The organism is Spiroplasma endosymbiont of Cleonymus obscurus, from assembly GCF_964273375.1.
In the GTDB taxonomy this organism is placed as follows: Bacteria; Bacillota_I; Bacilli_A; order Mycoplasmatales; family VBWQ01; genus Spiroplasma_E.
Genome location: NZ_CAXWWA010000002.1, coordinates 1 through 57,671 on the forward strand (window position 1 = coordinate 1; position 57,671 = coordinate 57,671).

Annotated in this window: 60 protein-coding genes, 5 tRNA genes and 6 pseudogenes; 39 read left to right on the top strand and 32 right to left on the bottom strand. The window is 23.4% G+C overall.

What is annotated here, in order from left to right; genetic code table 4:
- From ACI2WJ_RS00495 to ACI2WJ_RS00505, 3 genes are all read right to left on the bottom strand, one after another.
- Positions 1-204, bottom strand: a 204-nt coding sequence (locus tag ACI2WJ_RS00495; RefSeq protein WP_400254506.1) for a hypothetical protein, incomplete at its 3' end; no start/stop codon positions are given.
- Between the two features lie 209 nt (positions 205-413).
- A protein-coding gene (locus tag ACI2WJ_RS00500; RefSeq protein ID WP_400254507.1) for an IS5 family transposase occupies positions 414-1,203 on the bottom strand; the annotation gives its coding sequence in 2 pieces (ribosomal slippage) (positions 414-941 and positions 943-1,203; 789 coding nt in all).
- Between the two features lie 54 nt (positions 1,204-1,257).
- Complete coding sequence (locus ACI2WJ_RS00505) at positions 1,258-1,470, bottom strand: FtsX-like permease family protein (protein WP_400254508.1); 213 nt, start codon at positions 1,468-1,470, stop codon at positions 1,258-1,260.
- A gap of 83 nt (positions 1,471-1,553) precedes the next feature.
- Here ACI2WJ_RS00505 and ACI2WJ_RS00510 point away from each other — a divergent pair.
- Positions 1,554-2,343, top strand: a protein-coding gene (locus tag ACI2WJ_RS00510; protein ID WP_400254448.1) for an IS5 family transposase whose coding sequence is annotated in 2 segments (ribosomal slippage) — positions 1,554-1,814 and positions 1,816-2,343 — 789 coding nt in all. Because the reading frame shifts where the segments join, the coding sequence is not laid out codon by codon here.
- On the opposite strand, the gene ACI2WJ_RS00515 is transcribed toward ACI2WJ_RS00510, so the two are convergent.
- The 7 genes from ACI2WJ_RS00515 to ACI2WJ_RS00545 form a co-directional block, all read right to left on the bottom strand.
- Positions 2,329-2,508, bottom strand: a complete 180-nt coding sequence (locus tag ACI2WJ_RS00515) for a hypothetical protein (RefSeq protein ID WP_400254509.1) — start codon at positions 2,506-2,508, stop codon at positions 2,329-2,331. The two genes, ACI2WJ_RS00510 and ACI2WJ_RS00515, sit on opposite strands and share 15 nt — an antisense overlap.
- Positions 2,509-2,522: 14 nt before the next feature.
- Entirely contained in the window at positions 2,523-2,924 is a 402-nt protein-coding gene (locus ACI2WJ_RS00520; protein WP_400254510.1) for a hypothetical protein, read from the bottom strand.
- Positions 2,885-3,658: a hypothetical protein gene (locus ACI2WJ_RS00525; protein ID WP_400254511.1), complete on the bottom strand. Its 774-nt coding sequence runs from the start codon at positions 3,656-3,658 to the stop codon at positions 2,885-2,887. The genes ACI2WJ_RS00520 and ACI2WJ_RS00525 overlap by 40 nt, the downstream gene beginning before the upstream one ends.
- Positions 3,659-3,660: 2 nt before the next feature.
- A complete protein-coding gene (gene rnc / locus ACI2WJ_RS00530) occupies positions 3,661-4,380 on the bottom strand; it encodes a ribonuclease III (protein ID WP_174481262.1) in 720 nt (239 codons plus the stop codon).
- 28 nt (positions 4,381-4,408) lie between these two features.
- A complete protein-coding gene (plsX, locus tag ACI2WJ_RS00535; RefSeq protein WP_174481261.1) occupies positions 4,409-5,437 on the bottom strand; it encodes a phosphate acyltransferase PlsX in 1,029 nt (342 codons plus the stop codon).
- A gap of 639 nt (positions 5,438-6,076) precedes the next feature.
- Entirely contained in the window at positions 6,077-6,409 is a 333-nt protein-coding gene (locus tag ACI2WJ_RS00540; protein WP_400254512.1) for an IS3 family transposase, read from the bottom strand.
- Between the two features lie 38 nt (positions 6,410-6,447).
- Positions 6,448-6,678 (bottom strand): hypothetical protein, encoded by a 231-nt coding sequence (locus tag ACI2WJ_RS00545; RefSeq protein WP_400254513.1) that lies wholly within the window; start codon positions 6,676-6,678, stop codon positions 6,448-6,450.
- 181 nt (positions 6,679-6,859) lie between these two features.
- Between ACI2WJ_RS00545 and ACI2WJ_RS00550 the strand changes: the two genes are divergently transcribed.
- The 6 genes from ACI2WJ_RS00550 to ACI2WJ_RS00575 all read left to right on the top strand — a co-directional run bounded on the left by ACI2WJ_RS00550 (position 6,860) and on the right by ACI2WJ_RS00575 (position 9,048).
- Positions 6,860-7,171, top strand: a complete 312-nt coding sequence (locus tag ACI2WJ_RS00550; protein ID WP_339038926.1) for a hypothetical protein — start codon at positions 6,860-6,862, stop codon at positions 7,169-7,171.
- A 241-nt stretch (positions 7,172-7,412) separates the two neighbouring features.
- On the top strand, positions 7,413-7,637 hold the full coding sequence (locus ACI2WJ_RS00555; RefSeq protein WP_400254514.1) for a hypothetical protein: 225 nt from the start codon (positions 7,413-7,415) through the stop codon (positions 7,635-7,637).
- Position 7,638: 1 nt separating this feature from the next.
- The gene (locus ACI2WJ_RS00560) at positions 7,639-8,112 is read left to right on the top strand and encodes a hypothetical protein (RefSeq protein WP_338958030.1); all 474 of its coding nucleotides are present in this window, start codon (positions 7,639-7,641) and stop codon (positions 8,110-8,112) included.
- 60 nt (positions 8,113-8,172) lie between these two features.
- Positions 8,173-8,427 (top strand): acyl carrier protein, encoded by a 255-nt coding sequence (locus ACI2WJ_RS00565; protein ID WP_174480328.1) that lies wholly within the window; start codon positions 8,173-8,175, stop codon positions 8,425-8,427.
- Positions 8,428-8,452: 25 nt separating this feature from the next.
- Positions 8,453-8,914 carry a Fur family transcriptional regulator gene (locus tag ACI2WJ_RS00570; RefSeq protein ID WP_252319930.1) on the top strand — a complete coding sequence of 154 codons (462 nt, stop codon included), beginning with the start codon at positions 8,453-8,455 and terminating at the stop codon, positions 8,912-8,914.
- Positions 8,915-8,973: 59 nt separating this feature from the next.
- Positions 8,974-9,048 (top strand) — tRNA-Trp (locus ACI2WJ_RS00575).
- Between the two features lie 50 nt (positions 9,049-9,098).
- Here ACI2WJ_RS00575 and ACI2WJ_RS00580 read toward each other — a convergent pair.
- Positions 9,099-9,980, bottom strand: a complete 882-nt coding sequence (locus ACI2WJ_RS00580) for a DegV family protein (protein ID WP_338958025.1) — start codon at positions 9,978-9,980, stop codon at positions 9,099-9,101.
- A gap of 644 nt (positions 9,981-10,624) precedes the next feature.
- On the opposite strand from ACI2WJ_RS00580, the gene ACI2WJ_RS00585 reads away from it, so the two are divergent.
- Entirely contained in the window at positions 10,625-10,915 is a 291-nt protein-coding gene (locus ACI2WJ_RS00585) for a hypothetical protein (RefSeq protein WP_339039054.1), read from the top strand.
- Between the two features lie 189 nt (positions 10,916-11,104).
- Here ACI2WJ_RS00585 and ACI2WJ_RS00590 read toward each other — a convergent pair.
- The 4 genes and pseudogenes from ACI2WJ_RS00590 to ACI2WJ_RS00605 form a co-directional block, all read right to left on the bottom strand.
- Positions 11,105-11,791 (bottom strand): annotated as a pseudogene (locus ACI2WJ_RS00590) (IS5 family transposase); the annotation flags it as partial.
- Between the two features lie 29 nt (positions 11,792-11,820).
- Positions 11,821-12,942: pseudogene (locus tag ACI2WJ_RS00595) on the bottom strand (IS3 family transposase).
- Positions 12,943-13,407: 465 nt separating this feature from the next.
- Positions 13,408-14,568 carry a hypothetical protein gene (locus tag ACI2WJ_RS00600; RefSeq protein ID WP_400254515.1) on the bottom strand — a complete coding sequence of 387 codons (1,161 nt, stop codon included), beginning with the start codon at positions 14,566-14,568 and terminating at the stop codon, positions 13,408-13,410.
- Between the two features lie 58 nt (positions 14,569-14,626).
- On the bottom strand, positions 14,627-15,790 hold the full coding sequence (locus ACI2WJ_RS00605; protein ID WP_400254516.1) for a hypothetical protein: 1,164 nt from the start codon (positions 15,788-15,790) through the stop codon (positions 14,627-14,629).
- A 245-nt stretch (positions 15,791-16,035) separates the two neighbouring features.
- On the opposite strand from ACI2WJ_RS00605, the gene ACI2WJ_RS00610 reads away from it, so the two are divergent.
- The 4 genes from ACI2WJ_RS00610 to ACI2WJ_RS00625 all read left to right on the top strand — a co-directional run bounded on the left by ACI2WJ_RS00610 (position 16,036) and on the right by ACI2WJ_RS00625 (position 16,430).
- Positions 16,036-16,110: transfer RNA gene (locus ACI2WJ_RS00610), tRNA-Asn, on the top strand.
- Between the two features lie 24 nt (positions 16,111-16,134).
- Positions 16,135-16,209 (top strand) — tRNA-Glu (locus ACI2WJ_RS00615).
- A gap of 56 nt (positions 16,210-16,265) precedes the next feature.
- Positions 16,266-16,341: transfer RNA gene (locus ACI2WJ_RS00620), tRNA-Lys, on the top strand.
- Between the two features lie 4 nt (positions 16,342-16,345).
- Positions 16,346-16,430 (top strand) — tRNA-Leu (locus ACI2WJ_RS00625).
- A 257-nt stretch (positions 16,431-16,687) separates the two neighbouring features.
- On the opposite strand, the gene ACI2WJ_RS00630 is transcribed toward ACI2WJ_RS00625, so the two are convergent.
- A complete protein-coding gene (locus ACI2WJ_RS00630) occupies positions 16,688-17,821 on the bottom strand; it encodes an Mbov_0401 family ICE element transposase-like protein (protein ID WP_400255217.1) in 1,134 nt (377 codons plus the stop codon).
- Between the two features lie 651 nt (positions 17,822-18,472).
- On the opposite strand from ACI2WJ_RS00630, the gene ACI2WJ_RS00635 reads away from it, so the two are divergent.
- The 8 genes and pseudogenes from ACI2WJ_RS00635 (at position 18,473) to ACI2WJ_RS00670 (ending at position 25,430) form a co-directional block, all read left to right on the top strand.
- Positions 18,473-18,868: a terminase small subunit gene (locus ACI2WJ_RS00635; protein WP_174480004.1), complete on the top strand. Its 396-nt coding sequence runs from the start codon at positions 18,473-18,475 to the stop codon at positions 18,866-18,868.
- A complete protein-coding gene (locus ACI2WJ_RS00640; RefSeq protein WP_400254517.1) occupies positions 18,862-20,064 on the top strand; it encodes a phage terminase large subunit in 1,203 nt (400 codons plus the stop codon). The genes ACI2WJ_RS00635 and ACI2WJ_RS00640 overlap by 7 nt, the downstream gene beginning before the upstream one ends.
- A gap of 11 nt (positions 20,065-20,075) precedes the next feature.
- Positions 20,076-20,216 (top strand): hypothetical protein, encoded by a 141-nt coding sequence (locus ACI2WJ_RS00645; RefSeq protein WP_400254518.1) that lies wholly within the window; start codon positions 20,076-20,078, stop codon positions 20,214-20,216.
- A 3-nt stretch (positions 20,217-20,219) separates the two neighbouring features.
- A complete protein-coding gene (locus ACI2WJ_RS00650) occupies positions 20,220-21,440 on the top strand; it encodes a hypothetical protein (RefSeq protein ID WP_400254519.1) in 1,221 nt (406 codons plus the stop codon).
- A gap of 45 nt (positions 21,441-21,485) precedes the next feature.
- Positions 21,486-22,276, top strand: a pseudogene (locus tag ACI2WJ_RS00655) (IS5 family transposase).
- A gap of 76 nt (positions 22,277-22,352) precedes the next feature.
- Positions 22,353-24,359, top strand: coding sequence for a hypothetical protein (locus ACI2WJ_RS00660; protein WP_400254520.1), 2,007 nt, complete (start codon positions 22,353-22,355; stop codon positions 24,357-24,359).
- On the top strand, positions 24,305-25,216 hold the full coding sequence (locus ACI2WJ_RS00665; RefSeq protein ID WP_400254521.1) for a hypothetical protein: 912 nt from the start codon (positions 24,305-24,307) through the stop codon (positions 25,214-25,216). The genes ACI2WJ_RS00660 and ACI2WJ_RS00665 overlap by 55 nt, the downstream gene beginning before the upstream one ends.
- A 16-nt stretch (positions 25,217-25,232) precedes the next feature.
- Positions 25,233-25,430, top strand: a complete 198-nt coding sequence (locus ACI2WJ_RS00670) for a hypothetical protein (RefSeq protein WP_400254522.1) — start codon at positions 25,233-25,235, stop codon at positions 25,428-25,430.
- A gap of 407 nt (positions 25,431-25,837) precedes the next feature.
- Here the strand turns inward: ACI2WJ_RS00670 and ACI2WJ_RS00675 are convergent, their stop codons facing one another.
- Both ACI2WJ_RS00675 and ACI2WJ_RS00680 read right to left on the bottom strand, forming a co-directional pair.
- Complete coding sequence (locus ACI2WJ_RS00675; protein WP_400255218.1) at positions 25,838-27,076, bottom strand: IS256 family transposase; 1,239 nt, start codon at positions 27,074-27,076, stop codon at positions 25,838-25,840.
- 141 nt (positions 27,077-27,217) lie between these two features.
- Positions 27,218-27,484: pseudogene (locus ACI2WJ_RS00680) on the bottom strand (transposase); the annotation flags it as partial.
- A 377-nt stretch (positions 27,485-27,861) separates the two neighbouring features.
- Here ACI2WJ_RS00680 and ACI2WJ_RS00685 point away from each other — a divergent pair.
- The 4 genes from ACI2WJ_RS00685 (at position 27,862) to ACI2WJ_RS00700 (ending at position 30,823) form a co-directional block, all read left to right on the top strand.
- Positions 27,862-28,704, top strand: a complete 843-nt coding sequence (locus ACI2WJ_RS00685; RefSeq protein WP_252320168.1) for an energy-coupling factor transporter ATPase — start codon at positions 27,862-27,864, stop codon at positions 28,702-28,704.
- Positions 28,680-29,558 carry an energy-coupling factor transporter ATPase gene (locus ACI2WJ_RS00690; protein WP_400254523.1) on the top strand — a complete coding sequence of 293 codons (879 nt, stop codon included), beginning with the start codon at positions 28,680-28,682 and terminating at the stop codon, positions 29,556-29,558. The genes ACI2WJ_RS00685 and ACI2WJ_RS00690 overlap by 25 nt, the downstream gene beginning before the upstream one ends.
- Before the next feature lie 13 nt (positions 29,559-29,571).
- Positions 29,572-30,420, top strand: coding sequence for an energy-coupling factor transporter transmembrane component T family protein (locus ACI2WJ_RS00695; RefSeq protein WP_281748540.1), 849 nt, complete (start codon positions 29,572-29,574; stop codon positions 30,418-30,420).
- A gap of 163 nt (positions 30,421-30,583) precedes the next feature.
- Positions 30,584-30,823 (top strand): hypothetical protein, encoded by a 240-nt coding sequence (locus ACI2WJ_RS00700; protein ID WP_400254524.1) that lies wholly within the window; start codon positions 30,584-30,586, stop codon positions 30,821-30,823.
- Between the two features lie 136 nt (positions 30,824-30,959).
- Here ACI2WJ_RS00700 and ACI2WJ_RS00705 read toward each other — a convergent pair whose 3' ends face one another.
- Complete coding sequence (locus ACI2WJ_RS00705; RefSeq protein WP_400255219.1) at positions 30,960-32,198, bottom strand: IS256 family transposase; 1,239 nt, start codon at positions 32,196-32,198, stop codon at positions 30,960-30,962.
- A 373-nt stretch (positions 32,199-32,571) separates the two neighbouring features.
- Between ACI2WJ_RS00705 and ACI2WJ_RS00710 the strand changes: the two genes are divergently transcribed.
- Both ACI2WJ_RS00710 and ACI2WJ_RS00715 read left to right on the top strand, forming a co-directional pair.
- Positions 32,572-33,693: an Mbov_0401 family ICE element transposase-like protein gene (locus ACI2WJ_RS00710; RefSeq protein WP_400254525.1), complete on the top strand. Its 1,122-nt coding sequence runs from the start codon at positions 32,572-32,574 to the stop codon at positions 33,691-33,693.
- A 440-nt stretch (positions 33,694-34,133) separates the two neighbouring features.
- Positions 34,134-34,511, top strand: coding sequence for a hypothetical protein (locus tag ACI2WJ_RS00715; RefSeq protein ID WP_338959772.1), 378 nt, complete (start codon positions 34,134-34,136; stop codon positions 34,509-34,511).
- A 201-nt stretch (positions 34,512-34,712) separates the two neighbouring features.
- On the opposite strand, the gene gatB is transcribed toward ACI2WJ_RS00715, so the two are convergent.
- The 4 genes from gatB to ligA are packed head-to-tail and all read right to left on the bottom strand — an operon-like array spanning position 34,713 to position 39,929.
- Entirely contained in the window at positions 34,713-36,152 is a 1,440-nt protein-coding gene (gene gatB / locus ACI2WJ_RS00720; protein ID WP_338959774.1) for an Asp-tRNA(Asn)/Glu-tRNA(Gln) amidotransferase subunit GatB, read from the bottom strand.
- Positions 36,145-37,617, bottom strand: a complete 1,473-nt coding sequence (locus ACI2WJ_RS00725) for an amidase family protein (protein ID WP_252319184.1) — start codon at positions 37,615-37,617, stop codon at positions 36,145-36,147. Before ACI2WJ_RS00725 ends, gatB begins: the two co-directional genes overlap by 8 nt.
- Positions 37,607-37,921 carry an Asp-tRNA(Asn)/Glu-tRNA(Gln) amidotransferase subunit GatC gene (gene gatC / locus ACI2WJ_RS00730; protein ID WP_338959780.1) on the bottom strand — a complete coding sequence of 105 codons (315 nt, stop codon included), beginning with the start codon at positions 37,919-37,921 and terminating at the stop codon, positions 37,607-37,609. The genes ACI2WJ_RS00725 and gatC overlap by 11 nt, the downstream gene beginning before the upstream one ends.
- Positions 37,914-39,929 carry an NAD-dependent DNA ligase LigA gene (ligA, locus tag ACI2WJ_RS00735; protein ID WP_400254526.1) on the bottom strand — a complete coding sequence of 672 codons (2,016 nt, stop codon included), beginning with the start codon at positions 39,927-39,929 and terminating at the stop codon, positions 37,914-37,916. The genes gatC and ligA overlap by 8 nt, the downstream gene beginning before the upstream one ends.
- A 345-nt stretch (positions 39,930-40,274) precedes the next feature.
- Here ligA and ACI2WJ_RS00740 point away from each other — a divergent pair, with 345 nt between their 5' ends.
- Complete coding sequence (locus ACI2WJ_RS00740; RefSeq protein ID WP_252319187.1) at positions 40,275-40,511, top strand: hypothetical protein; 237 nt, start codon at positions 40,275-40,277, stop codon at positions 40,509-40,511.
- A gap of 61 nt (positions 40,512-40,572) precedes the next feature.
- Here the strand turns inward: ACI2WJ_RS00740 and ACI2WJ_RS00745 are convergent, their stop codons facing one another.
- On the bottom strand, positions 40,573-41,265 hold the full coding sequence (locus ACI2WJ_RS00745) for a superoxide dismutase (RefSeq protein ID WP_339040089.1): 693 nt from the start codon (positions 41,263-41,265) through the stop codon (positions 40,573-40,575).
- 185 nt (positions 41,266-41,450) lie between these two features.
- Between ACI2WJ_RS00745 and ACI2WJ_RS00750 the strand changes: the two genes are divergently transcribed.
- The 8 genes from ACI2WJ_RS00750 (at position 41,451) to ACI2WJ_RS00785 (ending at position 49,580) form a co-directional block, all read left to right on the top strand.
- Positions 41,451-42,527, top strand: a complete 1,077-nt coding sequence (locus ACI2WJ_RS00750) for a CPBP family intramembrane glutamic endopeptidase (protein ID WP_338979487.1) — start codon at positions 41,451-41,453, stop codon at positions 42,525-42,527.
- An 11-nt stretch (positions 42,528-42,538) separates the two neighbouring features.
- On the top strand, positions 42,539-43,468 hold the full coding sequence (locus ACI2WJ_RS00755; protein WP_400254527.1) for a pseudouridine synthase: 930 nt from the start codon (positions 42,539-42,541) through the stop codon (positions 43,466-43,468).
- A gap of 156 nt (positions 43,469-43,624) precedes the next feature.
- Positions 43,625-45,538: a hypothetical protein gene (locus tag ACI2WJ_RS00760; RefSeq protein WP_338956634.1), complete on the top strand. Its 1,914-nt coding sequence runs from the start codon at positions 43,625-43,627 to the stop codon at positions 45,536-45,538.
- 21 nt (positions 45,539-45,559) lie between these two features.
- Complete coding sequence (locus tag ACI2WJ_RS00765) at positions 45,560-46,297, top strand: Abi family protein (RefSeq protein WP_400254528.1); 738 nt, start codon at positions 45,560-45,562, stop codon at positions 46,295-46,297.
- A gap of 155 nt (positions 46,298-46,452) precedes the next feature.
- Positions 46,453-46,929: a hypothetical protein gene (locus ACI2WJ_RS00770; RefSeq protein ID WP_339040091.1), complete on the top strand. Its 477-nt coding sequence runs from the start codon at positions 46,453-46,455 to the stop codon at positions 46,927-46,929.
- Between the two features lie 867 nt (positions 46,930-47,796).
- A complete protein-coding gene (locus tag ACI2WJ_RS00775) occupies positions 47,797-48,300 on the top strand; it encodes a Pycsar system effector family protein (RefSeq protein WP_342265886.1) in 504 nt (167 codons plus the stop codon).
- 236 nt (positions 48,301-48,536) lie between these two features.
- Positions 48,537-48,665, top strand: coding sequence for a hypothetical protein (locus ACI2WJ_RS00780; RefSeq protein ID WP_400254529.1), 129 nt, complete (start codon positions 48,537-48,539; stop codon positions 48,663-48,665).
- Positions 48,666-48,827: 162 nt separating this feature from the next.
- Positions 48,828-49,580 (top strand): hypothetical protein, encoded by a 753-nt coding sequence (locus tag ACI2WJ_RS00785; protein WP_400254530.1) that lies wholly within the window; start codon positions 48,828-48,830, stop codon positions 49,578-49,580.
- A gap of 122 nt (positions 49,581-49,702) precedes the next feature.
- On the opposite strand, the gene ACI2WJ_RS00790 is transcribed toward ACI2WJ_RS00785, so the two are convergent.
- From ACI2WJ_RS00790 to ACI2WJ_RS00800, 3 genes are all read right to left on the bottom strand, one after another.
- A protein-coding gene (locus tag ACI2WJ_RS00790; protein WP_400254531.1) for an IS5 family transposase occupies positions 49,703-50,492 on the bottom strand; the annotation gives its coding sequence in 2 pieces (ribosomal slippage) (positions 49,703-50,230 and positions 50,232-50,492; 789 coding nt in all).
- Between the two features lie 88 nt (positions 50,493-50,580).
- Entirely contained in the window at positions 50,581-50,760 is a 180-nt protein-coding gene (locus ACI2WJ_RS00795) for a hypothetical protein (RefSeq protein WP_400254532.1), read from the bottom strand.
- Between the two features lie 26 nt (positions 50,761-50,786).
- Entirely contained in the window at positions 50,787-50,990 is a 204-nt protein-coding gene (locus ACI2WJ_RS00800; protein WP_400254533.1) for a hypothetical protein, read from the bottom strand.
- A gap of 101 nt (positions 50,991-51,091) precedes the next feature.
- On the opposite strand from ACI2WJ_RS00800, the pseudogene ACI2WJ_RS00805 reads away from it, so the two are divergent.
- A pseudogene (locus ACI2WJ_RS00805) lies at positions 51,092-52,334 on the top strand (IS256 family transposase).
- A gap of 66 nt (positions 52,335-52,400) precedes the next feature.
- Here the strand turns inward: ACI2WJ_RS00805 and ACI2WJ_RS00810 are convergent.
- The 5 genes from ACI2WJ_RS00810 to ACI2WJ_RS00830 all read right to left on the bottom strand — a co-directional run bounded on the left by ACI2WJ_RS00810 (position 52,401) and on the right by ACI2WJ_RS00830 (position 54,046).
- Positions 52,401-52,805, bottom strand: a complete 405-nt coding sequence (locus ACI2WJ_RS00810) for a hypothetical protein (RefSeq protein WP_400254534.1) — start codon at positions 52,803-52,805, stop codon at positions 52,401-52,403.
- Positions 52,806-52,808: 3 nt separating this feature from the next.
- Positions 52,809-53,102 (bottom strand): hypothetical protein, encoded by a 294-nt coding sequence (locus ACI2WJ_RS00815; protein WP_281748863.1) that lies wholly within the window; start codon positions 53,100-53,102, stop codon positions 52,809-52,811.
- Positions 53,092-53,529: a hypothetical protein gene (locus ACI2WJ_RS00820; RefSeq protein WP_400254535.1), complete on the bottom strand. Its 438-nt coding sequence runs from the start codon at positions 53,527-53,529 to the stop codon at positions 53,092-53,094. The genes ACI2WJ_RS00815 and ACI2WJ_RS00820 overlap by 11 nt, the downstream gene beginning before the upstream one ends.
- A gap of 2 nt (positions 53,530-53,531) precedes the next feature.
- Positions 53,532-53,687, bottom strand: a complete 156-nt coding sequence (locus ACI2WJ_RS00825; protein WP_400254536.1) for a hypothetical protein — start codon at positions 53,685-53,687, stop codon at positions 53,532-53,534.
- A gap of 164 nt (positions 53,688-53,851) precedes the next feature.
- A complete protein-coding gene (locus ACI2WJ_RS00830) occupies positions 53,852-54,046 on the bottom strand; it encodes a hypothetical protein (protein ID WP_400254537.1) in 195 nt (64 codons plus the stop codon).
- An 809-nt stretch (positions 54,047-54,855) separates the two neighbouring features.
- Between ACI2WJ_RS00830 and ACI2WJ_RS00835 the strand changes: the two genes are divergently transcribed.
- The 3 genes and pseudogenes from ACI2WJ_RS00835 to ACI2WJ_RS00845 all read left to right on the top strand — a co-directional run bounded on the left by ACI2WJ_RS00835 (position 54,856) and on the right by ACI2WJ_RS00845 (position 57,660).
- Entirely contained in the window at positions 54,856-55,308 is a 453-nt protein-coding gene (locus tag ACI2WJ_RS00835; RefSeq protein ID WP_400254538.1) for a hypothetical protein, read from the top strand.
- A 619-nt stretch (positions 55,309-55,927) separates the two neighbouring features.
- Positions 55,928-56,673 (top strand): annotated as a pseudogene (locus ACI2WJ_RS00840) (SDR family oxidoreductase).
- A gap of 197 nt (positions 56,674-56,870) precedes the next feature.
- A protein-coding gene (locus tag ACI2WJ_RS00845; RefSeq protein ID WP_400254448.1) for an IS5 family transposase occupies positions 56,871-57,660 on the top strand; the annotation gives its coding sequence in 2 pieces (ribosomal slippage) (positions 56,871-57,131 and positions 57,133-57,660; 789 coding nt in all).
- The last annotated feature ends 11 nt before the right edge of the window (positions 57,661-57,671 follow it).

Below are 57,671 nucleotides of genomic sequence, written 5' to 3' on the forward strand. Positions count from 1 at the left end.
AATAATAGTAAAACACATAATTAATGTTTTACCAAAACTACGTAGTGAAGTAGTAACGGCCAACTTATTACGATAACTAAATCTACCAATCACATATCTTGCAATAAAAGTAAAAGTTGAACTAATATTTATTTTATATTTTTGTTTTGAAATATTATTAGTAATTAAATCTAAGGGTTTACTTCTTAATAAGAATAATACCATTAAAAAACTAATGAAAGTTAAACTAATGATTGGAATAACAAGTAATAAAATAGCGGTAACAATATTAAAGTACCAACCAAAACTAATTAAGGCAACAGTACTAATATTAGTAATATAAATTAAATAATGCGCAACTGGAATCGAAATTAAAACACCAATAATAGCAAAAATAATTAAAGGAGCAATAATTGAAATTACTAAGAACCTGTTTAGAATCTTTTTAATAAAACTGAAATAAATGAAAGAACAACCATTTGTAAACTAGTATTTAGTTTTCTTTCACAATTTTTTCATAATCTTCTGTATTTTTCTAATCAAGCAAAGCTTCGTTCTACAATTCATCTTTTTGGTAATACTACAAAAGTATGTAATTCATTGCGTTTTATCACTTCAACATTTGCATTTATGATTGTTTTGATTTCAGAAGCAAATTTTTCACCAGTATAACCAGCATCTACTATTATTTTTTGAACTGCAGAAAGATTTTCTTTTTCATTTTCAATCATTATTATAGCGCTATTACGATCTGTTTTTTCTGCCGTGGTTATGTAAATTGCATGTGGTAAACCTTGAGAATCAACAACAATATGACGTTTTATGCCTAAAATCTTTTTACCAGCATCATAACCTTTATTTTCAGTAGTATCTGTATTTTTAACACTTTGCGAATCAATTATACAAAAACTAGTTTGTTCTTTGCGATTATTGTTGATACGAACTTTTTTAACTAATTTTTTTTAAAATTAATTGCAATACACTAGGTTCTTTACCATTATTTTTACTTCAAATTTGAAAATAATAATATACAGTTTGTCATTTTGGAAAATTTTTTGGTAACATTCTTCATTGACAACCACTTTTTAATACATATAAAATTTCACAAAATATTTCATATAAATCTAAACTTCTTAGTTTTGTTTTCTTTTTACTATTTTCTAAAATTGATTTTATGTTTTCAAATTGTTCTTTGGTGACATGACTTGGATAATTTTTATGCATATATACCTCTTATTTTAAAATATATAATCATTTTACATTATTTTCGAAAAGATTCTAAACAGGTTCTAATGATATACTTAACTGTCAACTTTTATATCCTGTTGCTTTTAAAATTCCAATTAATTTTTTATTACGATCAATCATTTTAAAAGTAATAATAAAAATAATAATAGTAGTCACAATAAAAATCAAAATTAAAAATAAACTAGAAATCTCTTCAATAACATTAATTCTATTATTAATGGAACTAAAAGATCATTCTTGCATACTAGTATAAAATCTAAGAACCTGTTTAGAATCTTTTCGAAAATAATGTAAAATGATTATATATTTTAAAATAAGAGGTATATATGCATAAAAATTATCCAAGTCATGTCACCAAAGAACAATTTGAAAACATAAAATCAATTTTAGAAAATAGTAAAAAGAAAACAAAACCAAGAAGTTTAGATTTATATGAAATATTTTGTGCAATTTTATATGTATTAAAAAGTGGTTGTCAATGAAGAATGTTACCAAAAAATTTTCCAAAATGACAAACTGTATATTATTATTTTCAAATTTGAAGTAAAAATAATGGTAAAGAACCTAGTGTATTGCAATTAATTTTAAAAAAAATTAGTTAAAAAAGTTCGTATCAACAATAATCGCAAAGAACAAACTAGTTTTTGTATAATTGATTCGCAAAGTGTTAAAAATACAGATACTACTGAAAATAAAGGTTATGATGCTGGTAAAAAGATTTCAGGCATAAAACGTCATATTGTTGTTGATTCTCAAGGTTTACCACATGCAATTTACATAACCACGGCAGAAAAAACAGATCGTAATAGCGCTATAATAATGATTGAAAATGAAAAAGAAAATCTTTCTGCAGTTCAAAAAATAATAGTAGATGCTGGTTATACTGGTGAAAAATTTGCTTCTGAAATCAAAACAATCATAAATGCAAATGTTGAAGTGATAAAACGCAATGAATTACATACTTTTGTAGTATTACCAAAAAGATGAATTGTAGAACGAAGCTTTGCTTGATTAGAAAAATACAGAAGATTATGAAAAAATTGTGAAAGAAAACTAAATACTAGTTTACAAATGGTTGTTCTTTCATTTATTTCAGTTTTATTAAAAAGATTCTAAACAGGTTCTAAGATTATTGATATTTAAAGGTGAAACTATTTTATTATAATCAATACCATTATTATAATATTTTGTACTTGCTATATCAGTAGGTGTTTTATAAGTTGCATGAAGATAATTATAAATTCATTCATTGTTTATTTGTGAATCAATATTTTTAGCCAAATCAGGATTAATACCTAAAAAAAATCATCAATATTACTGCTAAATGCCTTTAAATCGGATTCAACTTTGCGCATCGTATTACCATTAGTAAAAGCGACAGTATTTATTTTTAAATCAAGTGAATTACCAAAATAACGACCAACAAATGCTACTAATGAGCTTGTAGCATAACCACGAATAATAAACGTTTGTCCAGCAATTACATAATTTTGACCAATATGTAAATTATTTAGTTCAGCAAAATGTTTGTAAATTAAAATTTCATTATCTTGTAATGGTTTTTCTGTTAAACTTGGGCCACCATCTTTGACAATAATTGCTTTATTAACAATATATTCGGGTCCTGTTTCAATAAAAGCAAAATTTTTACTAGTAATTAATAAATCACGGACCATAACAGCATGTTGTCATTCCAATCTTTATATAACATTCCCATTGACATTATTTCATATAACTTAGCTTCATTTTTAATATCTATTTCACTATAGTTTCGATTAGCATATGACAATTGTCCCTTAAAATTATCATTATAAAACTGTAAAGCAGCTTCACAAGTAATCATAAAATTTGTTGCATTTTCTGGATTTTTTTCTGGATGTAATGGATCATATAGATATTGATTTAGCATATTAGCATATTGTTCTATCGTTGCTTTATGAATATCATAAGATGGATAATTAATAGGAATATTAATTTTAAAATCAATATAATTATGGCTAGTATCATTAAAAAGACTATCACCAATAGCAAAATATTCTTTACTACTAGCGTCCCCACCATGAAAAGTAAAACGATATATATCAGGTCTAGTAGCATCTGGTATTGTTAACTGAAAAGTAGCTTTTGCCATCTTTTCTTTATCAATAGTATTATCTTTTTGATAATAATTAATATTATTTAAATAAGAACCAGCTTTATCTTTTTCATTATATTTTCCATCAAAATTAACATATTCTACTGGTGAAAAAAATGTATATTGATCAAATTCATTATGAGCAATATCGTTAACATATTGTTCAAATAAATAATTATTAGAAAAATTTAATGATAAAAAGGCAATAATCATAATCATTACTAAAAAACCTAAACCAAACATTTGTAATAAATTGTTTTTTTGTTCACGAATATAATTACGTAATAATTTAAACATGTTTATCCCTTCTTATGATCACTTATTAATAAATTAGATTTTGACAGTTTTGCTAAAGCTGACTTTGCTGCTTCTTGCTCAGCTTTCTTTTTATTTGTTCCTACTCCTTTCCCCATTAGTATTTTATTATCTAAATACACATGAACAATAAAATAAGTAATATTATCTTTTTTAATTTGTTCCATAGTTTTATAATTAATAGGATCTCTTTTTTCTGCCTGTACTAATTCTTGTAATTTAGTTTTATAATCAATAATTGTTTCTAACTGATTAGTTTTAATCAATTCAAATAAGGTTAAGTCTAAGATTTTTTTCACTGCACTATTTCCTAAATCAAGATATACTGCAGCAAGAAATGATTCAAAAACATCTGATAAAATGCTTTCTCGTTGTTGCCCACCTGTATTTTTTTCACCATTTCCCAAAAATAAATAATCTTGTAATCCTAAAGCAATTGCCACTGCTGCCAATGTTTCTTGTCTAACTGCTTTACTACGTAAACTTGTTAATTGTCCCTCATCTTTATTTGGAAATAAGTGTCAAATGTAAGTTGAAATATTTTCCCCTAAAATCGAATCACCCAAAAATTCTAATCGCTCATATGAATAATCTAAATTATGTTCGTTTGAAAAAGAACGATGAGTAAACGCTTCACGATAATTACGATTAGATTTAATTTTTTCTAAAATACTCGATTTTAAAATATGTTCAATATTAATCATATTTTTCTCCTTAATACTTATTTATAAATTATAATTCTTGAATTTGTTTAGCTATTTTATTAGTAACATCTTGCTCAATAGCACGAATTAAAAGTTTTAAAGTACTATAATAAGATTTTTTATCACTAGATCCATGTGCTTTAAAAGCAATGCCATTAATACCTATTAATTGAGCACCACCTGTATTCTTATAATCAAAAGTCTTTTTAATATTTTTAAAAATACCAATTGACATTAAACCTAAAAATTTAGTTCATAAATTTTTTTTATAACCATTTTTAATTAATGTAAATAATAATGATGCCATGCCTTCAACTGATTTTAAAACAATATTACCTGAATAACCATCACAAATAATAATATCAACATCACCACTTAAAACATTTCGTGGTTCAATATTACCGTGAAAATTTAAAAAACTTAACTTTTCATTTTTTTGTGTTAATTGTTTTAGTTTAGCATATGTTGCTTTAGTTACTTCTGGACCTTTGCTTTCTTCAATACCAATATTTAGTAAACCAATTTTAGGACGTGAAATATTTTGAATAGTTTGACAATAAATATGACCCATTAATGCAAAATTAATTAATTCATCAACAGTGTTTTCAATATTTGCTCCAACATCCAATAATACTACTTGTCGATCTTTTATTAAAGTAGGCATAATTGGCATGAATGCCGGACGTTTAATGCCTTTGATTTCGCCTAATAAAAAATGACAAGCACCAAGATAGGCAGCAGTTGAACCCGAAGTTAGAATCCCATCTGCTTTTTTATTTTTAACTAACTGAATAGCTTGATTCATAGAAGAATCAGTCATTCTAATACCAGCGAGTGGACCATCATTCATAGTTATTACTTGGGTTGTTGCTAGTATTGTTATTCTTGATGATAATGGCTTATTTTTTAATAAAATCTGCAAGTTTCCATTAATTTGTTTTTCATCACCAACTAAACAAATTTCAACGTTTTTGAATTCTTTAATAACTTCTAACGCTGCAGCAATAGCGGGCAAACTACCATGGTCTGAACCCATTACATCAAAAGCAATTTTCATAGTTCCTCCTAAAAACAAAAAATAATTTAAGAAACCTTAAATAATATTATATTATAATTATTGATAGTTTAATTATACGTTAATTTTTTTAATTCCTTAAGATTAACAATCCAACTAATACTGCATTTATTTATTTATTTTTAAATATGAATATTTCATTATTTGCTAGTAAAAAGTTAAAAAACAATTTATCTCTAATTATTTGATATTGATTTTCTAAATAATTGTTTTTATTTACACCAGTTTTTTTTAAAGACCAAAACCCTTTTATTTATTTTATTAATAAAAAAAACTTTAAAAGCAAAAAACTAATATAAATATAAAAATATCTTATCATAATTTTACTAAAATCAAAAATAATCAAAGAATTAAAAAAAATATTAAAACATTTAATAGTGTTTATTTTTATTTATAAAATAAACACTATTAATTTGATTATTATTCATAAAAATAAAAATAAAGTTAATTAAAAATAATTTTTATTTTATTTTATTTTAAAAACTTTAGAATTTAGTTACTTCTTATTATATATCTAAGAAGGTATTGGGAAAAATTAATAACACAACTAAAAACTTTACTTATAAACAGTAATTTTTTGGATATGATTTTAAAATACTGGAATGGCAACCCTTTTTAGGACTATTTTTTGGTAGACATTTTTTCATGATATTTAACTGGAGTTAGGTAGTTTAAAGTGCTGTGGATTCGTATGTTGTTGTATCAATTGATATAATCAAATAATTCTAATTTTAATTGGATTAATGATGTAAAATTTTTATCATTAATAAATTCAGTTTTGAAAGTTTTGAAAATTGCTTCAGCAACAGCATTATCATAAGGACAACCTTTTTTGCTTAAAGAACGGGTAATATTGAATGCTAATAAAAGTTTATCAATAGTTTTATTATTGAATTCATTACCGCGATCACTATGAAATATTTGAATATCTTTTAAACAGCGATTTGATTGCATAAATGCTTGATATACTAATGATGCATCTTTTTTAGTACCTACACACTATGTCCAATAATTTCGCGGTTAAATAGGTCGATTAATAAGCAAATATAGTTTCACTTACCATTAACTTGAACATAAGTTAAATCACTAACAATAACTTCATTTTTAAGCCTATTATTAAAGTTTCTATTCACAAGATTGCTTATTTGGCTATCATTGACTTTGTTATGATGATTTTTAAATGATAATTTAGTGTATTTTGATATTAAATTATGCTGATTCATAATTTCTTTAATTTTTTTGCGTGATAAATAAATTTCTTTATTTTCTAGACTGACTTTTAATCTTCTTGTTCCATAAACTTCTGGAGATAGTGCTGGATGAATTAAAGATGTAGCAGATTATCTTGGTGCTGAGTTTGTTTTAGATAAATTCCATTTAATTAGAACATTATATCTTGGTATAATGGCGGGAAATAAAGGAAAATATTGAAGTGAATATAATAATTGTAAAGATTTCATTAATAATGGTCAATATGAACAATTAATTGATTATTTATATAAAGAATTAGATAATCATAAAAAGTTAAAAAAACAATATTTTAAAAATAATAAAAAAGGTATTGTTAATCAAGGTGCAAAATGAAATATTGGTTGTTTTACTGAAACAAATATTTGACATGTTTTAAAAGAAATGATTGTTAATAGAACATATAGTATTTTTATTTATATAAAAATGGTTATTTTTAAATGTAATCAAATAAATTTAAAAACATAATTTTACTTATTTTAAAATAAAAAATTAAAAAAACTTATTAAATTAAAAGTTAATAAGAATTTTTGTTATATATTTATGTTAATTAAATTATTAAAATGTTTTTATAATTTATAAAATTGAGTATTTTAATTGTAATATTTTTAAATTAGTAGTAAGATAAATTTACAATTTCATAAAAATCCAAATTATTTCTTGTCTAAATTTATAATAAGACTACAACGATTTAATTTATTCCGGATTTTTGACAATCTCCCATTTAAAATTTATTGAAGAAAGTAGTGAACCAATTATTGGTGGTCCATATCATTCTATTTTTATTAAAAAATTAATAAGAAATAATAGTGAAAATTGAGTGGCAACCACTAATTTTAGTTTAACTTACAATGAAATATTAAAATTTTATAGTAGTGATAACTTTAGTTTTATTGATTATAAGTATTTAATTCATAGTCAAATAAAGGTATAAAATGTTTATACGTAGGTTACAAATTAGCATTTTAATTATTACTATCACTATTACATTAAGTATTATGTTATTTTTTATTATCAAAAATTTTTCAACTAATAAAAATTTAAATGAAATGGTAAAAGAATATGATGTAGAATTAGAGACCGTAGATGATAAAAAAGAAAATTTAAATCCAGACATAGTTGTAGAAGCTATTGATATTAAAAAATTAAATGAAAGTATTACAATTATTTTAGATAAAAATAGTACTATCTTAGCAAATCAGTCACAGATTATATATAAAATACAATTTAATCAAAATTTATTTCAATACATATTTTTAAAGTTAATTATTAAAACATTTCCACAATGAAAAATTAATAATTTTATTTTTCATTTTAATATTTTAAATAATGCTGTATGAGTTGAATATAATACTAATTTAAAACTAGATTATTTAGAATGATATTTTAAAATAACAAATAAAATTTAATGCTCTATGTTATACTAAGTATAACTATTAATAAAAATGATTTAAATTAGGAGTGAATTTATGGATATTTTAAGTGAAATTCATCAAATTATTAAAAAAGATTATCCAGAAATTAAAGAAAAAATTACACCCAAAACTAAATTTAAAGATGTAAAAATTGACTCTCTTAAATTAGTAATGATTGTTATTAAAATAGAAGAAAAACATAATGTAAAAATTAATGATAATAAATTACTGGATTTACAAACAAAAACAGTTCAAGATTTAATAAATGAAATTGAAAGATTAGTAGCAATTGAAAATAAAAAAAAGTAATATTATATTTTATCAGGAGATTAGTATGAATAAAAATTTTGAAAATATTATCCAAAAGTTGAAAGATAAAGACTATCGTTTAACTGATGTTCGTAAAGCAGTTATTAAAGTATTAACGCTTAAGCAACATGTTAGTATTAATGATATTATTAGTTTTTTAACAAAAGAAGGTAATGATAATATTAATATTATGAGTATTTATAATACTATTGATTTATTAATGACAGAACATATTATTCATGCTAATGTTTTTGAAGGAAAACAAATAATTTATGAACTATCAGAAAATACCGTTCATATTATTTGTAATTTTTGTAATAAAATTATTCATGCCTCTTTCGAAGATAAACAACAAATTTCACCATTACAAGAAGAAAAACTTGAAAAATTAGCAACTAAAAATAATTTTTATTTTTCACATTATAAGTTAGAAATTCATGGAATTTGTGATAAATGTGAATTAAAAATAAAAAAAATGAAATTTTAATTGAACTTAAAACTTCTTTCGCGTAAAATTGAACATGTACTATTTAAATTAAATATTTTAGGGGTGTAGTTCAATGGTAGAACATCGGCCTTCAGATCCGAGTGTTGTGGGTTCGAGTCCTGCCACCCCTGCCATTATTAAAATTCACTTTTAAATGTTTCTCATAAAAGTGAATTTTTTATTATTATAATTTTGGTAACTTATCTTTATCTAAATTAAAAGCAACAAAACTGAAGGTTCCAATTCCTGTATGAGCACAAATTACGTTTGCTAAATTAATAGTTTTGACGTTTTTAATGCCATAATCTTTAACAAATTTTGTAATTTTTTCTATTTCTTTTGCCTCAGCAAAAGCATGAATAATGTAAAAGAGAGTAATGCTTTCTATTTTTTTACTTTTATTAATTTCTTTAAGAGTATTTTTAATTGCTTTATCTCATGTTCTTGTTTTATCAAATTTATCAATGGTTCCGTCAAAAGATAAAATTGGAGTTATTTTTAACATAGTAGCTAAGGCTGCTGCTGATTTTGAAATTCTACCACCACGAACTAAATAATTTAAATCATAAGGTAAAATAAATGCTATATAGTTATCTCTTATTAATTTTAGTGCTTCTATAATATCATTAACATTATTTTTTTCGTTAAGTGACATTTGATATGCTTTTTTAACTAATAGTCAGTTAATAACTGAAACACCATTACTATCAAAAACAAAAACTTTATCTTTAAAATTAGATTCTTTTGATAACATAGTAGCAGTGTTATATTGACCCGATAACCCCTTTGATAAAGGAATAAAAATAATCTTTTCAAATTTAGTTAAAGCATCTTCTCAAATTATACTCATTTGACCAAGTGGTGTTTGCGAAGTTTTGGCAGATTGTTTTTTATGAACTATTCTATTATAGAATTCTTCATCCTCTAGAATGTTAGGGTCATCAGTAATAGTTGTATCATCACTAAAAGTGATTAATAATGGACAAAATCCAATATTCATTTCTTTTAAATCTTTAATTGAAAATCCTGAAGAGGAATCAGCAACAATACCAATTTTTTTTTTCAATTTTCTCACCCTAACTATAATATTTTTTACTTATTTATTAAATTATAACATATATTTTTTACTTAAAAATGGACTTTCATCGTTGAAAGATATATAAAATAGTTAATATGTTGTTTTTGGGGTGGTTGATTCTTGTTTCTTAGATTTTTTATCAGAACATTAATTTTAAAAAACTGAATGTATTCTAAAAACAATTGTGTTATATAATTAACACTAATTTTGACATGAAAGGATTTTATTAATAAGTTAAATATTTTTTCAAAATTAAAAATTATTAAAGACGGAAAAAATATTTTTCAATTAGATATCTAACAAAATATATTAAATCAAAACTATCAGCATATTACTTTTTTAAAAATCAAGAAAAATTTATATAAATAAGTCAAAAAAATAAAACTCATTAAGTAATAAAAATAAAAAAATCCAAATAAATGAATGACCACTTAAAAACTCAAATCAATATTGAAATATTGATGAAAATATTAATGATGTAAATCAATATGTTGTGTTTTTTCTAATTATCAAAGAATATATTTTAAATTTCTAAAACCCCGATATTTTTATATCAAATCTGTTTTATTTCATAAATCATATAAAATGATTACATTATGAAAAATTTAAAGATTTAAAGAGAGGGTTATATTATGAAAAAGAAAATTATTAAAACAATCATTGCATCAACTGCATTAACTAGTGGTATTCCTGCTGAAAGTGGTATTTTAACTAAAATAGAAACTGAAACAGAAAATGAATTAGAAGAAAAAGATAAAAGAGCAAATTCTACAAAAAAAAGAGTTAAAAGACAAACTCCACCAAGTTTACAAAAAGCAATGACAACAATTAATATTGGTCAAATTGAAGCGAATGATAAACAACATATTATTCAAAGATTAAGAGAAATTAATCATCCAATTTTATCTAGAGAAGATTTTTAGAAAATATTGAATTTGAAAACATTACAAATATTAATGCAACAGTACATGCTGGTATTAACATTTACGATCAAAATCCCGTAAGAAATATTCCAAAAAATTTAAATTTTACTATTAACTTTACACCTCGAAGATTAACATTATCAAGTATTCTTATTAGAACTCTGAGTTAGGAGAATTGTTAGAACCTGTTTAAAATCTTTTCAATAAAATTGAAATAAAGGCAAGAACAACCATTTGTAAGCTAGTATTTAATTTTTTTTCACAATTTTTCATAATCTTCTGCATTTTTCTAATCATGCAAAACTTCGTTCTACAACTCATCTTTTTGGTAATACTACAAAAGAATGTAATTCATTACGTTTTATAACTTCAACATTTGCATTTATAATTGTTTTAATTTTAGAAGCAAATTTTTCACCAGTATAACCAGCATCTACTAGTATTTTTTGAACTGCAGAAAGATTCTCTTTTTCATTTTCAATCATTATTATAGCACTGTTACGATCTGTTTTTTCTGCTGTGGTTATGTAAATTGCATGTGGTAAACCTTGAGAATCAACAGCAATATGACGCTTTATTCCTGAAATCTTTTTACCAGCATCATAACCTTTGTTTTTAGTAGTATCTGTATTTTTAACACTTTGTGAATCAATTATACAAAAACTAGTTTGTTCTTTTCTACCATTATTGATACGAAATGCCATGACTAATTTTTTTTAAAACTAATTGTAATACACTAGGTTCTTTACCATTATTTTTACTTCAAACTTGAAAATAATAATATACAATTTGTCATTTTGGAAAATCTTTTGGTAACATTCTTCATTGACAACCACTTTTTAATACATATAAAACTGCACAAAATACTTCATATAAATAAATTGGAATGGTAACACTTTTTAGGACTATTTTTTGGTAGACATTTGTGCTTGGTATTTAACTGGAGTTAAGTATTTTAGAGTGCTGTGAATTCTTATGTTGTTGTATCAATTGATGTAATCAAATAATTCTAGTTTTAATTGGATTAATGATGTAAAATTTTTATCATTAATAAATTCTGTTTTGAAACTTTTAAAAGTTGCTTCAGCAACAGCATTGTCATAAGGGCATCCTTTTTTGTTTAAAGATCGAGTTATGTTGAATGCTAATAAAAGTTTATCAATAGTTTTATTATTAAATTCATTACCGCGATCACTATGAAATATTTGGATATCTTTTAAACAGCGATTTGATTGCATAAATGCTTGATATACTAATGGTGCATCTTTTTTAACTCCAACACACTATGTCCGATAATTTCGCGGTTGTACAGATCAATTAATAAGCAAATATAGTTTCATTTACCATTAACTTGAACGTAAGTTAAATCATCACTAACAATAACTTCATTTTTAACTCTATTATTAAAGTTTCTATTAACAAGATTGGTAATTTTACTATCATTCACTCTATCATGATGATTTTTGAATGATAATTTAGTGTATTTTGATATTAAATTATGTTTATTCATAATTTCTTTAATTTTTCTGCGTGATAAGTAAATTTCTTGTTTTGCTAGTATGACTTTTAATCTTCTAGTACCATAAACTTCTTTATTTTCTTTAAAAGCACTAATAACAGCTTCATCATAAATATTATTTTGATTTTTTTCTTTTTTCTTTAAATTAAATAATATGTTGATTTAGAAAGTTTTAAAAAACGACACATTGTGCGCATTTTATATTTAACTTTATTTTTAGCAATAATTTCTATTTTCTGCCTATTATTAGTGCTGCTTGCTTTAAAATATCATTTTCCATTCGTAACTGTTTTAATTCTTTTCTTAATTTAATTAATTCATTTTCTTCAACAGAACGGTTATCTTTAGATTTAAAACTACCTGAATTAGTAAATTGCTTAATTCAATTATAAGTAGCTGCTCTTGTAACATTGTACTCTTTAGCAAGACAAGATACTGATTTGCCACTTTGATATAAAGCTACTATTTGTTTTTTAAATTCATCTGAATATGAGTTAATATTGGCCATAATTATAGTTCCTTTCTTTTCACTAATTTGTTCACTTGTCTACGTAATTAGTGTCCAATAAAGTGTAACCCATCCATATCTGCATTTATAGAACAACAAATTAAAGAGTTTACACCCACACAAATTACTTATTTTAATGAAAAACAAATTCAAACATTTACAAAAACACAAATACAAGCATTTACAAAAGAACAAATTAAAGAGTTTACACCCACACAAATTGAGTCATTTACAGAAGAACAAATTAAAAATTCACCACAACTTTTATTAAGAAAAGAAGAAATTAAAAGTTTTAATTCAAAAGAAATAAATAAATATAATTTAAATAATGAAACTTTAAGTAGTGAAATTAAGAATAATTCAAGAAAATTATAAAATTTATTTTATATAAATTCTTATTGTTTCTAATAAGATATTTTATTTTTTCTTTTATTAATTTGAACTTAAATTTTAGATTCATATTTTTTATAATATTCTAGGCAAATCAATTCTAAAAAAATTATCTAATTTTTCTCATGCAATATTACGTTGACTTTCTTCAGTATCTATTCACTGATCAAAGGCTTCGGCAAATAAATCAAGATGTGATTCTCGGCCATATTCACTTCTCACAATACCATATGCTAAAAGTTTTTGATAAATTGGATCGTTAATTTTTGTACCATTTGCTAATGATGAAATCATATAATTAGTTTCATCAGTTATTTCTCCTTTTTCTAGATTATCTTTTAATAAATAAGATGAATTAAAATGATTATTTCATCATTTTTTAGGATCATTATCTGCAAGTGAATTTATTCTTTGTTTTCCTTGAAAATTTAAACGAATAAAAGAACCTAAAGCATGACCATATTCATGAACAATTGTTCTAATAATACTTTTTGAAGCTTTATAACCACTAACATATTGCCAATATTGAGTTCTTTTACTAAGAGAATTTGGATTTATTGCCATAACTTGAACTAATGAATAATTTTGAAATTGTGAATTATAAACATAACCAGATTTAACAAAACCAAATAAGCCATTTTTATTAATTTTAGCCACTCGATATAAAAGTTTAAGAACATTTTTTTTACCATAAATTTGTGCAAATATATTATAAAATCGAACTAATTTATCTTTTATCTCTGCTTTTTCATTAGCATTTATTGTAGATGAATTAATTAATGTATCCCAATTAATATTTGTATAAGTTTTGCCAAGATTAGTAATATTAATTTGATTTTGTAAATCAGAAAAATCTGTAAAATTACTCTTATTATTTGCTAACAAGTTAAATTCATTAATCGATTCTTTTTTTGCCTGATATTGAATTTTTTCTTCTAAATTAGTAACAAAGTTTAGTTTTTTACTAGTTTTATTAAATCAATTTTGCGGATTTTTTAAATATCATTGTTTTAAACTAGCAGCATCTTCACCTTCAATAAAATTTATGCGATCACTTACTACTTTATTAATTCTCTTATTGATATCAGGAACAATATAATTACCAGAAATATCTTGCTCATTTTCATCAGCTAAATCATAATCATTATTAGTACAACCTCACCTACAAGCAATAACATTTATTGTTGTTGCACTAACCAAAATATAATTTAAAAAAAATCTAATTATTTTTCTCATAACTTTATCTCCTGAATCTATATTTAAATAATTAGGGATTTATATTAATTTAATTATGCTATCATGAAATATTTAACTTATAATAAGGTATTTCTGTATAACTTTCTGATACTTTTGTTGAAAAAGCAAATATTTTTGATCCTGGTTTAGGAGTTATTTTTGCAGTTTTTAATTTTTTATTAAAACTCTCAATAAGAAATTCATTATATAAAATATCTTTATACTTATCAGCAATTTTTTTACCAAGTGTCTTTACTACAACATCATAAAATAATTTATTTTTATTATTTTCTGTATATAATCCTTCTAACTTAATGTCAATTTCTTCATCATTTTTTGGTTGTTTACCTTGGTAGTTAATAAAAACTCGATTATTTTCTGTTGGTAATGGTAAAAAGTTTGCTTTAAATGATGAATAATTCATAATATTTTCAATTGCAAAACTAAATTCAATCTTTCCTTCATTATTAAAATTGGGAAAACTTAACTCATATATTTTTAATGCTGAACTAGTTAAAGCAGATGTAATCTCATTTTCATAAAATTTTATTAATTTATTACGATTTCCTAAATATTCCATAACTGTTGCAAATCTCCCAAATTGACTTGTTGGATGTAAGAATGTGCTTTTTTCATACATATCAGTATTAAAATAAATTTTTCCAAGATTTTGTTCATAAAAAATATCCGAAAATTCTACTGGCTTATTTAAAATATCTATTTTCCCTTGAAAGTGACTATTACTTTTTGCTATTAAAGAAATATTTTTATTATCTTGATTAATTAGTACATATAAATCATTATTAGAAAACTTAGTACCATTCATAATATTAATTGCTTCTAAAATTAAATCTTTATCAACTATTCCGTTTTTTTCAAAACTTTTACTATAAGGCAATGCTTTTTTAGTTATTATTTGACTAATATCATTACTTAGTCAAAGCAAATTAACCTCTTTAACTAAAAAAGGTAAATCTGTTGTATCTGGCATATAACGAATAATAGCCTTTGTCATTCCATCTAACATATCAACATCAATATTATCAGTATTCATTTTTTCTTTTCTTAATTCACTTTTCAAACTAAATGAATTAGGAATTATATTATAAGTTTCTTTAATACTATTATTTATTTTGCTTAGATTCGTACTTAATACATTTCCAAAAGTTCCTACAGTTGTTCCAAATGTTAAAAAACTTAATGTTGCTAATAATAACTTCATAAATTAAAACCCCTTTATATTAATAATGTAATTCTACATGATTTCTATGTTTACTTCTTTCTAATTACTTTTACCATTAATAGTATTCATTATTACAAATAATACTTAAGTTATTATTATATTTAATTTAAAAAAATGATTAATAAAGCATATACATTGCCGTAATCAAGAAAAAAATAAAAAAAACTTTATTAGTTATTGCAAATTATACTTTTCTTCAATATAATAATTAAGGTTTAGTAAATGCCCGGTTAGCTCAGCGGCAGAGCATTCGACTGTTAATCGAAGTGTCATAGGTTCAAATCCTATACTGGGCGCCATTATTCTAAACTCTTGTTTTCTACGGCTCGTTGGTGAATTGGTAAACACATAGGATTTTCATTCCTACATTACGGGTTCGATCCCCGTACGAGTCACCATTAATTAATATTTAGACTGCAAGTATTATAATTACTTGTTTTTTATTCCCCTAGATGTCTCGTTAGCTCAATTGGCAGAGCATCAGACTCTTAATCTGAGGGTTGTAGGTTCGAAGCCTATACGGGACACCAAAATGCGGAATTGGCGAAACTGGCAGACGCACCAGATTTAGGCTCTGGCGCCGAAAGGCATGAGGGTTCAAGTCCCTTGTTCCGCACCATACATTATTTTATTAACCTTTATGTTTTTCATTAAAGGTTTTTTTCTTTTTTGAAATTTTTATTCTATGGGGACGAATAAATATAACGGATAGATTTTCTAACTTCAAACAATAAAACTAGCAAATCTAAATATTTGTTAACTAAATTATACCACAAATTTTAAGAATGTTAAAAAATATAATTACAAAATTACATTTAAATAACACAAAAATCCTAATCTTAAAATTAGAAATAAAAAATATTAAATTGTATTATTTTAAGCACTATTAATATAATTTCTACTATTTAAATAATTGGCTCTAGCCATTAACATATTAATTAACGTTGGATAAGCATATATTTTTGCACCTTTAGTTTGAGATTTAACTAAATGTTGAATATCACTTTCAGCACTACAGCCAATATTTCAATCAGCAGGTTGATTAATAATACCTTCTTTATTATTTTCAAAAATTCTTAAAGTTTCTTTATTTACTTTAGTTTCAATTAAAAATGCTATTAATTCATCATATTGACCATTACAAAAATATTTTCAAGCCTTTAAAAAGTTTTTTAAATTTTCTGGATTAACTTTATTTTTTCTTTTATCAGGTTTATATGCAGTTCATAAATAATAAAAAGCATGATATTTATCTAATACATAATATGCCCCTAAATATTTTGCTAAATTATATATTCATCCAGCACCATCTCCAGAAACTACTAATTTAGCATTTTCAAATTCATAATATTTTTTTAATCCATTTCAAGTAAAATCAACTGTTGGATTTGCTTGTAAATAATCTTCTTTAGGACTATATTTATAATCACCCATAAAAGTATAAATTTTATTTGATAACTTATTTCTATTTTTCCCTATTTGTTTTTTACCAGTATTATATGAGATACTTCTAATTTTTTGCATCTCTCTTTTATGATTTTTATTTCAAACAGGAACATAACAATCATCAGCATTAATATAAATAAATTCACTATTTTTTACTTTAAATTTTTGTTCTGGTAATTTTTCTTGCACTTTTGCATTTTTATGAATTTTACTAATTGTTACTTTTGAAACATAAGTAAATTTTAAAATATCTTGTATATCTTGATAATGTTTCTTTCATCCAATATATGATATTATTTCTTCTTTTAATCAACTAATAATTTTTGATCTTTTTTCAATATTAAACTCTTCATAAACTGGATAATAATATTTTTTCTTTAATTTATCTCAATAAACTCTTTGATTAAAAATCATTTTACCAAATTCAAAAATAATACTACGATTACATTTTTTAGCCACTTTATATCTATCTTTATCTCTATTTTGAAAAAAATATTCATCAAAAGCATGGATTTTATTAACATGATTTGTTATAATTTTATTAATTTCATATTCATTTCATATTCAAGATTATTTTTATAATTAAACATTTTTTAACACCTTTCTATTTATTTTTTAATCCTAACTATTCTAACAAATTTACTAAATTATTGTTGAAAAATGTTTGGTTTTAGAGTATAATTATAAAGAACGATTGAAATAACTAGAACTAGCAAATCTATTGCAACGTTTAAAGATAACTTTTATTAGTTATCTTTTCTTTTTTAATAAAATAATGTACAATAAAGAAAAATATAAATAGAAAAGGAAAAAAATAATTATATGAATGGACAAATTATATCTTTAATATCTGTATGGAGTGTTTTTTTATTTTTAATAAGTTTTTGTTTTATTTTAATAGGAATAAATCAATCTAAAAAAAATAAAGTTTTTGGAATATTATTCTTAACTATTTCTCTTAATATTATAGGAACTTTTATTGGTTGTATGATTATATATAAAAATCAACATCCAGAATTTTATTTTTGAAAAAGTTTAGGAAATAAATTTAAAAAAATGTTTAAATTTAAATTTAAAATTAAAAAAAGAAATAAAAAAATATATGAAGTAATTAATAAAGTTAATAAGTTATTACTAGCCCGTTGTAACTTAAAGATTATATTAATTATATCATAAATTTTTGCGTTTTTAAAGCATATGAAAGGAGATTTTTATGTGCAAGAAGAAAAAATAAAAATAAGAACAATTTTTAATGATGCAAAAGCATTAAGAGAAAAATTAGAAGAATATTTTAATCATTGTAAACAAACTGAAGAAGTACCTACTAAAATTGGTATGTTAGTTTATTTAGATATTACAGAAAATACTCTTTATAGTTGAAAACAAAAAAAGAGAAATACTTTTTTACAACAAATTAATTGAGCATATTTACAAATACGCCATATTAATACACAAAGATATTTAAAAGCAAATGCAAATAATACTGCATGATATTTAGAAAGAGCATTTGTAAAAGAATATCATTTATCTACAAAAATTGATATAAAAAGTAGTGATAATACAGCCCCTATAGCAATTAGTTTAGAAAATAAAGGTAAGAATAAATGTTAAGTAATTTTGGTTATTTATTAGATATTGCTAAAAGAATGTATTTAAAACAACCTTTAAATATTACTAAAATTAAACAATTAGGTAGTCGTAAATCTGGTAAAACATTTAGTGATATTGAATTTCTTGGAATTTTATTAATGTTAGAAAATATTAATATTCATGCTTATTTAATTCGTAATATGTCAAAACAATTAAATGATAGTTGACAAGAATTAAAACAAATTATTAGAGCAACATATCCTAGTATTAATTTTATTATTAGTGAAACTAAAAAAACTATTGAATTTAATGGTAGTAAAATAACTTGTAAATATTTACATTCACAAGATAATAGTAATGTTAAATTAACTGGATTAGCAAGTAATTATTTATATGATTATGTAATTATATGAAGTGATGAAAGATATGAAATTACTGAAAATGATTATCAAGATTTAAAAGATGCTATTCGTGGTGCAAATCAATTATTAGAAATTGAAAGTTGTAATCCTTGAAGTATTTTAAATGAATTTATTAAAAAAACTATAAATGCTTGTCCACAAAATGAAAAACAAATTATTAATGAATATGAACAATTTACTATTATTGATAATACTATTTATCATTATCAAAATTGAAAATTAAATACTCATTTAAAAGATAGTGATAAACAACAATTATTAGAAATAGAACTTCTAGACCCAATATTTGCAAGAGTAAGAAGTCATGGTTTAGTAGGTTATGAATCTGGTGGAATATATTCACATCTTATTCATAAGATTAGTAGATTATTACAACCAAGTTATCGATTTAGTGCTGGATTAGATTATGGGTTTAAAGATGATGCATTAGCATGTTTATTAATAGGTTTTGATTATAATTTTAAATTTGTTAATGTTATTGATTGTTTAAAAATAGAAAATAAATTAATTCGATATGATAATAAACAATTAGCAAGATTAGTAGTTGAGTTTTATATTAAATTAGCAAAAGAAAATAATTTGTTATATGAATATGGTTTAACTGTATATTGTGATTTTAGTAATTATACATTTATAGAAATGCTTAATGATACAGCAATTAAATATCAAGTTAATTCATGATTATATTTTAAAGATTGTGTGAAATTAAGACTTGAGTTTAGAATAGGTAAGAACGTGGCTTTAATGGCATCAGAACGCTTAAATATTAGTATGAATGCACAAGCGCATTATTAGATGAATTTAGATTGGCTGTATGAGACCCTAAGAGTATTAAACAAATACCATTAGCGGGTAATGACCATTTACGTGATGCATTTGATTATGCTATAGAACCATATATTAGAAATTTAAGTGCAGATATAAATCCTTATTTTGAAAGGAAGTAACATATGAATAATCATAATACTGAAATATTAACTCCTAATTGATGTATGATAAATCTTCAAGAAATTATAGCAAATCATGCAAGTAAATTATTATGAGGTAATGGTTATAATTTTACAAGTGAATATCCTGAATATAAAAGAGCAATTGAAAAAATAAAAGAATGAAATAATTTAGATTCATTATTTTATCAAGATTGTCATATTAAATCTGGTTATGGTTATAGTATTGTTCAAATTGATAAAAGTAAAACTGGAAGAATATCTTTAAATTTTGCTCAACCTTATGCTCAATCAAGAGTTGCAAGAGTTTTAGAAACTGAATATAGTGCATCAACATGGTCAAGAGTACAATATGAGGACCAAAGTATTTACGTTAAAACAACATATACTCCAAATCAAATAATTAGATATTTTACTAGTGACACTGTTACATTAGATGGTTTACAAGAAAAAATAAGTAAAGATTTACAATTACCTTTAATAGAAAATCATAATTTAGGTATTATTCCAGTTAAATTTATGCAAAATTTACCTAAAAAGAATTTCTTTGGTGGAGTTATTGGTGATTATTATCCAGATATGACTCCAATTAAAAAATTACAAAAATTATTAAATAAAACATTTGAATCAATTGAACATGAACTTGAATATAATGTTACTCGTGTATTTTTAGATATTACTGAACAAGAAATAAATCAATCTAAAACTGCTTTTGATTTAAAGAAATTAATAGGTAAATTTATTTTACAAGCAAATTTAAGAAGTTTAGGAAGTACTAGTGGAACACCACCAATTGCTATTTTACAAGGTAGTCCAATATTAGATAAATATGCAGAATTTATTCAATTTATTATTGATAAAGCATTTGAAGGTAGTGGATATAGTCCAGTAAATGATACTACTAGTCAAAAAACAGAAGCAGAAGTATTAATTACTAATTCAAGAGATATGGAAACTACAAGAATTAAAAGAACTTTAAATCAAAGTAATTGAAATGAAATATTTCAAAGATGTTTTATATTAATGGGATTAGATGGTGATAAATCAAAATGAACATTTGAAATTAAAGAAAATACTATTACAGATAGATTAAAATCACTTGAAATTGATGAAGCAGAATTAAGATTAGGAATTACTAATATTAAAAGAATTATAGTTAAAAGATATGGTGTTAGTGAAGAAGAAGCAGAACAAATTATTAAGAACCTGTTTAAAATCTTTTAGAGAAATAGGGTAAAATGATTATATATTTTAAGATAAGAGGTATATATGCGTAAAAATTATCCTAGTAATGTTAGCAAAGAGCAATTTGAAAATATAAAATCAATTTTAGAAAATACTAAAAAGAGAACTAAACCAAGAAGCTTAGATTTATATGAAGTATTTTGTGCAGTTTTATATGTATTAAAAAGTGGTTGTCAATGAAGAATGTTACCAAAAGATTTTCCAAAATGACAAATTGTTTTCTTTTTATTTTCAAGTTTGAAGTAAAAATAATGGTAAAGAACCTAGTGTATTACAATTAGTTTTAAAAAAAATTAGTCATGGCATTTCGTATAAATAATGGTAGAAAAGAACAAACTAGTTTTTGTATAATTGATTCACAAAGTGTTAAAAATACAGATACTACTAAAAACAAAGGTTATGATGCTGGTAAAAAGATTTCAGGAATAAAGCGTCATATTGCTGTTGATTCTCAAGGTTTACCACATGCAATTTACATAACCACAGCAGAAAAAACAGATCGTAACAGTGCTATAATAATGATTGAAAATGAAAAAGAGAATCTTTCTGCAGTTCAAAAAATACTAGTAGATGCTGGTTATACTGGTGAAAAATTTGCTTCTAAAATTAAAACAATTATAAATGCAAATGTTGAAGTTATAAAACGTAATGAATTACATTCTTTTGTAGTATTACCAAAAAGATGAGTTGTAGAACGAAGTTTTGCATGATTAGAAAAATGCAGAAGATTATGAAAAAATTGTGAAAAAAAATTAAATACTAGCTTACAAATGGTTGTTCTTGCCTTTATTTCAATTTTATTGAAAAGATTTTAAACAGGTTCTAATGAAAATAGAAAATATCAACAAGAAGAAATTGAATTTAATAATACTTTTTTAGGAGAAACTAAAAATGATACCGAAAATAAATCATCAATTAATTAAAACTGTATGAAAAAGTACAGGTGAAATTGAAAAAGATTTTACACAAAATAAAGATTTACAATTTCGTGTATGTCCTTTTACCATTATTTTAGGTGCTATAAATTCAACAGAAACAGGTTATAAACCACCAACTAGTATTCCTAATGATTATACTTCATTTAGTAAAATCTTTACTGGTAGAGAAGCAATACAAGCAGTATGAGACCATTCTTATTATCCTATTCAAAATAAAGATAATCCAGATGAAGCATATAAACAATTACAAATTGGTGATGTATTTTATGGAAATATTTTAAGTGACCAGTTAGGTATTACTTATAGTGCTACACCAGCAAATAATGCTTTTATTCAAGAACAAGCAATTAAAAATGTAGTGATTAATATTCCAAATGAAAAAAAGAATTTTGATTTTATTAATAATATTGTTTCAAATTTATATAAGTTATATATGATTCCAGAAATTAATAAAGTTATAAATACTGATAAATCAATTAAAGTTGATAGACAATGATATATTCTTGAAGTTGCTAGTAAAACTTATAATAATGAAAATAAAGAATTGGCTTATATTCAATGTACTTTTAGTTCATTAAATGATAAATTAGCACATAGTGGATTAGCAATTAATCAATATGTACAACTAGGTGCCCCGGGCGACCCAGTAGCATTACCAGCATTAGATGAAAATAATAATATTGTTTTGGATGGTAATTATTTAACACCATTACCAGTTACTCATTGTCAAATATCATTTTATGGTTCAGTAAAACCTATTTCAATAGCATTATGAGGTAGAGATATTGATAATAATTCTATTAATACTAAACAACATAAATATAGACAATATCCAAGTAAATTATTATTTCCATGACAATATCAATGTTCAACTTATGACCCAGTAAGTTTTCAAGCATTACCAGAAACAAATTATGTATTAACTGTTCAAGGTCAGAGTGTTATGGATAGTTATTCAGATTGACAAAAAGTAATTGCACCAAATTATGATGATGGTGCAACTAAGCATTATGAAGGTCATTTAAGAACTAATGTTGAAAAAACTAAAAATACTAATAAAGTTGATGTATCAAATAGATTAGTTAATTATTGAGATAATAATTTTTTAAATGGTGCTGAAATAGAAAATTATAATTATGCAACTGCTGGTAATCCATATTTTCAATATTATAATAAAAATAATAAAAAATTTATTGGTAATACTCATTATAATATGAATAATAATAAATTTAAGCAATTAAATACTATTAATGCATTACATTATTTTATTTATAATCCTATTAGTGAAATACCGTTAACAGTACGAGAAACAATTAAAATTAATCTTAATACAATACCTATATTTGGCTCATTTATGAATGCTTTTGTTGGTGGTTTAGATATTGGTGCTAATAAATTATCAAGTAATTTATTAATACCTCAATTTCCTTATATAAATGGCTTAATATCTGCTGAATTATATAATTTTTATACAACATTATTATATAGTTCACAAAGTACTAATCCAGCATTAATTCCGTTAGATGTATTTAGAAATGATACACCAGATGCTATACAAGCAGTTGCTGGAACAGCAAGTCATATGACATCATTTACATTTAATTTAACTGATATGATTAATTTACAAAATTTTGATATTAATGATGGAAGTATTTCTTCACAAGGAATTTATGATACTGTAAATTTAGTTCAAAATGGTGCTGGTGGTAAAGATACAATTTCATTATTAGCAAAAGAAGATAGTTCAATTCCAATATTAAATGCTCCAAATTTTACTAATAATAATATAGTTAAATGAGCAATTGATATGATTGATATTAAAGTAGTAGGTAAAAGTAATTTTAAAATAACATTTTATTCAATGCCAGATAATAGAAATGGTGCTGTTAATGATAATTTTAGTATTTGAGAAGTGGTACTTATCAAACAGTTGGTAAAGCAAGTAATAATAGTAGATTAATTCAAAATACATTTATTTTAGCAAATAATACTTTTAAATTTGACCAACCATTTAATTATCCACAAGCAATACAACCACCACCATTAATAGAAAGAGCACATCCTATATTTATTGATTTAAGTAATCAAAATCAATATGGAATTAATAATAATATTGATGGTACATTAAAATCTACAACTGTTGATATTTATCAAATGAGACCACATACTTTAGAAGATATTAAAGGTAAATTTCTTAATAGTATTGGTATTTATATAAATCAATATGGTTATGATAATATTGATAAATTTAAAGAAGATTATGAAAGTATAACATTTAATTTTAATCTTAATCTTAATTCTATTTGAAAAACATCTTATAATCAACCTACTTATACTAACTCAAAAAGTTGATTTACACCTATTAAAATAAATTTAAGTGATATTGGTAATTTACCAGATGACCAAAATAATACTGCTCTTTTTCAAGATAATGATAATACTTATAACAATAATTCTGGAAATCATAATGATAGTAATAATAATTGAATATTTAATATAAATAATTTAAATAGTGAAATTAAACAAATTGCTTCTTTAAAAAATAAAGAAAGATTAAATAATATATATATTAATGATTTATTATGAACAAATGATACTCCAAGTTCGGGAATATCATTACCAACTTCAACATGATTTAAAATAATGGCTTTTAAAACAAAAGCATATGAAAGTCAAGAAGATAATTTAATTGTTATTGAATATCAATTTATAAGTACATTTGATGGAATAAGTTCTGCTGTAAGTGGTGCGTTTAGAAATGTCAATTGAAACTTACAAACTACATCATTGGTAATTAATCCAAAAAGTTCAACTTAGAAAGGTGGTGGTAATTATGTTAAATAATGAAAATGAAATGAAAGAAGGTAATACTATGGAAGAAAAAGAAAAAAAAGATGAAGAACAAGAAAAAACTAAAGAAGAAGTAAAATCAGAAGAAAATACTGAAAAAGAAACTGAATCTGAAGAGAAAAAAGAACCAGAAAAAGAAGAAGTTAAACTTTGGGAGCGTGTCGAAGATGTCAATAACTAAAAAGTTTTAAAAATAGCTCCTTTCTTTTTTAAACCCTTAAATTAAAAATAAATGACAAAAGACGAGAATAAAAATCTTGTCTTTTTTTTGTAATTGTAAAATTTTAAAATTTTTAATAACCGTCTTTAACGCTATTATCAACACGTGTTAGGGAACTAAAACAGTGAACTACAACACAGTTGTTAAAAATAGTAGCTAGAGCATGTGGACTTGCATGAATAAATAAAAAGTGGAGTGATACCTAATAAAATATACTAACCAGAAATGGTAATCCTTGGGGTGGGAGCGGATTGGAAACTAGTATATATAGACCTCTGTTGTAGGGACCTATTGTATTAATTCTATTCTTTATTTAACCAACCTTGCGAGGCTTTTTAATAATCTGTGTATCTTTGTTTTGCAAAGTACTAGTTCAGATTAATTCTGTCTTCAAATTTTATCATAAAATGAGCAATTGCTGTATTTCAATTTTGAATGGGCATTGTTCATTTTTTTGTTATATTTTCAATTGCTAAGTAAAATATTTTGAAAACTGCCATATCATTTGGAAAAACTTTTTTATTTCTGATGACTTTTCGTAATTGACTATTAACAGATTCAATAGAATTTGTAGTATAAATCACTCTTTTGATTTCTGGAGGATAACTAATAAAAATCATTAAATTATCTCAATTTTTATATCAAGATTTAGCAATTTGAGGATAGTGTTTATTTCATTTACTTTCAAATGATTCTAAAGCTTGCATTGCTTGTTCTTCACTACATGCATTATAAATTGGCTTTAAATCTGTAACTAGTGATTTTCGATGTTTGTATGAAACATATTTTAAACTATTTCAGATTTGATGAACTATACATAATTGATGTTCAGTTTTAGGATAAACTGATTGTATTGCTTCTGACATGCCTGTTAAGTTGTCACTACAAGCAATAAGAATATCATTTAAGCCACGATTTTTCATTTCTGTGAAATTTGCTAATCAAAATTTAGCGCCTTCATTTTCACTAATTCATAAACCTAAAACATCTTTTTTACCTTCTAAATCAACACCTAAAGCTATATAAACTGATTTGTTAATAATGCGTTTATCTTGTCGTACTTTAACTACTATACAATCAAAATAAACAATGGGATAAATGCCTTCTAATGATCTATTTTGTCATGCTTTGACATCATCAATCACATCATCAGTAATTTGACTAATAACACTTTCACTAATATCAGCACCATGATATAACTCTTGTAACTGCATTCTAATATCTGATAATGTCATACCTTTTGCATATAAGGAAAGAACTTGTTGATCAAAACCATCAAATCTTCTCTGTCTTTTTGGCACTATTACAGGAGTAAAATTACTATTACGATCTCGTGGTACATCAATCTCAATTTTACCTTGTTGAGTTATTAATTTTTTTGAACTTATACCATTACGAGCATTGTCACTATTACTATGTTGATTTTTTTCATATCCTAAATAATTTTGCATCTCAGAATTCAACATTTTTTCAACTAAACGTTTTGTTAATTCTTTATATAAACCCCCTTCTTTAAAAACTGTTGTTAAATCTTCAGTATTTTCTAATAATAAATCTACTGCTTTTGATATTGGATCATTATTATTAAAGTTATCTTTTTTAGCCATCTGTAACTCACTCTTTCTAGTCATTTAATTATATTTACTAGAATTAATTAAACATAGTTATTTTTGTAAGAACCTGTTTAAAATCTTTTCAATAAAATTGAAATAAAGGCAAGAACAACCATTTGTAAGCTAGTATTTAATTTTTTTTAAAACTAATTGTAATACACTAGGTTCTTTACCATTATTTTTACTTCAAACTTGAAAATAATAATATACAATTTGTCATTTTGGAAAATCTTTTGGTAACATTCTTCATTGACAACCACTTTTTAATACATATAAAACTGCACAAAATACTTCATATAAATCTAAGCTTCTTGGTTTAGTTCTCTTTTTAGTATTTTCTAAAATTGATTTTATATTTTCAAATTGCTCTTTGCTAACATTACTAGGATAATTTTTACGCATATATACCTCTTATCTTAAAATATATAATCATTTTACCCTATTTCTCTAAAAGATTTTATCATTTGATGACTTATCGACTAAAAATCTATTTTTTATTATAAAATAACTATCATAATGTTCTTCTTATTAAAAATTAATCAAAAAAGATTTTAAACAGGTTCTAAGTTACACAGATTACTAAACATTACTGAAATTTATATAACTTTAATTTATAAACTAAATTTTATTAGAAAATGAACAATAATTTAACTTCAATTTTGAACAGATATTGTTCATTTTTTTCTTTTTTTATAATTTTTATAAATTATAAATTGATATATATAAAATTACTGTTATAATTTTACTAGCATAATATTTAAAATGGAGTTAGAAGTAATATGAGTAAATCTAAAATTTCATTAAGTTTAAAAAATGTTGAATTTCGTTATAAACCAGAATACAATAACGCTGTTGATAATGTTAGTTTTGATATTAATCATGGTGAATATATTACTATAATTGGTCATAATGGTAGTGGTAAGTCAACACTTTCAAAAATTATTATTGGTGTTTTACACAAACAAAAAGGTACAATTCAATTATTTGGTGAAACAATTACTAATAAAAACATTAAACAATTACGTCGTCACTTAGGTATTGTTTTTCAAAATCCTGATAACCAATTTATAGGTTCAACTGTTCGTGATGATATTGCTTTTGGCTTGGAAAATCATTTAGTTGAGCCCAGTGATATGCCAGCAATTATTGACAGAGTTTCTAGGGCAGTGGGTATGGAAAAATATTTAGATCATGAACCACTATGATTATCTGGTGGTCAAAAACAACGTGTAGCTATTGCTTCAGTTTTAGCTTTAGAACCTGATATTATTATTTTTGATGAGGCAACTAGTATGCTTGATCCAAAAGGTAAACGAGAAGTTAAAGAAATTATGTTAAAATTACAAGAACAACGCAATAAAACTATTATTTCTATTACTCATGATATGGATGAAATTATTAATGCCGATAAAATTATTGTTATGAATAAAGGTAAATTAGTTCGTTATGGAACTCCATCTGAAATATTAAAAGAATGAGAGTTTTTACAAAGTATTCATTTAGATATTCCTTTTGTTTTAAAAGTATCGTTAGGTTTAAAAAATAAGGGAATTAATATTAATGAAACATTAAGTGAAGAGGAGCTGATTTCTAGCTTATGTCAATTAAATTCAAAGAAGTAAGTTATACTTATTCTCCAAAAACCCCTTATCAATATCAAGCATTAAAAGATATTACTATTGAAATTGTTGAACAAAAAATAGTTGCTATTATTGGTGAAACTGGCAGTGGTAAATCAACTATGATTCAACATATTAATGGTTTATTAGTTCCAATGGCAGGTTCAGTTGCTATTAATGATTTTATTATTAAGGCTAATCAAAAAAAAATTCGTGATATTAAAAAAATACGTAAACAAATTGGCTTAGTTTTTCAATTTCCCGAATATCAGTTATTTGAAGAAACTATTGAACGAGATATTATGTTTGGACCAGTTAATTTTGGTGAGAAAAAAGATAAAGCACGAGAGTTAGCAAAAAAATATATTAATTTGGTTGGATTAAACGAAACATACTTATCAAGAAGTCCATTTGATTTGTCTGGTGGTCAAAAACGAAGAGTTGCTATTGCTGGTATTTTGGCATTACAAGGTCATACTTTAATTTTAGATGAACCAACAGCAGGACTTGATCCCGATGGTGAAAAAGAATTAATTAATTTATTTTATGATTTAAATCATAAAGAAAATAAAACTATTATTTTAGTAACTCATAATATGAATCATGTACTAATGGTTGCTGATGAAGTTATTGTATTACATAATACACAGATTTATAAAAAAGCAGATCCAATTACTATTTTTAGAGATAAAAAATTAATTACCGAAACCGGAATTGAGCCACCAAAAATTTATAGTTTTTTATATAAATTAGAAGCAGCAGGATTTGATACATCAAAAATTACTGCTAGAAGTGATTCAGAATTAATTGACCAGTTGTCAAAAATATTATCCAAAAAAAATAGCAATAAAAAGTAAGGAGTAATAAATAATGAAAGTTAGTTTTGGTCGTTATTTACCTTTAAATTCAATCATTCATCGTGTAGATCCAAGAATTAAATTACTAGTTTTAATTTGTTTAATTGCTTCACTTTTTTTTCATACTGGTTTTGAAGGTTACGCTCTTATTGGTTTTACTGTCATAACAATTTTCTTTTGTGCAAAATTACCTTTTATGATGTTATTAAAATTAATGCGCCCCATTTTATTTATGGCATTTATTTTATTTATAATTAACTGTTTTTTAACTGATGGCCCTAATGTTGGAATGATTTGACGTTGGCATGGTATTAAAGTATCGTATAAAGCTATATTTGTTAGTATTTATATTGCTCTTAGAATTTATTTAATGATTTTAATTACAACAATTTTAACAACCACAACTCAACCATTAGATTTAACATTAGCATTAGAAGATTTAATGTTACCACTAAAATTAATTAAATTTCCAGTACATATTATTTCAATGATTATTTCTATTGCTCTTCGTTCAATTCCTACATTATTAGATGAAGCGGGCAGAATTTTAAAAGCGCAAGCATCACGTGGTGTAGATTTAAAGAATGGTCATTTTAAAGAAAAAGTTAAATCGTTAGTATCATTAATTATTCCTTTATTAGTTTCTTCATTTCAAAAAGCAGAAGATTTAGCATACGCTATGGATTCAAGGGGTTATGATCCGCAAGGTAAAAGAACACGTTTTCGTCAATACCATATTGATTTTAAAGATATATTTTTCTTTATTATTGGTGTAGGATTGTTAGCATTTCTTATATCTTATACTTATCATCCAGAAATATTTTGAAGAATTCCATTTATTGATGATTATTATTCACAATAATATATAAAAAAATAATTAAATTTTTATTTATATATTTAGAAAATATTTGTAATTATATTTTTCTTAAGTATAATAATTTTATAAACTTAATATAGTTTTTAACCCGTTGTCTTATTTTAAAGTATATGGGTTTTTTATTTTTTTAAAAGAGGAGAAATTAAGTATGTCTAGAGAATGAAAATTTGAAAGAAGAGATTTTGAAGAAAATCAGAAACGTATTGAAAAAGAAATCCAAGAAAGAATAAAACAAAATGAAGAAGAAAGAAAATTAGAAAAGGCAAAAAATTTACAAGAAGAATGTAAAAGAGCTGAAGAAGAAAAATTAAAAAAAGAAAATAAACTTATTAAAAAAAGTAAAAAACACAAAAATAAAAGACATAAAAATAGAAAAAAAGAAAATTAATATTTTTATAAGTTTTATTTATTTAACTAAGAATACTAGTAATATTTCTTATTTTAGAATAATTATTTATTTTTGTTTGATTTCAAAGAAATACCGAGGCTTTTATGTAATCTGTGTATCTTTGTTTTACAAAGTACTAGTTTAGATTAATTCTATCTTCAAATTTTATCATAAAATGAGCAATTGCTGTATTTCAATTTTGAATGGGCATTGTTCATTTTTTTGTTATATTTTCAATTGCTAAATAAAATATTTTAAAAACTGCCATATCATTAGGAAAAACTTTTTTATTTCTGATAATTTTTCGTAATTGACTATTTACAGATTCAATAGCATTTGTTGTATAAATCACTCTTTTAATTTCTGCAGGATAACTAATAAAAACCATTAAATTATCTCAATTTTTATATCAAGATTTAGCAATTTGAGGATAGTGTTTATTTCACTTATTTTCAAAGGATTCTAAAGCCTGCATTGCTTGTTCTTCACTACATGCAGTATAAATTGGTTTTAAATCTGCAACTAGAGATTTTCTATGCTTATATGAGACATATTTCAAACTATTTCTAATTTGATGAACTATGCATAATTGATGTTCTGTTTTAAGATAAACTGATTGTATTGCTTCTGACATGCCTGTTAAATTATCACTGCAGGCAATAAGAATATCATTTAAGCCACGATTTTTCATTTCTGTTAAATTTGCTAATCAAAATTTAGCACCTTCATTTTCACTAATTCATAAACCTAAAACATCTTTTTTACCTTCTAAATCAACTCCTAAAGCTATATAAACTGATTTGTTAATAATGCGTTTATCTTGTCGTACTTTAACTACTATACAATCAAAATAAACAATAGGATAAATGCCTTCTAATGGTCTATTTTGTCATGCTTTGACATCATCAATCACATCATCAGTAATTTGACTAATAATACTTTCACTAATATCAGCACCCTGATATAACTCTTGTAACTGCATTCTAATATCTGATAATGTCATACCTTTTGCATATAAGGAAAGAACTTGTTGATCAAAACCATCAAATCTTCTCTGTCTTTTTGGCACTATTACAGGAGTAAAATTACTATTACGATCTCGTGGTACATCAATCTCAATTTTACCTTGTTGAGTTATTAATTTTTTTGAACTTATACCATTACGAGCATTGTCACTATTACTATGTTGATTTTTTTCATATCCTAAATAATTTTGCATCTCAGAATTCAACATTTTTTCAACTAAACGTTTTGTTAATTCTTTATATAAACCCCCTTCTTTAAAAACTGTTGTTAAATCTTCAGTATTTTCTAATAATAAATCTACTGCTTTTGATATTGGATCATTATTATTAAAGTTATCTTTTTTAGCCATCTGTAACTCACTCTTTCTAGTCATTTAATTATATTTACTAGAATTAATTAAACATAGTTATTTTTGTAAGTTACACAGATTACTAAACATTACTGATTTTTTACTTTTAAATTGTACTATTTTTGATTATTTTTACAAGTATGCTTTTAAAAGCAAAATAACGCCTAAATTAAAGGTTTTTATTTTTTGATACCTATACTATTAATTATATTGAAATTGTTTGTTATATTTTAAATATGAAAGTGGTTTTTTAAATATTTTTTATTTTATTTAAAATAACACTTATATATTTATATAATAATTAAGTAAATTAATTTTTTAAATATATTTACAATAAATTTAGATTTTTTTAAAATAGTTAGGAGAAGTAAATGTGAATTTTAATTATAAATGAAATTTTAGAGAACAAAGTGCAAAAATTGATAAATTAGTTTTAGAACATATAACAAAAAAATGAGAAAAATGAGATTGAAGAATAAAAAATACAAGAGATAAAAAGAAATATAAAATTGTTGATTATCAATATCGAACAAGAAAAATAATGTATGGATTAGTAACTTATAAAAGAAGAATTTATGAATATTTTGATGAAAAATTACAAAAATGAGTTCGTGTTTGTTTAGTTGATGAATGACTAGAATTACCTAAATATAAAAGAATTGGTGAAGATGTTGAACAAACTATTATTGAATATTTTGCTGATGGAAAAAGATATCATGATATTTGTGCTATTTGTAAAAAAGCAGGTATTAGTGTTAGTACTGTTCATAGAGTTTTTAAAAATTTAGAAGTAATTGAAGCAAATCCAGTAAAAGTAAAATTAGAAAAAAATCAACCTATTTTTGTAGCAATTGATGATGGACATTGAAAGTTTTGAGATTTTAAACGTAAAGATATAAAACACTCTATGAGATTAATAACAACATATACAGATAATATTAATCATAAAGTACAAAATAAAAGAGTAAAAGCAATTATTAGACCAACAAGAACAGCAATTGGAGTTAAAAAAACTGCTGAATTTGTTAAAGAACATTGTCAAAAATTTTATGAAAATGTTGAACAAGCAAAAATAATTATTTGTGGAGATAGTGCTGGATGAATTAAAGATGTAGCAGATTATCTTGGTGCTGAGTTTGTTTTAGATAAATTCCATTTAATTAGAACATTATATCTTGGTATAATGGCGGGAAATAAAGGAAAATATTGAAGTGAATATAATAATTGTAAAGATTTCATTAATAATGGTCAATATGAACAATTAATTGATTATTTATATAAAGAATTAGATAATCATAAAAAGTTAAAAAAACAATATTTTAAAAATAATAAAAAAGGTATTGTTAATCAAGGTGCAAAATGAAATATTGGTTGTTTTACTGAAACAAATATTTGACATGTTTTAAAAGAAATGATTGTTAATAGAACATATAGTATTTTTATTTATATAAAAATGGTTATTTTTAAATGTAATCAAATAAATTTAAAAACATAATTTTACTTATTTTAAAATAAAAAATTAAAAAAACTTATTAAATTAAAAGTTAATAAGAATTTTTGTTATATATTTATGTTAATTAAATTATTAAAATGTTTTTATAATTTATAAAATTGAGTATTTTAATTGTAATATTTTTAAATTAGTAGTAAGATAAATTTACAATTTCATAAAAATCCAAATTATTTCTTGTCTAAATTTATAATAAGACTACAACGATTTAATTTATTCCGGATTTTTGACAATCTCCCAAAACATTTAAAGAAAATTTTATTGAAAGTATTAAGATTTAGATCTTATTTTAATAGTAAATTGATAGAAACAGAAAGCGATTTACTAACTTTAAATAGTAAAATAAAACTTTTATGAAAAGAAATTTTTGATAGGGACATAAAATTTTACAAAAACAACAGCAGAAGTTAAAACAAAAAAATATCTTGATAGAAAATCAAAAGACAAAATTAAAAGAAAATATTAAAGATATTAAAGATAAATTAGAAAAAGAATTAAAAGCTGATTATCAAAATAATAAACTTACTAATTTTAAAGTTCTTTTAGAAATACCAAAAAAAGCAAATTTTAAAATAGCATCTTTAGAAAAACAAATTACTAATTTAGAAATTAAGCAATATGAATTACATGTTCAAATGCAAACATTACAACAAAAAAATAATGAATCAAATTTGAATCAAAGAAATATTAATAATCAAACAATAACTATCCAATTAAATAAACCAGAATTGACAAATAAAACATTAGTTAATAATTTAACAATGTCATTACAATTTTTAAGACCAACAAGTAATTTTAATTAAAATTAAGAAAGTTACTTAAAAGAATAAAAATAAATATTTTATTAAAATATTCATTAATTGTTAATAAGACAAATGATGATTTAGTAATTTAAGGAAATTTAATTGAAAATGTAGATTTTAAATAAAATATTAGTATATAAAATTGATAATAAAAATATTCAAAGTATAATATAAAAATTCTTAATTAAAAATTGATTGAAACTAATTATAGTTTTCAATCAATTTTTTTAATATTTCTTTAGAAACTTGTGGATTTGCTTGTCCTTTAGTTAGTTTCATTAATTGACCCATAAAAAATTTCATTGCTTTTTCTGGATTGACTTTATAAATAGTAATCATGTTTTCATTTGCTTTTAAAATTGTGATTAATATTTTTTCTAAATCATTACTATCACTTACTAAAGTAATACCTAATGTTCTAATAAGATCGGTAGGGCTTTTTTCACTATTAATCATAATTGCATTTAATAACTGTTTACTTTGTTTATCATTAATTTTTTGCTCATAAACCAGACTAACTAATTGTGATAGATTATTAGCAGTAAGTTCGCTGTTTTTAATAGTAGTGTTATTAGTATTACAATAAGCTTGCACAGGACCTACTAAATAATTAAAGGTAGGTAATGCTAAATTATTAATGGCAACTGTTTGTTCAAAAATAGTTAATATTTCTACTTTGTCAATTAATAAATTAATATCTTTTGTTGGTAGATTATATTGTTTTTTTAATCTTTCCATTATTTCTTTAGGCAATTCAGGAAGATTTTTAGCAATCATTTTGATTCATTTTTCATCTAGTTGAATTGGAAAAATATTTGGTTCAGGAAAATATTTATAATCAATTTTATTTTCTTTGCTACGCATGCTAACGGTTTTATTAGTTTTTTCATCAAATCTTCTAGTTTCAAGATTAATTTTTTGTTTTTTATTTAAAATATTAGTTTGACGATTAATTTCATCATTTATTGCTAAAGTAATATTATGTGTAGAATTTAAGTTTTTAATTTCAACTTTGGTACCTAAAATATCACTACCATGTGGTTTTACCGATATATTAATATCACATCGTAATGAGCCTTCATTCATTTTAGCATCACTAACTTGTAAATGAATTAATAATTGACGTAGAGTATTAATATATGCTACTACTTGTTCACTTGTGTTAAAAATTGGCTTAGTAACAATTTCCAATAAGGGAATTCCCGCTCGATTATAGTCTAATAATGTTTTTTTATTATTATGAATTTGTTTTGCTGTATCTTCTTCAATATGTAAGCGTTCAAAACTAACAATAAATTCTTCATTATTTACAACTATTGGTAATTCACCATTTGTGCCAATTGGATGAAAAAATTGTGTGATTTGATAACCTTTAGGTAAATCGGGATAAAAATAACTTTTTCGATCAAAACGTAAGAGTGGATCAATATTCATTTTTAAAGCAGTACATGTTTGAATTGCCATTATAATAACAGCTTGATTAACTGTTGGTAATGTTCCTGGATATCCGCAATCAATGGCATTAATTTGAGTATTTGGTTTTTGACCAAAAGTATTGGCGGCGTTGGAAAAACATTTAGTTTTAGTTTTTAATTCACAGTGGATTTCAATACCCATTACAACATCATATTTATTATTCATGATCATCACCTAGTAGTTTATTATTAAAATTAATTTTTTTACTTAAAAATGAAGCAATATTCAATATAACTTGATCATTGAAAGGTGCACCATTAATATTAAAACCAATCGGTAAACCATTAACAGTAGTTAATGGAATATTAATGCTTGGTCCACCATTTAAATTAGAAAGTAGTAGTAAGTCTTCTAAATAATCATGTTCACTTTTAATAACTTTTTTTTGTTCTAATACATCTTTAATTTTTGGAGCTGGATTAATATTTGGCATAATAATGAAAGCATCATATTTTTTAAAGATAGTATTTAAATGTTCAACAATTAATCTTCTTACTTTTTTAGCTTTGTTAAATAATTCTTCTTGATGATTTTCAGATAAAGCATATGCACCAATAATGTATCTGCGTTTTACCATATCACCGAAACCAAATGTTCGTGAATTTGTCATAACTTCTTGATAATTTTTACCATTTTTACGAACACCAAAATTAATACCAGTTAGATTTGCGTGGCAACTAGTTGCTTCAGCAAAAGAAATAATCATATAAACTGGTAATAAAGATTGTAATAATTCTTTATTAAATTCAATTTGTTGAACTTTTGCACCACCATCAGTTAAATGCTTTATTGCTTCATCAAAACTAGATTTAACTATATCATTTCACTGATAATCATTATAATTTAAAATAGCAATATTTTTACCTTCTATATTTTGATTTAAGTTTTGAGTATAATCTTTTTCTTTACTTTGAACACTAGTAAAGTCTTGTTCATCAAATAAAGCAATACTATCCAAGACAATGGCAATATCTTCGACATGATTAGTAAATATACCAACTGTGTCTAAACTTGGAGCATAAGGAAAAACACCATTTCTTGAAATTAAACCATATGTTGGTTTAAAACCAACAATACCACAATAAGCGGCAGGTTTACGTATTGAATCACCAGTATCTGTTCCTAAAGCAAATGGTACAATTCCAGCAGCGACTAAAGCTGCACTGCCACTAGAACTACCACCAGTGATATGTTTTAAATTCCAAGGGTTTAAGACATGACCAGTAGCTGCATATAAACCATCTCCACCCATTCCTAGTTCATCAAGAGCAGTTTTAGCTATATTAATGGCTTTATTATTTGTTAATAACATATTAACAGTACTGTCATAATTAGGAATAAAATTAGCAAGAATTTTTGATGAACCTGTTGTTAAGAAATTAATAGTAGCAATATTATCTTTCATTACAAATGGAATTGCTGCTAATAAATTATCATTAATTTCTTGTTCAGTAATTGATTTTGTTTGTTTAATGGCATTTTGTTCCAGTGAAGTAACAACAGCATTTAATTTTTTGAATTGTTCTAATCGTTTGTATACTAATTTAGTTAATTGATCTGGAGTAAGTATTTTTGTTTTTAATAATTCATGAAGTTGACGAATTGAAAGTTGGTGGTAATTAATTTTCATGATTAATCACCTGATTAATACTAATGTAATTATTTTCAACTTCTGGAGCAATATTTAAAACAGTTTTAGATGTTAAATGAGTTCCAACATTATCGGAACGTAATAAATTATTAATAATAGGAAATGGGTAATTTAAAGGTTCAATATCATTTGTATTAATATTTGTCACAATTTCCATTTGTTTTTCAATAGCTTTAAATTCTAGTAAAAGATTTTCACATTGTTCTTCGCTTAAATTGAACATAAGTTCGTTAGCAAATTCATGTAGCATTTTTGTTGTCATTTTCTTTTCAATTTTATCCATTTTTTGCTACCTCTTTCAATAAATTTTGTAATTGCTCTTCATTAATAATTTTAACATTAAGTTTGCGTGCTTGTGCTAATTTATTTCCTGGATTTTCTCCAACAATTAAATAAGAAGTATTATTACTAATAGTATTGGTAATTTTAGCACCATAGTTATTTAATAATTGAATGAATTCGTTACGACTTTTAGTTAAAGTTCCTGTTAAGACAAAAGTTTTACCATTCAATACTTGTGATTGGTTTTTTTGTAAATAATTAAAGTTAAGTTTAAAGTTTTGCAAGTTAGTAATTAGTTGTTGATTAGTAGGATTAAGGAAATAATCAATAACACTAGTAGCAATTGTTGGACCAATTTCATTAGTATTAGCTAGATCATCAAAGGTTGCTTCCATTAAGTTATTTAAAGTTAAATATTTTTTTGCAAGAATAATTGCTGTTTTTTGGCCAACATGGCGAATTCCCAAACCGAATAAAAGTCTTTCTAAGGAATTTTGTTTTGATAGAATAATTGAATTAGCAAGATTAGTGAAAGATTTTTCACCAAAACGTGGTAATGATAGTATTTCTTTTCGTAAATTAACTAAATTGTAAATATCACTAATAGTTTTAATTCATTTTAAATCTAAAAAACGTAATAATATTTTTTCATTTAAACCAATAATATCCATAGCATTTCTTGAACAGAAGTGCATTAATGATTTAAGAATTCGTGATGTACAATCACTATTAATGCAAAATTGATCAACTTCTGGCGGAACTTGTTCCAATTTTGTTTTACACACTGGACAATGGATAGCTTTTTTAAAAATAATATTGTTTATTTGACGATTACTAATAATTGGGGCAATTACTTCTGGAATAATATCACCCGCTTTTTTAACACTTACTAAATCATTAATACGTAAATCACGATTAATAATATAATCACCATTATGAAGTGTGGCAAAAGTAACGGTAGTACCAGCAATTATCACTGGTTGTAATCTAGCATTATAGGTTATTTTTCCTGTTCTACCAACAGTTGGAAATATATCTAAAAGCTTAGTAACACTAGTAACAGCAGGAAATTTATAAGCTATTGCTCATTTTGGTGCCTTATTAGTTCTTCCTAACATATCATAACTGGTTAGATCATTAATTTTAATGACAATACCATCAATTTCATATGGTAATGTATTTCTTAACTTTTCATATTTTTGAATATAAGTTCATACTTCTTCAATATTTTTACATAACTGTCATTGTTCATTAATTTTGAAACCATATTTTTGTAAGGTAAATAATGCTTGTTCATGGGTTTTAATATTATCATTAGTAGCATTAATATAATAGTAAAGAAAACCATCTAATTTTCTTGAATTAACAATATTAATATCAAGTTGGCGAATAGTACCAGCTGCAGCATTGCGAGGATTAGCAAAGAGTGGTAAGTTTTGTTGTTGTTGTTTTTCATTAATGCGATTAAATTCTTCTTTACTTAAATATATTTCTCCTCTTACTTCTAATTTAGAATTAATTGGTATTGTTTTTGGTATTGTTTTAATTGTCAAAATATTATTGGTAATGTCTTCACCAGCAATACCATCACCTCTGGTAGCAGCAGTTTTTATTTTTCCTTTTTCATAAGTTATAGAAATTGATAGACCATCAATTTTTAGCTCACAAACATATTCAATGTTATTTTCTGATAATGTTTTTTTAATTTGTTGATCAAATTTTAGTAAATCTTCATAGTTAAAGGCATTACCCAAACTTAGCATTGGTTGTTGGTGAAAAATTTTTGTTAAAGAATTAAGTGGTTTATTACCAACAGTTTTAGTTGGAGAATCATTACTATTAAATTGGGGATATTGTTCTTCTAATTTTATTAATCTATGATAGGTGCTATCATAAAGTTCGTCACTAACAGTAGGTTTATCTAAAACATGATATTCATAATTTCATTGTTTAATTTGGTTTCTTAATTGTATTATTTCATTTTTAATATCATTATTTTTGTTACTCATATTACTTTCTCCCCTAATTGGTTTGTTAATAAGACATAATTAATTATAAATGAATTATTACTTTAATTGTAATATTGTTTTATAAAAGTATAATTTAGTAATATAAATAAAATAAATAAATAATAATATACATTTTTTAAAAAAAATGATTATAATAAAATTAGTATTAAAAAATAATGGCTAATTAAGTATTTAGTTTTTAAACTTCTGTTAAGTTTATTTTGACTTAAAGGTTTTTTTATATATAACTAGACACATTTTTTAATATTAACCTTTGATAAGTTTTAAGTATAGTATTAAAACTAAAAATAATTACTTTAATTTTATATGAGTTAGGAGTAAGTTATGAAAGATACATATGCATCTGTTCGTTTAGCACAAAAGCCAGAAAATGCTTTTGCTTGTCATCGATGTGGTAGGGTTATTTTAATTGCCGAATTTTTAGAAGCAAAAAATATTCAATTGAATTGTAATCGATGTGGTTTTAAAAAGCATGTTGAAAAAATTAAAATAGAAAAAAAAGCAGAAATTGAAAAAACTAGAATTGCTGCTATTTCTTCGAAAAATTCTTCTAAAAAATAATTTAGATTAGATTAATATTAATAATATTATAAAAAAAGAACTCAATTGAGTTCTTTTTTACTTATTTTTTAGTTTTTTCATTTAAATACTCTTGATAATTGTTATTTACTTGTTCTCAATTGATAACTTTTAATAATGCTTGTAAGTATTTCTCTTGTTCGTTTTTATATTGTAGATAATGTGCATGTTCTCATACATCAATAGCGATCAATGGATACATATTCAAGAATCATGGATTGTCTTGATTAAAAGTTTTGCATAGTCTTAATGTACCATTATTGTCAATTACTAATCATGCTCAACCACTTCCAAAAATATCTATGGCAGTTTTTGTTAAAGCAGCTTCAAATTTTTCATAAGATTCAAAGCGATTAATTATTGCTTTACCAATAGCTGATTTTTCATTAAAACCTTTATTTTTCCCCAATAGTGAAAAGAAAAGATTATGATTAATTACTCCCCCACCAAATTGTCGAATGCTACTTTGTAATTTTTTTACATTACAAGTTTCTTTATCCTCACATATATCTTCTAATTTACAATAATTACTTAATAAACGATTTAGTTCCCCTTTAGTTTCAAGATTATAATCAGAAAAAACTTTCGGATGTTTATCCATCACTAATTTTAAAGAAGTTAAATATTTCTTATGAAGTTCTTCATAATGATGTTTCATTGTTTCTTGTGAAATATAAGGTTCTAAAGCATCATAATTATATGGTAAATCGATAATATTAATCTTGTATTTAGGCATTCTTTTCTATCCTCCTTTTCTTTTTAAACTCTTCACATATAAATATTGCATTACATTATAATAAATTAATGTAAAATTACAAGTTTATTATATTACAAGATTTCTCACTATATGTTATACTAAAAATTAATATTAAATAATAATTTTACTAACAAAGGGTGAAAGTTTTCGTGCAGTACTTATACATGTTTAATAAAAAATCTAATCAAATTAATGTTTCTCACAACAATGATATCATACGTAGAATTAATGTAAACCAAACTGATAATATTAATAGTAATAATTTAGAAAAAAATGAACAAAAACAGTCATTTATTGATAAATTTACTTCAAAATCACTTAGTTGTGATGACACCAATAACTTTAATTTCAAAACAGCCAGTTGGACTCTAACAATAATTTATCTTATATCTTTTATTATAATTCCAATTCTTTATAGTTTAATCAAAACTTATGCTGTAAAAGATACTAGTCAAAGTTCATTTCTTAGTCTTTTTATTTTTAGTTTATTGCCAATTTTTGGGTTAGTTGTTTCACTTGGTATTGATTGAGAAACTATGATTAAAAAAGGTGGGTGGGCTGCTTATAGTCATAGTGTATTTGGTTTTATTAGTGTAGTATTTGTTCTTTTATTTTTTATTGCAACAAAAGTTATTAGTGGTAAAGATGATGATGTAACTTCGCTTGCTACTACATTTTTAATTCAACAGTTATTTCAAATGTTAGGATCAATTTTAGTATTAATATTTTGTAGATCATTACGTGAGAGAATTATTACTACTTTAAAAGAAGCAAAATTAGATTTAATAACTTGAGTTACCATTTTTGCTGTTATTGGTACTATTTTAAATATTATTTTCAACATAATTCCTAAATTTAGTGAATTTAATATGTTAACAAGTAATAATACTTCAAAAAATCAAGATGTTTTAAACTTATTAATGAATAGTCCATATGGCATTTTTGTTTTAGTTCTTAGTACTATTTTTATTGCTCCAATTAATGAAGAAATATCATATCGTCATGGTACTTTTACCATTGTTCGTTATCGTTGGTTAGCATATGCTGCTTCGTTAATTTATTTCCCATCAATGCATGTTATGGATAGTGGTGATTGAAATAATATTATTGGTTATTTAGGATTTAGTATTATATTACCCTTATTATTTATAATGACACGCGGTAATACTACATATACTATTGGTTTACATGCTTTTTCTAATCTAATTGCAACTATTTCTGGTTTTATTAATAAAAATTAAAAGGAGAAATTATGACTACCCTAACAATTACTGCCAATGATGCTGATCAAACTTTAATTAATTATTTAAAAAAAGTATTTAAAACACTACCACTCTCAAAAATTTATCGTTTATTTAGAACAAAAAAAATCAGAGTTAATAATAAAACTACTACTGATTTTAAATATCGCTTACAAGAAAATGATTTAGTAGTCATTTATGAAAGTAATTTAGTTGTTAACTATAAACCAGAAAAAATTACTAAAGAAGTACCAATTGAATTGTTTTATGAAGATGATAATTTTTTAATTGTTAATAAAGATCATAATATTGTTGTCCATCAACCATATGGTTCTTGCTTAGATAACATGGTAAAATATTATTTACAACAAAAATACCCGAAGAAGAAACGTGAGCAAACATTTAATATTAGTCATCAGTATCGTTTAGATAAACTAACTAAGGGTTTAATTATTTATCCAAAAAATAAAATGACACAAAACGCACTTCATAATGCTACCAAAAATGGTCAAATTATTAAAAAATATTTGGCTATTTGTTCTGGCCAATTAACTAAAAATTTAAATATTTCTGGTTATATTACTCATGATGAGTTAACAATGAAGATGAAATTTTCAATTGAACCAAGTGAACAAAGTAAAAGTTGTAGCACCATCTTTACACCAATATTTAATACTAAAGACTTTACTTTAGTTGAGTGTCAATTAGTTACTGGTAGAAAACATCAAATTCGTAGTACTTTACAATTTTTAAATTTACCAATTGTTGGTGACACTAAGTATGGGTCAACAATAGTTACTCCTAATAAAATTGCATTATTTGCTTATTATTTGTCATTTAATGATTTAGAAGAACCATTTACTTATTTGAATGATCAAAATTTTATAATAAAAGATTTAAAAACAGATTTAATTAAACAGATTAAAAAAGAAAAATGATAAAATTAATCTATACTAATATATAGATTACATTTTTATTTTTTTGCTATTTTTTTTATTTTTAATAGTGATTAATAATATTGAACTTTTAATTTTGGGTTGTTAACATATTTAAGTAAAAAACAAAATTAATTTTATTTATATAGATTGGGTGAAGTAATGACAACTAAAAAAGGTATTTTTAATACAATTGTTGGTGTTATCATGACAATTGTTATCTCTATTTTACAGTTAACTTTTCTTTATGTTACTGGTTTAGCATACGGTGAAAAAATTAATGGTTTAATTCGTGTTATTATTTCTTTTTTGACTTACCTTAGTTTGACAGAAGGAGGACTTGGTTTAATTACCATTTTTTCTTTATATCGTCCTTTACAAAATGATGATTATGAAACCGTCAACGATATTATTAATACGACAAGAAAAAATTATCATCATTCAGGAAGAATATATTTAATTATTCTTGTCAGTGCTGGTTTTATTTTAGGATTAGCTAGTGTTCATTTACCAGAAATTGGTTTAGATATGGAAATTCCTTTTTGACAAGTAGCACTTATTATTATTTCTTTAGGATCACGTGAATTAATCTTTTTTTATTTTAGTGGTGCTTATCAAAATTTAATTCAAGCTGATCAAAAAGGTTATTTAAATCGTTTAATTTTTATTTTTTCAGAGATTATTATGTATATTTTACTAATGACGTTATTAGTTATTAGAAAATCTGATGGTAAACCAATAGATATGTATATTCCTTTTTTTGCTTATTTTGTTTGTGGTGTATTAAAAGCATTTGTTACTTTTATCGTTATTAAAATTGAATATCCATGATTACAACATAAAAAATGAACACAACAAAAAAGGATGCTAAAACAATCATGATGAGTAGCCCTGAATCGTTTACCTGACATGATTATTTCTAACATTGATATTATTTTAATTACTTTATTTTTATCACTGACAACAACATCAATTTACACTATTTATATTATTATTGCCACAACAATGCGCTCAATTGCTTTAATTTTAATTAGTTCTTTTCGCGAAGTTTTTGGATATTGAATTGCCAAAAGTGGACGAATTAGATGAACTGTGTATACTAAATTTGAGTTATATGCTTATATGATTGCTGGTTTTTTATTTATTAATCAATTTATTATTACTCAATATTTAGTGTCTGCTTTAAGTATTACAAATATTAATAATTCTGATGGTAATTTTGATTCTTCAAAAAATCTTTTTATTAATTTATTTTTGTCACAACCATGATTTATTTTACTTTTATCTTTAAAAAATACAATTCAAGTGGCAACCGAACCAGGAAAAGTTATTGTAAATGCTACTGTAAAACACAAAGAAACAATTTGAGGTTCATATATTCAATCAATAATAAATCTTGTTTTAGGTGTTATTTTGGGTTGAATACTATCAAATTTAGGTTGAAAACATCAAAGTTATCAATATTTATCATTAAGTTTATATATGATTCTTTTATCAAGTTGTATTGGTTGAGTTTATCGTTTAATTTCAATCTGAGTTTATGTTTGAAAACATTTGACGTATAATAGTGATTTACGTTTTATTATTCAAAATACTTTAGTGTTAATTATTCCAATTTTAGCAGTAACATTATTTGGATGTCTTTATTTCTTTGATAAATATCCACCAACATATAATTTCACAGATTATAGTTTTGTATTACGAGTTATCGGTTATTCATTATTATATTCATCAATTTTAATTTTTGGTTTAGCAATGACTATTAATTTTCGTCAGTTTTGATCAATTTTTAATTTTAAGAAATTCTTTACTAATTTATTTTCACGTAAACGTAAGCAAAAAGCATTTATGAATCAAGAAGTACAAGAATTTTTTAAAGATAGTAATAAACCTAAAAATAACTTTACTAATAAAACATTTGATTGAACTGCTACTTATCAAAGTACCAATATGAACGTTGATGACTTTATTGAACAAGAGTTGTTACGAAGAAAAAAAGAAGTAGATATTAAAAGTGAAACAAAAGAATCTGAAAATTCTTCTATTCGCGTTGGTATTTATAAAATTAGAGGTTAGTTTATTTAAGGAGTGAATTACATGTTATTAAATGAAGAATGATTTGCAGAAAATATTGTTGAAGAAAAATATTTAGAATTATTAAAGCGTAATTATCCTCAACATCAACTTAAAGATTTATTTTTATTAAACATTGATTTACGTTTATTGTATTTAAAACATATTTTAATGATTGAAAATTCTTTAAAAAATGCTTTATTACATCAACTTTTTAATGATAATGTTCAAAATTTAGATAATGCTACTTTTCTTAATCCAGAACACCTAGCTCAAATGAAAACAGCTTTACGTTTGATTCGTGCTGGTTATAATAAATATAATAGAAGTGGTGTTTTAAAATCACGAACAATACGCAGTTTAATAGAAGTTATGTCATTTGAATGAACAATGAAATTATTACAAACTTTAAATGATAAAAGTATCGCTAAGATTGCTCATTATTTTGGTATCAAAGAATTTAATGATAGTAAAATTTTATTAGAACAGTTAGAGTATATTAAAGATGTTCGTAATTATTTATCACATAATTTTAAAGTATTAGCAAATCAATTTAAGTATAAAGAACGGTTCGCTTATTATGAACAAACTTTAAATGCCAATAATGATCATCATTATTTGCACTTATTAATTACTCGTTTTTCTAGTAAAAACCAATTACTAGTGCCATTTAATGTTGATTATGAAAATTTATTTAATAGTTATGATGTTAAAATTCATGATTGTGTTAAGGAAGATAATCAAAGTATAATCCATACTTAGTATAGAAAAATTATTAAATTTTAGTAGATTTAATTTAATAAGTATATTATAATTATATCAATTAATTACTAGTGTAAAATAAACCATTGTCATTTTTAAATGACAATGGTTTATTTTATTTAGAATTAATGAAACTTGAAGAAAGTAGGAAAAAAATGAAATCAGAGTATAATGAAAAAAAAGATTTAAATATTACAGAATTAAAACGACTTGATTTATTAAAAGAGTTATTTCCCGAAGAAATTATTAGTAAAAAAAATCTTTTTCAGATAATGAATCATTTTTATAAAAACTTAGAAGTAAAATATAAAGGTATATCTAATTATTTTGCTCCAACTATTGAAAAAACTGAAAATAGTATATTACTTAATACAATTTTTAATTTAAATAAAATGAAAATCACAGATAATATACAAAAGGGTTTTTTAAATTGTTTATTATTGAAAGGTAATGCTGAACAATTATATGCAAGTTTGTTAAAAATATCAGAAGTACAAAAGGCGCTTGATCAATTTATTGAAAGAAATAGTCAATCAGTTACAAAAAGTTTTTCTGCAACAGTAGTATTAGATATCAATAAAGAAGATACAGTATCTACTTCCGTTATTGAAAAAAATAATATTTCTTTATAATTAATTATATTTATAAACTTAAAATATTAGAAAATAATAAAAAAACATTAAAGAAAATGGCTTAAATATTTAAATATTTTATTAAAAAAAGAATTATAAAAATTACTATTATCCTATTTAAAATTTATTTAAATAGGATATTTTAAGTTATAAAAATAATTAGAAATACTTAATTGTTTATTTGATAGTATGTTGTAAATAATTAATAATTTTGTTTTTTTTATATAAAATATAATATTAAATTAATAAAAAGAATAAACTTATCAAAATATAATTTGATATTGATAGTTGAACATAAAAAATAAAAACGTTATACTATCTCTGGAGTTAAATGGTAAAAGAATTAGTGTTAAATATATTTAAATATATTAATTATTAATGTTTTAAATTATTATCAAAATAGTATTTAAAAATATTAACAAAAGTTAATTTATAATTAAAGTCAATTTTTATTAACAATATTAAAATATTAATGTAATTTTATAATTAATAATAACTTACAGTCAAATATTAATTTAATTGAATATGCTTTTATAAAACATTCTAATGTTTAAAAATTTTCTTATCAAAAACCATAAAAATAATCTTAGTTTGAAAAAACCAAAAACTATTTTTTAGATAGTTTTTTATTAATAGTTAATAATAATTATCAAAGTTTGCAAAAAATCATCATAATGTTTTATAAAACAAAATTAAAAATAAACTTGATAAAAATAATTTCAAAGATAAGAATAGTTGTTGTTTTTAGTTACACTTAAAAATTTAAATGTAGCTTAAAGAAATAGAAATTAAAAAAAATAAAATTTAATTATTAATTTAATTTATTTTTTATTTAAATCAATAACTAATAAAAAGGAATTTTAACTAATGAATGACAATGAAGTTAATTTACTAAATGAAATTAAAAAACAAATAGAAAGATTTGATGGAAAGGCTAGCATATTATCAGCTATTGCCGGTGCTCTGTTAGGACTGTCTTTTGGTTGAATACCAATATTTAAAAATATTGAAAATTGTAATATAACAATTAAAACATGTTTTTTATTTACTTTTGTACTTTTATATGTAGTGTTTTTATGTTTAGCATTTTTATTTTTTATTTTAACAATTTTTCCAAGAAGTACACCTAAAAAACTTAATAAAATAAGAAAAAATGATTATACTCTTTATTATAAAGATTTACAAAAAATGAAACCTGATAGTATTAAAGAAATAATTTTACAAGATCAAGAAACTGACTTATTGAAACGAATTCAAATTAATTCTATTATAGCTTGTAAAAAACATAAAATGTTAGTTTTAGGTATTTTATTTTTAATTTTATCAACGCTTTCAATAGTTATTTCACTTTTACTTTATATGTTTATATAAAATAAACTAGAAAAATTAATAAAAAAGACTATTTTTAAAAATAGTCTTTTTTCCTTTTTGTTTTTAAAAATGTTTACACTTATTTAGGATATTTTTTATAAAATTAGAAAAATAATTCCAAAAATATTGATAAATTAATGTTTTAGTTACAAAAAAAGTAATAAAAAAGAAAAGAATTTTTCTTTTTTTTGAAGTGTAATTAACAGATAAAAAGAAAGAAGGAGAAATAAAAAACTATGGAAATTTATGTTAATGATGAAGTTAAACAATGCAAAAATAATGGAATTTTTGAAGAACATTTTGCAGGTTTTATTAAAACTGCTCAAGAAGAAAATGTAGTTCTTATTGTAAGAAATTTTCAATAAAATTAAATAAAAATAATAAAGATAATAAAATAAATCCTGTTTCTTTAAAATTAAAAAATAATGAAACTATTTTAAAAATTACTAATGAACATTTTTTCTTTTTATTAGTTAATATGGAAAAATTTGGAATTATTGATGCTGAATTTTTTTTGGATCAAATTTTTGTTAAATGTTGTCAACCAAAAAATAAAAAAAAATAAAAAAAACGAGATAGTACTTTATTTAGAAAAAGAAAAAAATGATAATACATATAATGTTTATTATATTTTTGCGCTTGATGAAGAAAATAATATTAAAAATTTAAATAATAGAGATTTAAAAGAAATAATAGAAATTGAAAAAAATAATTTAATTTATTTTCCAATTTCTATTTTTTGTCAAGAAATTTCTAAAGAAAAAAAACCAATAATTCCTGATTATGATCTTTTTGCAGTTTGTTGAACAATAGATGAATCAATAAAATATCATCAACCACCAATACCTACTAATTCATTTGCAGCATTGAAAATAGATAGTTGATCAAATAGTTATAGAGAAAGAGATTTGAGTAAAATTTTTAAAAAAGGTCATAATTATGAAAATTTTTTTGATTTTAGATACTCTTTAGAAATATCAAATACTTTAGAAAACAAAGTATTTCTTGATAAATTAAGTAAAAATTTGGGTTATGAAGAGGCAATAAATGATCAATTATGTCCAATCCAGCATTCTTTTGAACTTGTTAATATTAACGTTAGAGATTTTAATGAAAATTTTTATACATTTTTTTTACCTAATCAACAATTATTAACTGATTTTACATTTCCTAATGGAATAAAAGTAGATAAACAGACTATTTCTTATTTTGCTGTTTATGAACCTTTTAATGATGGAATTTTTTTATGAAAAAAATTTCTAGAACCTTTTTTGTTTTAGAACCTGTTTAAAATCTTTTTTGATTAATTTTTAATAAGAAGAACATTATGATAGTTATTTTATAATAAAAAATAGATTTTTAGTCGATAAGTCATCAAATGATAAAATCTTTTAGAACCTGTTTAAAATCTTTTCAATAAAATTGAAATAAAGGCAAGAACAACCATTTGTAAGCTAGTATTTAATTTTTTTTCACAATTTTTTCATAATCTTCTGCATTTTTCTAATCATGCAAAACTTCGTTCTACAACTCATCTTTTTGGTAATACTACAAAAGAATGTAATTCATTACGTTTTATAACTTCAACATTTGCATTTATAATTGTTTTAATTTTAGAAGCAAATTTTTCACCAGTATAACCAGCATCTACTATTATTTTTTGAACTGCAGAAAGATTCTCTTTTTCATTTTCAATCATTATTATAGCACTGTTACGATCTGTTTTTTCTGCTGTGGTTATGTAAATTGCATGTGGTAAACCTTGAGAATCAACAGCAATATGACGCTTTATTCCTGAAATCTTTTTACCAGCATCATAACCTTTGTTTTTAGTAGTATCTGTATTTTTAACACTTTGTGAATCAATTATACAAAAACTAGTTTGTTCTTTTCTACCATTATTGATACGAAATGCCATGACTAATTTTTTTTAAAACTAATTGTAATACACTAGGTTCTTTACCATTATTTTTACTTCAAACTTGAAAATAATAATATACAATTTGTCATTTTGGAAAATCTTTTGGTAACATTCTTCATTGACAACCACTTTTTAATACATATAAAACTGCACAAAATACTTCATATAAATCTAAGCTTCTTGGTTTAGTTCTCTTTTTAGTATTTTCTAAAATTGATTTTATATTTTCAAATTGCTCTTTGCTAACATTACTAGGATAATTTTTACGCATATATACCTCTTATCTTAAAATATATAATCATTTTACCCTATTTCTCTAAAAGATTTTAAACAGGTTCTTATATAAAAACAAAAGGATATTATGTTCCAAATAATTGTTTTGTAAAACAAACTGATTTTTTAGGTTTTGCTAATTCATTTAATCCTTGAGTTAGAAAAATAAGAGAAGAACAAAGTGAAAGACGGAAATCTAATGAACTAAGTTTATCAGTTAATGTTGAAGCAGTAAATAGCTTAGAAAATGATAAACCTAATTCCAAAAAAATAAAAGAACAGTTATTTTGTATTAATTCACATTTGTCTTTGTGTTAGATTTCTTTTTTTTAAATTGTTGTTTTAAGTATCAATCATAAATAATAGCAATAATAGTTAAAATGAAACCAATACTAAGAAAACCAGAAATAATATAACCTAAAGTATTACCACGCGCTTCATTAATTGTTCAATTAACTGATAAATTTCTTAGATTATTAATTTCTGTTGCATTCATATTTTCTGGTAATGTTTAGTAATCTGTGTAACTTACAAAAATAACTATGTTTAATTAATTCTAGTAAATATAATTAAATGACTAGAAAGAGTGAGTTACAGATGGCTAAAAAAGATAACTTTAATAATAATGATCCAATATCAAAAGCAGTAGATTTATTATTAGAAAATACTGAAGATTTAACAACAGTTTTTAAAGAAGGGGGTTTATATAAAGAATTAACAAAACGTTTAGTTGAAAAAATGTTGAATTCTGAGATGCAAAATTATTTAGGATATGAAAAAAATCAACATAGTAATAGTGACAATGCTCGTAATGGTATAAGTTCAAAAAAATTAATAACTCAACAAGGTAAAATTGAGATTGATGTACCACGAGATCGTAATAGTAATTTTACTCCTGTAATAGTGCCAAAAAGACAGAGAAGATTTGATGGTTTTGATCAACAAGTTCTTTCCTTATATGCAAAAGGTATGACATTATCAGATATTAGAATGCAGTTACAAGAGTTATATCATGGTGCTGATATTAGTGAAAGTGTTATTAGTCACAAATATTACTGATGATGTGATTGATGATGTCAAAGCATGACAAAATAGACCATTAGAAGGCATTTATCCCATTGTTTATTTTGATTGTATAGTAGTTAAAGTACGACAAGATAAACGCATTATTAACAAATCAGTTTATATAGCTTTAGGTGTTGATTTAGAAGGTAAAAAAGATGTTTTAGGTTTATGAATTAGTGAAAATGAAGGCGCTAAATTTTGATTAGCAAATTTCACAGAAATGAAAAATCGTGGCTTAAATGATATTCTTATTGCTTGTAGTGACAACTTAACAGGCATGTCAGAAGCAATACAATCAGTTTATCCTAAAACTGAACATCAATTATGTATAGTTCATCAAATCAGAAATAGTTTAAAATATGTTTCATACAAACATCGAAAATCACTAGTTACAGATTTAAAGCCAATTTATAATGCATGTAGTGAAGAACAAGCAATGCAAGCTTTAGAATCATTTGAAAGTAAATGAAATAAACACTATCCTCAAATTGCTAAATCTTGATATAAAAATTGAGATAATTTAATGATTTTTATTAGTTATCCTCCAGAAATCAAAAGAGTGATTTATACTACAAATTCTATTGAATCTGTTAATAGTCAATTACGAAAAGTCATCAGAAATAAAAAAGTTTTTCCAAATGATATGGCAGTTTTCAAAATATTTTACTTAGCAATTGAAAATATAACAAAAAAATGAACAATGCCCATTCAAAATTGAAATACAGCAATTGCTCATTTTATGATAAAATTTGAAGACAGAATTAATCTGAACTAGTACTTTGCAAAACAAAGATACACAGATTATTAAAAAGCCTCATAAAATTTTTCATAATATCATTTTTTATTCCAATTTATCTTTAATTATTTGATTTTTTCTAATTATTTCTTGTTCTAATGAATAAATATATTCTGACATTCTATTTATTATTAAATTTATATACTCTAATTCTTCGTAAATATTATTAAATGCAATAGTTCCTATTTTATTTTTTAAATTTTCTAATAACTTTTCAATATCTTTTTTCATTACTATATCACTCATTTGTTTTTGGTTTTGATTAAAATTCATTATATTTTTTTCTCCTTTTTGTAAAATATCTTTTATTATTTCTAATTCAGTCATTCTAATTTCATTTGCTTTAATAAAATTTTGTAATTTTTCAATTTCTTTTTTATATTCTTTAATATTCTCTTTATGTTGATTAATTCTGTCATTAATATATTCTAATGGTGTATTTTTAATCATTTTTTACTCTTTTCATTTTTTAAATCATTTAACATTAATTGAACAAAATGCACGATTTTTAGGAATATTTAAAGTATTAAAAATTTGACCAGTTACTATAATTTCATCATTTTTGTTTAATAAAATACAGCGTCTATAAAATTTTGGGTTGTTAAAAATTAAAGTAACATAGTTTAAACCATTTCACTGACCTCGAACACTATAATATAATTCCTTATTACCTTTTTCGTAATATTTTGCTTCAATAGTGTTGCTCAGTTTTACTGTTAATTTGACATAATTGGCTTTATCTTTCATTTTTATAATTCCTTAAATAGTATTGAATATGCTTATATGCATCTTGTTCATGTTTTGTTAATTTTATATTTCCTTTATAATTTGTTATTTTATTTTTATTTTTTGGGTGGTTTTCTAGATAATCTCAGTTAAAAACATCTTGTACTAATACCATTAAAGCACCAATAATTTTAGGAGTTGCTAATGGATTAGTTAATAATTGTTTTGAACTTAAAAAGAAATTTTCTACAATAACTAATATTTTTTTATCAATAAATTTTTCTTTAATTAATTGAAATTTTTCTTTATACATATTTTTAGTTCATAAAACAGTTAATGTATTGAATGTTTCATTATAAACAATATTATTAGTTTCATTTGAATATATAATAATTCCATTATTGCCAATACCAGCAGGGTCAATTCCAATAATTAAGTCATATTGCATTATTAATTAAATTCACCATTTTTAATTTTTTCTTGTAATTTCATTATTAATTTCATTTTTCAAGTTATAATATTAATTTTAGTTTCATTTTTAATATCATCATTAAATAATTCCAGAAATTGATTATCAAGATAATCAATTAATTTTTCTTTATCCATATTTATACCTCCTACTTAACCTAACATTTAAAATACAGTCATAACAAATTGCTTTATTAATTTTATCTCTTAAAAAGTTTTGTCTTGTTTTTATATCATTAGTATTAAAGAATAAATAATCTAATTTATGTTGTTTACATGTTCAACAAAAATACTTTTTCATTTTATTTACCTACATTTTCTTGTTTTTTATCAATAATATAATCAATGATTATATTTCTATAATTATTAAAATGAGTTTTACATAATCCTAATTTTGTATTTTTTTTAATTGTGCAAACATATATTTCTTGATTACTATTATTATTTTTACAACCATAAATATCACAATATCATAGTCATTCATAATCATTACTCATTATTAAATTACCTTACTTACTTTCCTAATATGTTCTGTTGCTTCTAGCATAAAGAACATATATTTTGATTCTTAGATTATTAATAATACTACTATTCGTTTTATTAATTCCAGCAATTCTGGGCTCAAAAATAAATTTCAAAAAAAAATAAAAAATAAAACCAACACTTGCTCACTGGGGAGTGGCAAGGTTGGTTAAATAAAGAATAGAATTAATACAATGGGTCCCTACAACAGGTCTATATATACTAGTTTCCAATTCGCTCCCACCCCAAGAATTACCATTAAATGGTTAGTATATTTTATTAGGTATCACTCCACTTTTTATTTATCCATGCAAGTCCACATGTTCTAGCTACTATTTTTAACAACTGTGTTGTAGTTCACTTTTTTAGTTCCCTAACACGTGTTGATAATAGCGTTAAAGAGGTTTATTAAAAATTTTAAAATTTTACAATTACAAAAAAAGACAAGATTATTTCTTGTCTTTTTCCTTGATAATAATTTTAATTTAACTTACAAAATGTATCTTTTATTTTTTTTTAAAATACGTCGAATATTAAATTTAAGGGTTAAAAAGAGTAATTTTGTCTAATTTTTCATTATTTTTCAAATAATTCATTTTTGGAAATAAGTTACTAATATGATAATTAATTATTTCGTAAATTTGACAAACCGCCCAAAATAACCAATAACAAAGAAAAAAAAGAAAATCAAAATAACACTAATAATAACCATAAAGCCGTAAGATATAAAATACCTGTTTTTGGTTTTAATGATGTTAATCAAATTAAAGAAAACTTAAATAGTATGACTATTTATATTACTCAACTTTTAGACTTATCACCACTCACTAGAATTTTCTTATTAAAAAATAATGACTATCCAAGTGGAATGTTTGCAGTAAGGGATAGAAAAACAACAATAGAACAAAAATATAACATTATCGCTGAACAAGTAGCATTAGATTATATGCGTAATTTGTTTCAAGCAGCTTATAATCAAGCTAGTATTAATAAAACCTGAGAATGATTCATTAATGATTTAAACAATGTTACTATTCCAAATTTAACAAATTCATTTAAAGAACATTTAGAAAAATGCAGAATAAACGCAATTGAAATAGGTGATCAATTTTTAAACTACAAAATGAATTATCCAATAACAATAAAGGTAATGATTGAAGGCAAAATTGTTGATGTAACTTCAAGTGAAACTTTTGAATATACTGTCAAAATTGCTGATTTTAATAATAATGATTAGATTCATTAGCTAACTAAATAAAAATACATAAATTCTAATAAATATTTATCAAAAATAATGTTACTCTTATTTTATTTTTTAGAAAATTTAAAAATATAATAATTATATAAAAAACAAATTATGCTTATAGATAAAAATATGGGAGTTAAAAATATTGTAAAAACAACACCACATCTTACATTTGAAATGTTAAATCAATCATTTAAATTATTATTAAATATATCTAAAATTCCATTTATATGAGAATACTCTTTATATTTTCCCGCGATTAATCCAAAACCATTAGTGACTAATTCTGTATGACTTCCTATTAACACTTTGCTAGTAAGTAAACTTAATCCAATTATCATAAATAAAATCCCAAGAATAATAATTGCTAAAATAAATCAATTAATTTTTTTATAATTTACCATTTTTTACCCCTGTTTCTTTTTTATTTTCTTAAGCAGAGAATTTACAATTACTTAATTTTGTAAATCATTATTTTTTATTTAATTTAATATTCATTAATTATACATACATTTATTAAACATTTCTGTTAAAAGCAATTTTAATTGCATTAATTATTAAAAATAAAAAAATTGATCATTGTTGATCAATAGTTTAGAGGTGAATACACATGAAATCAAAAGTTATTGTAATCACAGGTGCTTCTAGTGGTATTGGTATGGAAACAGCTAAGTTATTAGCAAGCGCCGGTCATAAATTAATTTTAGCTGCAAGAAGAGAAGAAAAACTTAAATCATTAGTTACTAGTATTAAAAATAAAAATGGTGAAGCAAATTATTTAGTAACTGATGTCACCAAACATCATGAGGTAGAAAAACTAGCACAATTTGCAATTAAAACATTTAATAAAATTGATGTTTGAATTAATAACGCAGGAATTATGATACTAACATCTTTAAAACAAAAAAACATTAAAGACTGAGATGAAACAATTGATGTCAATATTAAAGGAACACTTTATGGTATAGCTGCATCATTACCATTAATGTATCAACAAAATTCAGGTCATATCATTAATATTTCATCAATTGCTGGTCATTTTGCTCATGCTGGTGAAGCAGTAGTTTACTCAGCAACAAAATGAGCGCAGTTAGAGCAATTAGTGAATCATTAAGAGAAGAAGTAGCAAAGGATAAAACTAATATTAGAATTACAGTAATTTCACCTGGAGCAATCAATACTGAATTATTGAATAGAGTAACTGATAAAGAATTTAGTTCTGAATTTAAAGAATATTATAAAACTTATAGCATATCTGCCGAACGAATAGCACTAACAATAAAACAAGCAATTGAATTACCCGCTGATGCTACTTGAAATGAAATTATTATTAGACCAACCAATGAAATAATGTAAAAATAAAAAAATAAAGAATATTTATCTAATTTTTGAATTTTAAAATACTTTAGACAATCCTTTATTATTTTTTAATTTTAAAAGAGAGAGAAATTTAATATTAAGAATTTTTATATTTTTAATTGTTTTAAGAACCTGTTTAGAATCTTTTCGAAAATAATGTAAAATGATTATATATTTTAAAATAAGAGGTATATATGCATAAAAATTATCCAAGTCATGTCACCAAAGAACAATTTGAAAACATAAAATCAATTTTAGAAAATAGTAAAAAGAAAACAAAACCAAGAAGTTTAGATTTATATGAAATATTTTGTGCAATTTTATATGTATTAAAAAGTGGTTGTCAATGAAGAATGTTACCAAAAAATTTTCCAAAATGACAAACTGTATATTATTATTTTCAAATTTGAAGTAAAAATAATGGTAAAGAACCTAGTGTATTGCAATTAATTTTAAAAAAAATTAGTTAAAAAAGTTCGTATCAACAATAATCGCAAAGAACAAACTAGTTTTTGTATAATTGATTCGCAAAGTGTTAAAAATACAGATACTACTGAAAATAAAGGTTATGATGCTGGTAAAAAGATTTCAGGCATAAAACGTCATATTGTTGTTGATTCTCAAGGTTTACCACATGCAATTTACATAACCACGGCAGAAAAAACAGATCGTAATAGCGCTATAATAATGATTGAAAATGAAAAAGAAAATCTTTCTGCAGTTCAAAAAATAATAGTAGATGCTGGTTATACTGGTGAAAAATTTGCTTCTGAAATCAAAACAATCATAAATGCAAATGTTGAAGTGATAAAACGCAATGAATTACATACTTTTGTAGTATTACCAAAAAGATGAATTGTAGAACGAAGCTTTGCTTGATTAGAAAAATACAGAAGATTATGAAAAAATTGTGAAAGAAAACTAAATACTAGTTTACAAATGGTTGTTCTTTCATTTATTTCAGTTTTATTAAAAAGATTCTAAACAGGTTCTAA